Annotated in this window: 52 protein-coding genes (2 of these 52 running past the window's edge); 27 read left to right on the forward strand and 25 right to left on the reverse strand. The window is 73.1% G+C overall.

The annotated features are described in order from the left end of the window. The 3 genes from ABTZ54_RS11600 to ABTZ54_RS11610 all read right to left on the reverse strand — a co-directional run. Positions 1-456, reverse strand: partial view of an MDR family MFS transporter gene (locus tag ABTZ54_RS11600; RefSeq protein WP_351660236.1) — the start only. 1,635 nt of this gene lie to the left of the window's left edge; only the first 456 of its 2,091 coding nucleotides appear in the window; the start codon lies at positions 454-456; the stop codon falls past the left edge of the window. A gap of 112 nt (positions 457-568) precedes the next feature. Beyond that, entirely contained in the window at positions 569-823 is a 255-nt protein-coding gene (locus tag ABTZ54_RS11605) for a hypothetical protein (RefSeq protein ID WP_351660851.1), read from the reverse strand. Positions 824-1,105: 282 nt separating this feature from the next. After that, on the reverse strand, positions 1,106-2,164 hold the full coding sequence (locus ABTZ54_RS11610; protein WP_351660239.1) for an ATP-dependent DNA ligase: 1,059 nt from the start codon (positions 2,162-2,164) through the stop codon (positions 1,106-1,108). Between the two features lie 66 nt (positions 2,165-2,230). Between ABTZ54_RS11610 and ligD the strand changes: the two genes are divergently transcribed. Further along, on the forward strand, positions 2,231-3,289 hold the full coding sequence (ligD, locus tag ABTZ54_RS11615) for a non-homologous end-joining DNA ligase (RefSeq protein ID WP_351660242.1): 1,059 nt from the start codon (positions 2,231-2,233) through the stop codon (positions 3,287-3,289). A gap of 15 nt (positions 3,290-3,304) precedes the next feature. On the opposite strand, the gene ABTZ54_RS11620 is transcribed toward ligD, so the two are convergent. After that, positions 3,305-4,090, reverse strand: coding sequence for an IclR family transcriptional regulator (locus tag ABTZ54_RS11620; protein ID WP_351660245.1), 786 nt, complete (start codon positions 4,088-4,090; stop codon positions 3,305-3,307). A gap of 659 nt (positions 4,091-4,749) precedes the next feature. On the opposite strand from ABTZ54_RS11620, the gene ABTZ54_RS11625 reads away from it, so the two are divergent. From ABTZ54_RS11625 to ABTZ54_RS11655, 7 genes are read left to right on the forward strand one after another with little or no spacing between them, the layout of a single operon-like run. Further along, positions 4,750-5,808, forward strand: coding sequence for an ABC transporter substrate-binding protein (locus ABTZ54_RS11625; RefSeq protein WP_351660248.1), 1,059 nt, complete (start codon positions 4,750-4,752; stop codon positions 5,806-5,808). A gap of 56 nt (positions 5,809-5,864) precedes the next feature. Further along, entirely contained in the window at positions 5,865-6,860 is a 996-nt protein-coding gene (locus ABTZ54_RS11630) for an NrtA/SsuA/CpmA family ABC transporter substrate-binding protein (RefSeq protein ID WP_351660251.1), read from the forward strand. After that, positions 6,857-7,699, forward strand: coding sequence for an ABC transporter permease (locus ABTZ54_RS11635; protein WP_351660254.1), 843 nt, complete (start codon positions 6,857-6,859; stop codon positions 7,697-7,699). Before ABTZ54_RS11630 ends, ABTZ54_RS11635 begins: the two co-directional genes overlap by 4 nt. Then, a complete protein-coding gene (locus ABTZ54_RS11640; RefSeq protein ID WP_351660257.1) occupies positions 7,696-8,463 on the forward strand; it encodes an ABC transporter ATP-binding protein in 768 nt (255 codons plus the stop codon). Before ABTZ54_RS11635 ends, ABTZ54_RS11640 begins: the two co-directional genes overlap by 4 nt. Further along, positions 8,460-9,332 carry an ABC transporter substrate-binding protein gene (locus ABTZ54_RS11645; RefSeq protein WP_351660260.1) on the forward strand — a complete coding sequence of 291 codons (873 nt, stop codon included), beginning with the start codon at positions 8,460-8,462 and terminating at the stop codon, positions 9,330-9,332. Before ABTZ54_RS11640 ends, ABTZ54_RS11645 begins: the two co-directional genes overlap by 4 nt. After that, on the forward strand, positions 9,329-10,414 hold the full coding sequence (locus ABTZ54_RS11650) for an LLM class flavin-dependent oxidoreductase (protein ID WP_351660263.1): 1,086 nt from the start codon (positions 9,329-9,331) through the stop codon (positions 10,412-10,414). The genes ABTZ54_RS11645 and ABTZ54_RS11650 overlap by 4 nt, the downstream gene beginning before the upstream one ends. Before the next feature lie 45 nt (positions 10,415-10,459). Next, positions 10,460-10,726 (forward strand): WhiB family transcriptional regulator, encoded by a 267-nt coding sequence (locus ABTZ54_RS11655; protein WP_502997232.1) that lies wholly within the window; start codon positions 10,460-10,462, stop codon positions 10,724-10,726. 27 nt (positions 10,727-10,753) lie between these two features. Here the strand turns inward: ABTZ54_RS11655 and ABTZ54_RS11660 are convergent, their stop codons facing one another. The 3 genes from ABTZ54_RS11660 to ABTZ54_RS11670 form a co-directional block, all read right to left on the reverse strand. Beyond that, positions 10,754-11,728, reverse strand: coding sequence for an acyl-ACP desaturase (locus tag ABTZ54_RS11660; RefSeq protein ID WP_351660266.1), 975 nt, complete (start codon positions 11,726-11,728; stop codon positions 10,754-10,756). A 206-nt stretch (positions 11,729-11,934) separates the two neighbouring features. Then, positions 11,935-12,153, reverse strand: coding sequence for a hypothetical protein (locus tag ABTZ54_RS11665; protein ID WP_351660269.1), 219 nt, complete (start codon positions 12,151-12,153; stop codon positions 11,935-11,937). Positions 12,154-12,166: 13 nt separating this feature from the next. After that, a complete protein-coding gene (locus ABTZ54_RS11670; RefSeq protein ID WP_351660272.1) occupies positions 12,167-13,018 on the reverse strand; it encodes a helix-turn-helix domain-containing protein in 852 nt (283 codons plus the stop codon). Between the two features lie 200 nt (positions 13,019-13,218). Here ABTZ54_RS11670 and ABTZ54_RS11675 point away from each other — a divergent pair, with 200 nt between their 5' ends. After that, positions 13,219-13,680: an ATP-binding protein gene (locus ABTZ54_RS11675; RefSeq protein WP_351660274.1), complete on the forward strand. Its 462-nt coding sequence runs from the start codon at positions 13,219-13,221 to the stop codon at positions 13,678-13,680. On the opposite strand, the gene ABTZ54_RS11680 is transcribed toward ABTZ54_RS11675, so the two are convergent. The 3 genes from ABTZ54_RS11680 to ABTZ54_RS11690 all read right to left on the reverse strand — a co-directional run bounded on the left by ABTZ54_RS11680 (position 13,666) and on the right by ABTZ54_RS11690 (position 16,555). Next, on the reverse strand, positions 13,666-15,309 hold the full coding sequence (locus tag ABTZ54_RS11680) for an ABC-F family ATP-binding cassette domain-containing protein (RefSeq protein WP_351660277.1): 1,644 nt from the start codon (positions 15,307-15,309) through the stop codon (positions 13,666-13,668). The two genes, ABTZ54_RS11675 and ABTZ54_RS11680, sit on opposite strands and share 15 nt — an antisense overlap. A 239-nt stretch (positions 15,310-15,548) precedes the next feature. Continuing rightward, positions 15,549-15,965: a spore wall synthesis regulator SsgD gene (gene ssgD / locus ABTZ54_RS11685; protein WP_351660279.1), complete on the reverse strand. Its 417-nt coding sequence runs from the start codon at positions 15,963-15,965 to the stop codon at positions 15,549-15,551. Between the two features lie 128 nt (positions 15,966-16,093). Continuing rightward, complete coding sequence (locus tag ABTZ54_RS11690) at positions 16,094-16,555, reverse strand: (4Fe-4S)-binding protein (protein WP_351660282.1); 462 nt, start codon at positions 16,553-16,555, stop codon at positions 16,094-16,096. 101 nt (positions 16,556-16,656) lie between these two features. Between ABTZ54_RS11690 and ABTZ54_RS11695 the strand changes: the two genes are divergently transcribed. Then, positions 16,657-17,718 (forward strand): WD40/YVTN/BNR-like repeat-containing protein, encoded by a 1,062-nt coding sequence (locus ABTZ54_RS11695; protein WP_351660285.1) that lies wholly within the window; start codon positions 16,657-16,659, stop codon positions 17,716-17,718. Here ABTZ54_RS11695 and ABTZ54_RS11700 read toward each other — a convergent pair. After that, on the reverse strand, positions 17,715-18,014 hold the full coding sequence (locus ABTZ54_RS11700; RefSeq protein ID WP_351660287.1) for a YciI family protein: 300 nt from the start codon (positions 18,012-18,014) through the stop codon (positions 17,715-17,717). The genes ABTZ54_RS11695 and ABTZ54_RS11700 overlap by 4 nt on opposite strands. 53 nt (positions 18,015-18,067) lie before the next feature. Between ABTZ54_RS11700 and ABTZ54_RS11705 the strand changes: the two genes are divergently transcribed. Both ABTZ54_RS11705 and ABTZ54_RS11710 read left to right on the forward strand, forming a co-directional pair. Beyond that, positions 18,068-18,763 (forward strand): endonuclease V, encoded by a 696-nt coding sequence (locus tag ABTZ54_RS11705; protein ID WP_351660289.1) that lies wholly within the window; start codon positions 18,068-18,070, stop codon positions 18,761-18,763. An 82-nt stretch (positions 18,764-18,845) separates the two neighbouring features. Then, positions 18,846-19,235, forward strand: coding sequence for a VOC family protein (locus ABTZ54_RS11710; protein ID WP_351660292.1), 390 nt, complete (start codon positions 18,846-18,848; stop codon positions 19,233-19,235). A 30-nt stretch (positions 19,236-19,265) separates the two neighbouring features. Here ABTZ54_RS11710 and ABTZ54_RS11715 read toward each other — a convergent pair whose 3' ends face one another. Beyond that, positions 19,266-20,453 carry a saccharopine dehydrogenase family protein gene (locus tag ABTZ54_RS11715; protein WP_351660295.1) on the reverse strand — a complete coding sequence of 396 codons (1,188 nt, stop codon included), beginning with the start codon at positions 20,451-20,453 and terminating at the stop codon, positions 19,266-19,268. Positions 20,454-20,639: 186 nt separating this feature from the next. Here ABTZ54_RS11715 and ABTZ54_RS11720 point away from each other — a divergent pair, with 186 nt between their 5' ends. Genes ABTZ54_RS11720 through ABTZ54_RS11735 form a run of 4 tightly spaced genes read left to right on the forward strand, consistent with a single transcriptional unit; the run spans position 20,640 to position 26,416 of the window. Next, positions 20,640-21,812, forward strand: coding sequence for a CaiB/BaiF CoA transferase family protein (locus ABTZ54_RS11720; RefSeq protein ID WP_351660298.1), 1,173 nt, complete (start codon positions 20,640-20,642; stop codon positions 21,810-21,812). Further along, positions 21,809-22,960, forward strand: a complete 1,152-nt coding sequence (locus ABTZ54_RS11725; RefSeq protein ID WP_351660302.1) for an acyl-CoA dehydrogenase family protein — start codon at positions 21,809-21,811, stop codon at positions 22,958-22,960. Before ABTZ54_RS11720 ends, ABTZ54_RS11725 begins: the two co-directional genes overlap by 4 nt. 22 nt (positions 22,961-22,982) lie before the next feature. Continuing rightward, a complete protein-coding gene (locus ABTZ54_RS11730) occupies positions 22,983-24,197 on the forward strand; it encodes an acetyl-CoA C-acetyltransferase (RefSeq protein WP_351660305.1) in 1,215 nt (404 codons plus the stop codon). Positions 24,198-24,235: 38 nt separating this feature from the next. Beyond that, complete coding sequence (locus tag ABTZ54_RS11735) at positions 24,236-26,416, forward strand: 3-hydroxyacyl-CoA dehydrogenase NAD-binding domain-containing protein (RefSeq protein ID WP_351660308.1); 2,181 nt, start codon at positions 24,236-24,238, stop codon at positions 26,414-26,416. Here ABTZ54_RS11735 and ABTZ54_RS11740 read toward each other — a convergent pair. The 3 genes from ABTZ54_RS11740 to ABTZ54_RS11750 form a co-directional block, all read right to left on the reverse strand. Continuing rightward, entirely contained in the window at positions 26,397-27,146 is a 750-nt protein-coding gene (locus tag ABTZ54_RS11740) for a MerR family transcriptional regulator (RefSeq protein ID WP_351660311.1), read from the reverse strand. The two genes, ABTZ54_RS11735 and ABTZ54_RS11740, sit on opposite strands and share 20 nt — an antisense overlap. Before the next feature lie 85 nt (positions 27,147-27,231). Then, positions 27,232-27,768 carry a hypothetical protein gene (locus ABTZ54_RS11745; protein WP_351660314.1) on the reverse strand — a complete coding sequence of 179 codons (537 nt, stop codon included), beginning with the start codon at positions 27,766-27,768 and terminating at the stop codon, positions 27,232-27,234. Continuing rightward, positions 27,765-28,397 carry a TMEM175 family protein gene (locus ABTZ54_RS11750; RefSeq protein WP_351660317.1) on the reverse strand — a complete coding sequence of 211 codons (633 nt, stop codon included), beginning with the start codon at positions 28,395-28,397 and terminating at the stop codon, positions 27,765-27,767. Before ABTZ54_RS11750 ends, ABTZ54_RS11745 begins: the two co-directional genes overlap by 4 nt. Positions 28,398-28,731: 334 nt before the next feature. Here ABTZ54_RS11750 and ABTZ54_RS11755 point away from each other — a divergent pair, with 334 nt between their 5' ends. The 4 genes from ABTZ54_RS11755 (at position 28,732) to ABTZ54_RS11770 (ending at position 33,963) form a co-directional block, all read left to right on the forward strand. Continuing rightward, complete coding sequence (locus tag ABTZ54_RS11755) at positions 28,732-29,292, forward strand: DUF4232 domain-containing protein (RefSeq protein WP_351660319.1); 561 nt, start codon at positions 28,732-28,734, stop codon at positions 29,290-29,292. A 39-nt stretch (positions 29,293-29,331) separates the two neighbouring features. Then, positions 29,332-29,814: a macro domain-containing protein gene (locus tag ABTZ54_RS11760; protein ID WP_351660322.1), complete on the forward strand. Its 483-nt coding sequence runs from the start codon at positions 29,332-29,334 to the stop codon at positions 29,812-29,814. Positions 29,815-29,899: 85 nt separating this feature from the next. Beyond that, positions 29,900-30,328, forward strand: coding sequence for a hypothetical protein (locus ABTZ54_RS11765; protein ID WP_351660324.1), 429 nt, complete (start codon positions 29,900-29,902; stop codon positions 30,326-30,328). A 167-nt stretch (positions 30,329-30,495) separates the two neighbouring features. After that, a complete protein-coding gene (locus ABTZ54_RS11770) occupies positions 30,496-33,963 on the forward strand; it encodes a M28 family peptidase (protein WP_351660856.1) in 3,468 nt (1,155 codons plus the stop codon). A gap of 66 nt (positions 33,964-34,029) precedes the next feature. On the opposite strand, the gene sph is transcribed toward ABTZ54_RS11770, so the two are convergent. Beyond that, positions 34,030-35,034: a sphingomyelin phosphodiesterase gene (gene sph, locus ABTZ54_RS11775; protein WP_351660327.1), complete on the reverse strand. Its 1,005-nt coding sequence runs from the start codon at positions 35,032-35,034 to the stop codon at positions 34,030-34,032. 173 nt (positions 35,035-35,207) lie between these two features. Here sph and ABTZ54_RS11780 point away from each other — a divergent pair, with 173 nt between their 5' ends. Both ABTZ54_RS11780 and ABTZ54_RS11785 read left to right on the forward strand, forming a co-directional pair. After that, positions 35,208-35,696 (forward strand): F0F1 ATP synthase subunit B family protein, encoded by a 489-nt coding sequence (locus tag ABTZ54_RS11780; RefSeq protein WP_351660330.1) that lies wholly within the window; start codon positions 35,208-35,210, stop codon positions 35,694-35,696. 267 nt (positions 35,697-35,963) lie between these two features. Further along, entirely contained in the window at positions 35,964-36,794 is an 831-nt protein-coding gene (locus tag ABTZ54_RS11785; RefSeq protein WP_351660859.1) for an oxygenase MpaB family protein, read from the forward strand. On the opposite strand, the gene ABTZ54_RS11790 is transcribed toward ABTZ54_RS11785, so the two are convergent. From ABTZ54_RS11790 to ABTZ54_RS11815, 6 genes are all read right to left on the reverse strand, one after another. After that, the gene (locus ABTZ54_RS11790; RefSeq protein WP_351660332.1) at positions 36,763-38,133 is read right to left on the reverse strand and encodes a GH1 family beta-glucosidase; all 1,371 of its coding nucleotides are present in this window, start codon (positions 38,131-38,133) and stop codon (positions 36,763-36,765) included. The genes ABTZ54_RS11785 and ABTZ54_RS11790 overlap by 32 nt on opposite strands. Positions 38,134-38,220: 87 nt before the next feature. Further along, a complete protein-coding gene (locus ABTZ54_RS11795) occupies positions 38,221-39,048 on the reverse strand; it encodes a carbohydrate ABC transporter permease (RefSeq protein ID WP_351660335.1) in 828 nt (275 codons plus the stop codon). Further along, positions 39,045-40,013, reverse strand: coding sequence for a carbohydrate ABC transporter permease (locus ABTZ54_RS11800; RefSeq protein WP_502997233.1), 969 nt, complete (start codon positions 40,011-40,013; stop codon positions 39,045-39,047). Before ABTZ54_RS11800 ends, ABTZ54_RS11795 begins: the two co-directional genes overlap by 4 nt. Then, positions 40,010-41,302, reverse strand: coding sequence for an ABC transporter substrate-binding protein (locus tag ABTZ54_RS11805; protein ID WP_351660429.1), 1,293 nt, complete (start codon positions 41,300-41,302; stop codon positions 40,010-40,012). Before ABTZ54_RS11805 ends, ABTZ54_RS11800 begins: the two co-directional genes overlap by 4 nt. Before the next feature lie 113 nt (positions 41,303-41,415). Next, positions 41,416-42,441 (reverse strand): LacI family DNA-binding transcriptional regulator, encoded by a 1,026-nt coding sequence (locus tag ABTZ54_RS11810; protein ID WP_351660432.1) that lies wholly within the window; start codon positions 42,439-42,441, stop codon positions 41,416-41,418. Between the two features lie 179 nt (positions 42,442-42,620). Continuing rightward, the gene (locus ABTZ54_RS11815; protein WP_351660435.1) at positions 42,621-44,180 is read right to left on the reverse strand and encodes a M1 family metallopeptidase; all 1,560 of its coding nucleotides are present in this window, start codon (positions 44,178-44,180) and stop codon (positions 42,621-42,623) included. Positions 44,181-44,381: 201 nt separating this feature from the next. Here ABTZ54_RS11815 and ABTZ54_RS11820 point away from each other — a divergent pair, with 201 nt between their 5' ends. Beyond that, the gene (locus tag ABTZ54_RS11820) at positions 44,382-46,394 is read left to right on the forward strand and encodes a Xaa-Pro dipeptidyl-peptidase (RefSeq protein WP_351660439.1); all 2,013 of its coding nucleotides are present in this window, start codon (positions 44,382-44,384) and stop codon (positions 46,392-46,394) included. Then, on the forward strand, positions 46,391-47,695 hold the full coding sequence (locus tag ABTZ54_RS11825) for a M14 family metallopeptidase (protein WP_351660442.1): 1,305 nt from the start codon (positions 46,391-46,393) through the stop codon (positions 47,693-47,695). Before ABTZ54_RS11820 ends, ABTZ54_RS11825 begins: the two co-directional genes overlap by 4 nt. A 268-nt stretch (positions 47,696-47,963) precedes the next feature. Here ABTZ54_RS11825 and ABTZ54_RS11830 read toward each other — a convergent pair whose 3' ends face one another. Then, positions 47,964-48,953: an FAD-dependent oxidoreductase gene (locus ABTZ54_RS11830; RefSeq protein WP_351660862.1), complete on the reverse strand. Its 990-nt coding sequence runs from the start codon at positions 48,951-48,953 to the stop codon at positions 47,964-47,966. 73 nt (positions 48,954-49,026) lie between these two features. Here ABTZ54_RS11830 and ABTZ54_RS11835 point away from each other — a divergent pair, with 73 nt between their 5' ends. Genes ABTZ54_RS11835 through ABTZ54_RS11845 form a run of 3 tightly spaced genes read left to right on the forward strand, consistent with a single transcriptional unit; the run spans position 49,027 to position 51,850 of the window. Next, a complete protein-coding gene (locus ABTZ54_RS11835; protein WP_351660444.1) occupies positions 49,027-50,664 on the forward strand; it encodes an ABC-F family ATP-binding cassette domain-containing protein in 1,638 nt (545 codons plus the stop codon). Further along, entirely contained in the window at positions 50,664-51,446 is a 783-nt protein-coding gene (locus ABTZ54_RS11840) for a 2-phosphosulfolactate phosphatase (RefSeq protein ID WP_351660447.1), read from the forward strand. The genes ABTZ54_RS11835 and ABTZ54_RS11840 overlap by 1 nt, the downstream gene beginning before the upstream one ends. Next, positions 51,443-51,850 (forward strand): hypothetical protein, encoded by a 408-nt coding sequence (locus ABTZ54_RS11845; protein WP_351660450.1) that lies wholly within the window; start codon positions 51,443-51,445, stop codon positions 51,848-51,850. Before ABTZ54_RS11840 ends, ABTZ54_RS11845 begins: the two co-directional genes overlap by 4 nt. A gap of 56 nt (positions 51,851-51,906) precedes the next feature. Here ABTZ54_RS11845 and ABTZ54_RS11850 read toward each other — a convergent pair whose 3' ends face one another. Next, positions 51,907-54,327, reverse strand: coding sequence for a Tex family protein (locus ABTZ54_RS11850; RefSeq protein WP_351660452.1), 2,421 nt, complete (start codon positions 54,325-54,327; stop codon positions 51,907-51,909). A gap of 120 nt (positions 54,328-54,447) precedes the next feature. After that, positions 54,448-55,112, reverse strand: the 3' portion of a protein-coding gene (locus tag ABTZ54_RS11855; RefSeq protein WP_351660455.1) for an SCO6745 family protein. Its footprint extends 199 nt past the window's final position; 665 of the gene's 864 nt are visible here — the last part of the coding sequence; the start codon falls outside the window, past its right edge — the gene reads right to left on this strand; the stop codon is at positions 54,448-54,450.

The following is a 55,112-nucleotide window of genomic DNA, read 5'->3' on the forward strand; positions in this document are numbered from 1 at the left end:
GGCGCCCTGGTACTTGCCGCGCTCGCGCAACGGGATCACATCGGCGATCAGCGCCATCGAGGTGACCATGAGCCCGCCGGCGCCGATGCCCTGGAGGCCGCGCCAGACGATCAGCAGCGTCATGTTGGTGGCGAGGCCGCACAGGAACGAGCCCGTGATGAAGACGATCGCCGAGATCTGGAAGATCACCTTGCGGCCGAAGAGATCGCCGAACTTGCCGACAAGCACGGTCGCGACGGTCTCGGCGAGGAGGTACGCGGTGACCACCCACGACATGTGGGCGGCACCGCCGAGATCCGACACGATCGTCGGCAGCGCGGTGCCCACGATCGTCTGGTCCAGGGCGGCCAGGAGCACGCCGAGCATGATCGTGCCGAAGACGATGTTGCGGCGACGGCGGTCGAGCACGGGCGGCTCGACGGCCTGGGGCACGGGGGCGGCTTCGCTGGTGGTCACCCTCGCAGCCTCACACCGGCGGCCGCGTCCCGCATGTGGAGTACGCCCGAACCGGTGCGGCAGCGGGGCCGCGTCCCGAATGGCCGAGCGGCGCGGGCCGTCCTGCCGGGGCTCAGTGACCCGGGCGCACCGGCAGCTGCGGATGGTGCCTGGCGAGCACCTTGTTGGCCCGGGCCAGCGCCGCCAGCGCGTGCTCGCGGTCGGCCCGGTCCTCCGCGCACAGCGGCCCCCGGAAGCGGTAGACCTCGCGCGCCGCGCAGTCGGCGTCGATCTCGGCCTGCAGCACGTGCAGCGGCAGACACGACCCGATCAGCGCGGCGACGCGGTCGGGGATCGGGACGGGTACGAGCGGCGCGGGCGTGGCGATCACGGTCAGTCCTTGTGGGTCTGTCGGGCGGGAGGGTTTCTCCCCTCCATACGTACCGGATCGCGGTAGCGGTTCGACGACGGGTCCGTCACCGCGCGGCAACACGCCCGCGCCGCTTTCGGCGAGCCGTACGGACCGGCCGGCCGGTCGGTCCCGCGTTCTCGCAGGTGCGCCCCGGTGCGCCCGCCGGATCGTCCACCAGTCCACCGAACGTGGGTCCGGGGGAGGGGAGTTGCCGCACCGCCGGGTGTGGGGCATCTCACCCGCGTCGGCGCCCGCGTCTCATCCCAGGATCGCGTTCAGGTCGTACGAGACCGGCTCCTCCAACTGCCCGTAGCCGCAGGACTCGGGGGTACGGTCCGGGCGCCAGCGCTTGAACTGCGCGGTGTGCCGGAAGCGGTCGCCCTCCATGTGGTCGTACCCGACCTCGCAGACCCGCTCCGGGCGCAGCGCCACCCAGGACAGGTCCTTCTTCCCCGACCAGCGGCTCGGCGCGCCCGGCAGCCGTGCCCCCTCGTGCGCCGACTCGTCCGACCACGCCGCCCACGGATGTCCGTCCGGCGGGTCCATGCGCAGCGGCTCCAGCTCCTCGACCAGCTCCGCGCGCCGCTTCGCGGTGAACGCCGCGCACACGCCCACGTGCTGGAGGGCGCCCCCGGCGTCGTACAGGCCCAGCAGCAGCGAGCCGACCACCGGGCCGCTCTTGTGGAAGCGGTATCCGGCCACCACCACGTCGGCCGTGCGCTCGTGCTTGATCTTGTACATCAGCCGGGCGTCCGGCCGGTACAGCAGATCGAGGGGTTTGGCGATCACGCCGTCCAGACCGGCGCCCTCGTACTGCTCGAACCAGCGCGCCGCGAGCTCCGGGTCCCGGGTGGCGGGGGCGAGGTGGACCGGGGCGGTGACACCGGCCAGGGCGTGTTCGAGGGCGGCCCGGCGCTCGGCGAGCGGGGTGTCGAGGTAGGAGTCGTCGCCGAGGGCGAGCAGGTCGAAGGCGATGAAACGGGACGGGGTCGCCTCCGCGAGCATCCGCACCCGCGAGTCGGCCGGATGGATGCGTTCACCGAGCCGGTCGAAGTCGAGCCTGCCGTCGTGCTCGACGACGATCTCCCCGTCCACCACGCAGCGCTGGGGGAGCCGGGCCAGCAGCGCCTCGACCAGTTCGGGGAAGTAGCGGGTCAGCGGCTTGCCCGTACGGCTGCCGATGAACAGCTCCGGGCCGTCGCGGTGCACGAGCGCGCGGAAGCCGTCCCACTTGGCCTCGTACTGCATGCCCGGCGGGATCTTCTTGACGGCCTTCGCCAGCATCGGTTTCACGGGCGGCATCACCGGCAGGTCCATGCGGCGAGTCTAGAGAGGATTGATGCCGATATGCGCGCTTTGGGCGCCCGGCCTAGGCTGACCGCCATGGCAGGCAAGGCGGACGCGGTCGAGATCGAGGTCGGCGACCGGACGGTACGGGTGTCCCATCCGGACAAGGTGTACTTCCCCGAGCCCGGCTACACCAAGCTGGACATGGTCCGCTACTACCTCGCGGTCGGCGACGGCATCACCCGCGCCCTGCGGGACCGGCCCACCACGCTGGAGCGCTACCCCGACGGCGTGACGGGGGAGTCCTTCTTCCAGAAGCGGGCGCCGAAGTACCTCCCGGAGTGGATCCCGACGGCCCACATCACCTTCCCCAGCGGGCGCTCGGCCGACGAGATGTGCCCGACCGAGCCGGCCGCCGTGCTGTGGGCGGCCAATCTGGGGGCCGTGACCTTCCATCCCTGGCCGGTACGCAGGGAGGACACCGACCACCCGGACGAACTCCGCATCGACCTCGACCCCCAGCCCGGCACGGACTACGCCGACGCCGTCCGCGCGGCCCACGAGCTGCGGGCCGTCCTCGACGAGCACGGGCTGCGCGGCTGGCCGAAGACCTCCGGCGGGCGCGGACTGCACGTCTTCGTGCCGATCCTGCCGAACTGGACGTTCACGCAGGTCAGGCGGGCCGCCATCGCCTGCGGCCGGGAGCTGGAGCGGCGGATGCCGGACCAGGTCACGATCAAGTGGTGGAAGGAGGAGCGCGGGGAGCGGATCTTCGTGGACTACAACCAGACCGCCCGCGACCGCACCATCGCCTCCGCCTACTCCGTCCGGCCCCGCCCGCACGCCCCGGTCTCCGCGCCGCTGCGCTGGGAGGAGATCGACGACGCGGTGCCGCGCGACTTCGACATCCGCACGATGCCGCAGCGGTACGCCGAACTCGGCGACGTGCACGCGGACATGGACGCCGAACGCTTCGACCTGGAGCCGCTCCTGGAGCTGGCCCGCCGGGACGAGGCGGAACACGGCCTGGGCGACCTGCCCTATCCGCCGGAGTACCCGAAGATGCCGGGCGAACCGAAGCGGGTGCAGCCCAGCCGGGCGAAGAAGGAGAAGGAACCGGAGAAGGCGAAGGAGACGGAGGCAGAGCCGGAGTGAGCCCGAGGCTGGTGCCTACGCCTCCGGGACGTACCGCTCGCCCGGCGTGAGCAGCAGCACCTCCAGGGCGCGCGCGCAGGCCCGCGCCTGGGTCAGGAACCAGTCGAGCCGTTCGTCGCTGATCAACGACGGCGTGGCCCGCACCGCGAGCGCGAAGCGCGCGTGCCCGGACCGCTCAAGGACCGGCACCGCGACCGTCCGCACCCCGAGCGCCGACTCGCCGTCGTTGAGGGCGTAGCCCTGCTCCCGGACCCTGGCCAACTCGCCCGTGAGGACTCCGGGTTCGACGATGGTCCGGGACGTGAAGGCGTACAGCGGCGGCAGCGCCCGCGGCCCGCCCTCGCCCGCCCGCGGCCAGGCGAGCAGCACCTTCCCGAGCGCCGTGGAGTGCAGCGGCCGCCGCAGTCCCACCTTCGGCGTGACCGAACCGCCCGCCACGATCACCGCGTACGCGCCGCTGCGCAACGCCAGGTCCGCGGTGGCGCCGGTCCGGGTGGCCAGGTCGTTCAGCTCCGGCGCGGCCAGATGCAGCCCGCGCTGGTGGTACGAGAGCCTGCCCAGCTCGGTGACGGCCGGGCCGAGCCGATAGCGGGCCGTGCGGGCGTCCTGCTCAAGGAAGCCGGCCCCCATCAGCGTCCTGGCCAGCCGGTGCGCGGTCGACGTCGACAGGTCGAGCCGGCGCGCCAGGTCGGAGGCGCTGAGGTCGGGCCCGTTGTCGTGGAAGCAGTGCAGGACGTCCAGGGCCCGGCGCACCGCCTGGGCCCCGGCCGGTGCGCGGACCGGTCCGGCCTCGGTGGTCATCTGTGGATCGCTCCCCCTCGCCGCGTGTTCCCAACGGCTTCCCACGCTCCCACATGGCGGGGAGCCGAAGCAGCATCGGGACGAGGTCGGAAACATGCCGTTCATGTGCGATCCCACATGCTGGGAGACGAGTTGAAGACGCCCGAACGTCCATGGCAGGGTTCCGGCCAACGCCGCCGCGACGCACCGCGGCGGTCGACACGGACCAGCGGCGAAGGGAGCGTGGCCACCGTGACCGGCGTCCCGCCCACCCCCGCGGCCCTCACCCGCCGCCGCCACATCGATCTGGCCCGCGTCACCGCGACGGCCTGTCGCTGACCTCCCGCACCTGAGTCCGGGCTGTCGCGGCCGGACCGCCCGTGCGGCGCGGCCCACGGCCCCGGCCGGGCGCCGGCCCGGCCGCACCACCCACGAGCCGGGCCGCCCGTGGCCGACCACCCGCCCGATGCTGTTGCCGTGCGGACGGCCCGTACCGCTCGCCCGTACCGCTCGCCCGTACCGCTCGCCCGTACCGCTCGCCCGTACCGCTCGCCCGTACCGCTCGCCCGTACCGCTCGCCCGTGCGGACGGCCCACACGCACCACCCGTCCGGAGCGGCTCGTGAAGCCCGCGCCCGGAGACTCCGCCGTGCCCTCCCCCTCTCCCCTCCGGAAGACCCCATGACCTCTGCCCACGTGCCCGACACGCTCTGGTTCACCCGCTGCCCCGTGCCCACCGCCACCGGGATCGCCGCCGATCGCGGCTGGCTGGCCGCGGCCTTCGCCGCGGACGGTATCGCCGTGCGCTCCCTCCAGGACGCCGAACCCGGCGCCGACCGCGCCGCCCACTACACCCACGCCCTGCCGGGACTCTTCCGAGAGGGCGGCAACGTCCCCGCCCTGTGGGCCCGTTCGCGCGGCGAGCGCACCCGGCTGATCGGGCTCACCTGGATCGAGGAGCGCCAGACCGTCCTGGTCGCCCCGGGTTCGCCGGTGCGCTCGGCCGCCGATCTGCGCGGCCGTCGCCTCGCCCTGCCCCGGCACCCGATCGCCATCGACTTCTGGCGGGCGATGGCCCTGCGCGGCTTCGAAGGGGCGCTCGCCTCCGCCGGGTACGGCCTGACGGACGCCGTCCTCGTCGACGTGCCGGCCGAGGGCCACCGCGGCCAGTGGGCCGCCGAACTCGCCGCCCTGCGCCGGGGCGAGGTGGACGCGGTGTACGTGAAGGGCGCCCTGGCCGTGGAGGCCGCCCGGCGCGCCGGGGCCGAGGTGGCCGTCGAGCTGGACGAGCTCCCCGACCCGGCGCACCGGGTCAACAACGGCACCCCGCGGCCCCTCACCGTCCACCAGGAGCTCCTCGACCGCAGCCCCGAGCTGGTCGACCGCTTCCTCGCCGTCCTGCTCCGCGCCGCCGACTGGGCCGTGGGGGAGCCCGCCGAGGTGGCCCGCATCCTCGGCGCCGAGACCGGGGCCGGACCCGAGGGGGTCGCCGGGGCCTATCGCGACGGCACGCACCGCACCCTGCACCCCGATCTGTCCGCGCCCCGGCTCGACCTGCTCGCCCGGCAGGCGGCGGCCCTGACCGCGCACGGCTTCCTGGACGAGGCCGTGGACATACGGGAATGGGCCGACCCCGAGCCACTGCGCCGCGCCCGGCTCCTGGCCGCCGCCCCGGACGCCGTACCCGCCCCCACACCGGACGCCGCCCCCGCCCCCGTACCGGAACCGAGTCACCCATGACCCAGGTGATCCCCCCGCCCGCCGCCCGCCCTCCCGCGCCCCGAAGGACGTCCGTCATGCGCCCGCTCCGCTCCCTCGCCGCTCTCGCGGCCCTCGCCGTCCTGCCCGCCCTCGCAGCCTGCGGCGGTGGCTCCGCCGACGACGCGGCGGGGAAGGGCACCGTCGTCGTCCGCATCCCCGACCCCGGCAACTCCGGTGTCCTGGCCCGGGGGAAGAAGGACGGCAGCCTCGACAAGGCGCTGGCCGCGGTGCACGCCAAGGTCGTGTGGACCGGCAGCGCGGGGCCCTTCGCGCCGGCCGCCCAGGCCATGAACGCCGACCAGCTCGACATCGCCACCGGGTCCATCACCTCCGGCATCACCTCGCTCGCCCAGAGCCCCGGCTTCGCCTTCTTCACCGCGACCGACCCCGACCCCGTCGGCGAGGGCATCCTCGTCCGGGACGGCTCCGGCATCGACTCGGTCGCCGACCTCGTGGGGCGGAAGGTCGCCGTCAACAAGGGCGGCACCGGGGAGTACCTGCTGCTCAAGGCCCTCGCCAAGGCGGGCATCCCGGCCGGGAAGGTCGAGCGGGTCTACCTCAGGCCCGACCAGACCGCCGCCGTGCTCAACGCCGGGCAGGTCGACGCCTGGGCCGTCTGGTCCACCTACGCGGTCGCCGAGATCGGCGCCGGCAAGGCCCGCTTCGTCGCCGACGGCGCCGCGATCGGCTCCGACAACTACAGCCTCAACGCGGTCCGCAAGGGCTTCGCCGACGCCCACCCCGAGGTCGTCAAGGCGCTCTACGGCTACCTCCACGAGCGGAGCGCCGAGGAGCGCCGGGACCCGGCCGCCTATCTCAACGTCTTCACCGACGCGGGTCCGACCGCCGTCACCGGCCGGGCCCGCGAGGTCCAGATCGGCTTCACCGCCAAGGGCGGCACCGTCGATCCGATCGGGCCCGAGGACATCAGGCGCTTCGAGGAGGTCGCCCGGTTCTACGCCGAGCAGCAGGTCACCCCCGGCAAGGTCGACATCGCGGCCCACCTCCTCGACGTCGAGAAGCTCTCATGACGCCCGCCCCGGCGGCGCCGTCCCCGCTCGTCCGGCCGCGGCCTCCCGCGCGCCGCGCCCGCTCCCGTACGTACACCGTCGTCGTCCGCGCCCTCGGCCCGGTCGGGCTGCTCGTCCTGTGGTGGGCGGCCTCGGCGACCGGGGCGCTGACGCCCGACGTGCTCGCCTCACCCGCTCACGTACTCGACGCGGTGGGAGAGCTGTGGGGCAACGGGCAGTTGCCCGACGCGCTCGCGACCTCGCTCACCCGCTCCGGCCTCGGCCTGGTCCTCGGCGTCACGGCGGGTCTCGCCCTGGGGATCGTCACCGGTTTCACCCGGCTCGGCGACGAGCTCCTCGACTCCTCGCTCCAGACCCTGCGGACCATCCCCTTCCTCTCCCTCGTCCCCCTCTTCATGGTCTGGTTCGGCATCAACGAGACCGCGAAGATCCTGCTCATCGCGGTCGCCACTACCTTCCCGATGTACGTCTCCACCGCCGGAGGGGTACGCGACACCGACCGCCGGCTCGTCGAGGCGATGCGCGCCTTCGGGCTCGGCCGCTTCGCCATCGTGCGCCAGGTCGTCCTGCCCGGCGCGCTGCCCGCGATCCTCGCCGGGCTCCGGCTCTCGATGACCCTCAGCGTCATCGCGCTGATCGCCGCCGAGGAGATCAACGCCACCGAAGGGATCGGCTATCTGATGGCCCAGGCGCAGAGCTACGCCCGCACCGACGTCCTCGCCGTCTGCATCCTCGTCTACGGACTGCTCGGACTCACCGCCGACCTGGTCGTGCGCGGCCTGGAACGGGTCCTCATGCCCTGGCGCACGGCGGGCCCCGGCGGCGGGAGTGCCCGATGAGCGACGCCGTACGCGTACGGGGCCTGCGCCGGGTCTTCGGTGACCGTGCCGTCCTCGACGGCATCGAACTGGACATCAGGCGCGGCGAGTTCGTCGCCCTCCTCGGTGCGAGCGGCAGCGGGAAGACCACCCTGCTGCGCATCCTGGGCGCCCTCGACGGCGCCGACGGGGGAGAGGCGCTCGTCCCCGCGGCCCGCACGATCGTCTTCCAGGAGCCCCGGCTCATCCCCTCCAAGAAGGTCCTCGCCAACGTCACCATCGGTCTGCCCCGAGGCGCGCAGACCCGGGCCACCGGCCTGCGGGCGCTCGCCGAGGTCGGGCTCGAACGCCACGCGGACGCCTGGCCCGCCACCCTCTCCGGCGGTGAGGCCCAGCGCGCGGCACTCGCCCGCGCTCTCGTCCGCGAGCCCGAACTCCTGCTGCTCGACGAGCCGTTCGCCGCGCTCGACGCGCTGACCCGGCTGCGGATGCAGGACCTGGTCGGCGAGCTGTGCCGGATCCACCGGCCGGCCGTGCTGCTCGTCACCCATGACGTCGACGAGGCCATCCGGCTCGCCGACCGGGTGGCCGTGCTGCGCGAGGGCCGGCTCGTCACCGACGAGGCCGTCACCGTCGACCGGCCGCGCGACCCCGGCGACCCCGCCTTCGCCCGCCTGCGCCACCGCCTCCTCGCGGACCTCGGCGTCCACACCCCCGAACCGCCGGCGGCCGGCCCCGTCCGTACCGCCGTCCCGCCCTCTCTCGAAACGGAGCTCTCCGCATGACCGTCACCATAGGTGTCCACAGCAGCAACCCCACCCTCTTCCACCTCTCCCGCCTCGGCTACGCGGAGGAGGAGCTGGCCGCCCTCGGCGAGACCGTGGCCTGGCACCCGTACACCGACGGCGTCCGCACCGGCGCCCACCTCGCCGACGGCACCATCGACTTCGGCGGCACCGGCTCCACCCCGCCCGTCACCGCCCAGGCCGAGGGCCACGACATCGTCTACACCGCGCTCTCGGCGCCCCGGCCCGGCCACGGCGCCCTCCTGGTGACCGAGGACGGGCCCGTCCGTACCGTCGCCGACCTGAGGGGCGGCACCGTCCACCTCGCCGTCGGCTCCTGGCAGACCCACCTGGTGGCCAAGGCGCTGGACGACGCCGGACTCTCGTACGCCACCGACGTCACCGCCGTGCGCTCCGGCGACGACAGCGAGGAGCTGCTGCGCTCCGGCGCGATCACCGCTTGGGTCGCCCAGGGCGACCGGCTCGCCGCCGCCCGCCGCACCGGCGGGCTGCGCGTCCTGATCCCCACCGATGAGGTCATCTCCGACCGCTCCGTCTTCTTCACCCGCCGCGACCTGGCCGAACGGCGCCCGGAGCTCGTCGAGGCGCTCACCCGGGCGCTGCGCCGCGCCGACGCCTGGGTGGCGGCCCACCCGCGCGAGGCCGCCGAGGTCACCGCGGCCGAGCTCGGCGGTTCCGCCGAGGACTGGGAGACCGCGCTGCGCGCCCTGCCCTGGACGATCGAGGAGGTGTCGGAGGAGTTCCTCGCCGAGCAGCAGCGGGCCGCCGACATCTTCCACCGCACCGGATTCACCGGCCGGCCCGTCACGGTCGCCGACGCCCTGCCCCGAGAGGCCCGCCGCGCATGAGCACCCACCCCGCACCCGAGGTCCTCTGGTACATCATCCCGCGCGAGGGCGCCTACCCCTGGGAGCCGGCCGGCCGGCGCCCGGTCGACCTCGGCTACCTCCAGCACCTGGCCGCCTCGGTCGAGCGCCTCGGCTTCAGCGGCGCGCTCCTCGCCACCGACCTGCACGACGTGTGGCCGCTCGGCAGCGCGCTCGCGGCGGCCACCGGGCCGGGCTTCCGGCCGCTGCTCGCGGTCCACCCCGGACTGATCTCACCGACCCTGCTAGCCAAGATGGCGCTCACCTTCGACAACCTCTTCGGCGGCCGGCTGCGCTTCAACGTCGTCAACGGCTCGACCACGGCGCTCCAGGAGTACGGGCTGCACGTCGGGCACGACGAGCGGTACGAGCTGAGCGCCGAGTACTGGTCGATCGTGAAGCGGCTCACCGCGGGCGAGGTCTTCGACCACCGGGGGCGCTTCTACGACCTGAAGGGCGCCGGCTCCTCGCTGCGCGACCTGCGGCCGGTCCAGACGCCGCACGTCCCGCTCTGGTTCGGCGGCTCCTCCGCGCCGGGCATCGAGATGGCCGCCGAACACGTGGACGTCTACCTCACCTGGGGCGAGCCGCCGCACCTGCTGAAGGCGAAGCTGGACCATGTGAGGGCCCGCGCCGCCGCGTACGGCCGCACCCTCAGGATCGGCCTGCGGCTCCATCTCATCGTCCGCGACACGGAGGAGGAGGCGTGGGCGGCGGCCGACCGGCTCCTGGACGTCACCAGCGAGGCGACCTACGCGCGGCAGCTCGGCGAGCGGTCGGGCGAGGACGGGGTGGGCTGGCAGCGTCAGTTCCGGCAGCACGGCGGCCGGGTCCCGGCCCGCGCCCGCGAGCTGGAGACCCATCCCAACCTGTGGCCGGGGATGGGTCTGTTCCGCCCGGGGCCCGGCACCGCCCTGGTCGGGGCCACCGGCCAGATCGTCGAGCGGTTGCGCGAATACCAGGCACTCGGAGTGGATACCTTCATCCTGTCGGGCAATCCGCTCCTGGAAGAGGCCTACCGGGTCGCCGAAACGGTCCTGCCGGCGCTCGGCGCGCCGCGTTGATCGGACGTTGATGGCCCGTTTAGGCCGCCGCGCGAGTCTCTACCCATGCAGACCGACACGATGACCCTCGCCCCGCTGACCCTGGTGGCCCCGGACCTCTCCTGGCAGGAGGACGCGCTGTGCGCCCAGGCGGGACCGGAGTTCTTCTTCCCGGCGCCCGGCTCCTCGACCCGCGAGGCGAAGCAGCTGTGCGGGGCCTGCCCCGGCCGCGCGGCGTGCCTGGAGTACGCGCTGACGCACGACGAGCGCTTCGGGGTGTGGGGCGGGCTCTCGGAGAAGGAGCGGATCAACCTCAAGCGGCGCCAGGGCTGACCGCCCCGGCGCCCCTCGGGTGAGGGCTCAGCCCGCCGCCCGCGCGGCCATCCGCGCCTTGCGCGCCGCGAGCCGCTCGTCGAACTTGGACGCCTCGCTGTCCAGGCCGTTCATGTACAGGCCGAGCTCCTCCTGGGCCTTCAGCCCCTCCGGGCCGAGACCGTCGATCTGGAGGACCTTGAGGAAGCGGAGCACCGGCTGGAGCACGTCGTCGTGGTGGATGCGCAGGTTGTAGATCTCGCCGATCGCCATCTGGGCGGCGGCCCGCTCGAAGCCGGGCATGCCGTGGCCGGGCATCCGGAAGCCGACGACGACGTCCCGTACGGCCTGCATGGTGAGGTCGGGGGCGAGCTCGAAGGCCGCGCCCAGCAGGTTGCGGTAGAAGACCATGTGCAGGTTCTCGTCGAGCGCGATGCGGGCCAGCATCCGGTCGCAGACGGGGTCGCCCGACTGGTGGCCGGTGTTGCGGTGCGAGATGCGGGTGGCGAGCTCCTGGAAGGCCACGTACGCGATCGAGTGCAGCATCGAGTGCCGGTTGTCCGACTCGAAGCCCTCGCTCATGTGCGCCATGCGGAAGCGCTCCAGCTCGTCCGGGTCGACCGCCCGCGAGGCCAGCAGGTAGTCGCGCATCACGATGCCGTGGCGGCCCTCCTCCGCGGTCCAGCGGTGCACCCAGGTGCCCCAGGCGCCGTCGCGGCCGAAGAGGCTGGCGATCTCGTGGTGGTAGCTCGGGAGGTTGTCCTCGGTGAGCAGGTTGACCACGAGGGCGATCCGGCCGATGTCGGTGACCTTGGACTGCTCCTTGTCCCAGGCCTCGCCGTCCTCGAAGAAGGCCGGGAAGTTGCGGGCGTCCGACCACGGCACGTAGTCGTGCGGCATCCAGTCCTTGGTGACCTTCAGGTGCCGGTTGAGCTCCGTCTCCACGACCTCTTCCAAGGCGTACAGGAGCCGCGCGTCGGTCCACCCTGCGGAGCTGCCGAGGTGGGGAGAGGTGAGCGTCACGGGAACTCCTGGGGACGGAGAGAGGGCAAACGGAACTACCTACGGACACGTAGGTTACGAGACCGTAGGTTAAAGCCCTCATAAGGGGGTGGCCAAGCCCGTCCAGGAGATATCCGGTCACGCTCCGTCATCCGCGCGGTTCCGCGGGGCGGCGGGAGATCCAGGTCACGGGAGTCCGGGCCCGCCGAGGAGCCCGGAGCGGCTACTCAGAGCAGATGATCGGCGGCGCCGGCCTTCACGGCCGAGATGAGCGCCCGCAGCGCCTCGACCGAGTCGCTGACATACGCGTCGGGGGCGAGGGTGGAGCCGATGTACGCGCGGCCGGAGCCGTCGAGGCCGAAGCGGAAGCAGTTGGCGCCCTCGCTGCAGAAGGCCTCATTCCAGGCGATCTCCCGGGAGGCGGCGCGGTGGTCGGTGAGGTTCATGGTGGGGGGTCCTTCAGAGGTCCTGGGCTATGGCGCGGATGAAGTCGCGGGAGTCGGATACGGGCAGGGCGAGCCCGCTGAGCCGCTCCAACAGGCCACGGTAGCGCCGGAGTTGCATGTCGGTGTCGAGGAGTATGGAGCCGTGCGAGGAATCGAGCTGCACCGTGTCGAGCTGCGGAACCGGTGCGGACGCATAGGTGAACGACTGGCCCGCCCCGGGGAAACCCCCCGCCGTGAACGGGATCACCCGCACGGAGATCGTGTCCCGCTCCGAGCGCTCCAGGATGTACTCCAGCTGCGCCCTGGCGACCTTCGGGCCGCCGAACTGCATGCGCAGCGCGGCCTCGTGGATCACCGCCGCGTACAGCGTCGGCGGGTCCCGGTCCAGCACCTCCTGGCGATGCAGCCGCAGGTCCACCCGGGCCTCCAGGTCGGGCCCCGGCAACGGCGGGTCGGCGGTGTCGAAGACGGCCCGCGCGTGCTCCTCGGTCTGCAGCAGGCCGGGCAGGTGCGTCGTGACGGCGCTGTGCAACTCCGAGGCGTGGAACTCCAGTTCGGCGATGTCGATCAGAGCGGGCGGCAGCAGTCCCCGGTACTGCTCCCACCAGCCGCGGTCGCGCTCCTGCGCCATGGCGGCGAGCAGGTCGATCAGGGCGGTGTCCGGACAGCCGTAGTTGAAGGCGAGGGTGCGCACCCGCTCGGCGCTGATGCCGAACCGCCCCGACTCGACGTTGGGGATGCGGGTGCGGTCGACGCCCAGGAGGGCGGCGGCCTGCTGGGCCGACATGCCCGACTGTTCACGCAGTTTGCGCAGCTCGTGTCCGAGTCGCTGCTGGCGCGCGGTCGGGGTGCTCCTTGGCGGCACGCTCGTTCTCCCCCTTCGGCTCCGGGCTCGCGTCCCGGAGGGATTTTTTGCCCGGTTTGGCACAAGTGCGAGTGTCTACTGCCAAGTAGTAGCACTGTGCTCCGGTCGTACGCTACGGTCGGTAGTGCAAGTCTCACACGGGGCAATCGTGTTCGACGTGTGAGCACCCCCACACGCACAGGAAATGTGAGCAGAATCCGATGAAGGGCGCACTGCGTTGCCTCCCGTCCGCCGCCGCGGCCGGTCCCATACCTCCCGCCACGGAGAACCTCAGCTACTCGATGCTCCTGCCCGGGGGCGCCTACTGCGCCGGACTGGCCCGCGACGCCATCCGCACCCTGGTCAACCGCCACGGCCTCGGCGAACTCTCCGAGACCGCCGTCCTCGCCGCGTCCGAGCTCGTCTCCGCCGCGTACCGCTTCACCCCGGACCGCGAAATGGTCCTCCGGGTGCGCTGGCAGTTCGACGCGCTGCGGATCGTCCTCTACGACCAGCACCCGGCCCACCCCACACCGGCCGCCGCCGACGAATGCCGCGACCGCCGCAGCCGCAGCATGTGGCTGCTGACCGCGGCGGTCGACGAGCACGGCGGCGACTGGGGGCTCGCCCCCGTCCTCACACCGGGCGGCGGCACCAAGTCCTGGGCCTTACTGCACCGTTAGCAGCCCCTCCCGCACGGCCTCGGCCGTCGTGGGCCGCAGCTCCCCGTCGAGCCGCAGCCAGCGGGTGATCCCCAGCGACTCCAGGAACGGCACGTCGTGGCTCACCACGATCAGTGCCCCCTCGTACGCGTCGAGCGCGGCCGTCAGGCTCCGTACCGACGCCATGTCCAGATTGTTGGTCGGTTCGTCGAGCAGCAGCAGCTGTGGCGCCGGCTCGGCGAGCAGCAGCGCCGCCAGCGTCGCGCGGAACCGCTCGCCGCCGGACAGCGTTCCCACCGGCCGATCGGCCCGGGCGCCCCGGAAGAGGAACCGGGCCAGCCGCGCCCTGATCGCGTTGACCGTCGCACCGGGCGCCATCCGGGCCACGTTCTCCACCACGCTCAGACCGTCGTCCAGCACATCGAGCCGCTGCGGCAGGAACCTCAGCGGGACCCGCGCCACCGCCTCCCCCGCGACCGGATCGAGCTCGCCCGCGAGCGTCCGCAGCAGTGTCGTCTTCCCGGCCCCGTTCCGGCCGACCAGCGCCACCCGCTCAGGGCCCCGCAGCTCGAACTCCCCGGCGACCCGTGCCCCGTACCGCAGCTCCAGGTCGTGCAGCACGAGCACGTCCCGGCCCGGCGGAACCGTGGTGTACGGCAGCTCGATCCGGATCTCGTCGTCGTCGCGCACCGCCTCCACCGCCGCGTCGAGCCGCGAACGCGCCTCGGCCAGCCGGTCCGCGTGCAACTGCCGGTGCTTGCCCGCCGACACCTGGGCCTGCCCCTTGCGGGTGTTCGCCACGACCTTCGGCACCACCTTGTTCTCCGCGCTCTTCTGCGCATAGCGCTTGCGCCGCGCCAACTTGGCCTGGGCGTCGGACAGTTCACGCTTCTGGCGCTGTACGTCGGCCTCGGCGACCCGCACCATGCGCTCGGCCGCCTCCTGTTCGGCGGCGAGCGCGGCCCGGTAGTCGGACCAGGCGCCGCCGTACCAGGCGACCTCGCCGTCGCGCAGATCGGCGATCTGGTCCACCCGCTCCAGGAGCTCGCGGTCGTGGCTGACCACGACGAGCACTCCGGGCCAGGCGTCCACCGCCTCGTACAGCCTGCGGCGGGCGAACAGGTCCAGGTTGTTCGTCGGCTCGTCGAGCAGCAGCACGTCCGGCCGGGCGAGCAGCAGCGCGGCCAGCCGGAGCAGGACCGACTCGCCGCCCGAGACCTCGCCGATCGTGCGGTCCAGCCCGACGTGCCCGAGGCCGAGCCGGTCGAGCACGGCCCGGGCCCGCTCCTCGACGTCCCAGTCGTCGCCGACGGCCGTGTAGTACGCGGCGGACGTGTCGCCCGCCTCGATGGCGTGCAGCGCCGCCCGGGCGCGGTCGATGCCGAGGGCCTGGTCGACCCGCAGCCCGGTGTCCAGCACCAGGTCCTGTGGGAGGTACCCGACCCGGCCCGCGACATGGACGGTGCCGTCGGAGGCGGCGAGCTCGCCGGCGATCAGCTTGAGCAGGGTGGACTTCCCCGAACCGTTCAGACCGACCAGGCCGGTCCTGCCGGGGCCCACGGCGAGCCGGAAGTCGTCGAGGACCGGGGTCCCGTCGGGCCAGGAGAAGGAGAGGGACGTGCAGGTGACGAAGGTGGGGCGGGGCGCCATGAGAGCCTCCCGGTGGCAAGGGCGTGGACGAGGGCTACGCGGGAGACACCGGGGCGCGGGCGGGGAGGAGAGAGCGGAGCAGCGCTCGTACGCCGAGGTCGAGAACGGCACACGCGGCGGCGGGGCGGCACGCGCGGCACGGTGTCTCAAGACCTCAGACGAGCAACGGCCTTCTCCGATCGGGCGACGACAGGTTCAGGTCACCACGGTAGGAGCGGGCGGGGGAGACCGCCAGTGATTTACGGGCGCTCCTCCAGGAGCTGGGCGAGGTTCCCGTCCCAGTCGAGGTACTGGTGCTCACGCCCGCGCGGCACCAGGCGCTGGGAGGACTCCAGGAAGCGGCGCAGCTCGGACGTCCGGACGTGCACCATGGCGACGCCCTCGGGGGCGTGGAACTCCACCACCGTCCGGTCGTAGCCGTACGGGCGCAGCCGTACGTCCCCCAGCCCGGCGGGCCCCTCGACGCCCTGCGCGAGCAGCTCGCGCGCGAAGGCCCACGACACCTCGACGCCCTCCAGGGTGGCGCGCGGCGGGAAGGCCATGCGGACCGCGAAGGGGTCCTTCCGGTCGTAGCGGAGTGTGGCGGCGACCGTCTCCATCCGTGGGACGGTCGCGACCAGACGGGCCTGGACGGCCTGCTCGATGACGGTGGACAAGGCCAGCCTCCTGTTGCGCGGCTACGTTCTCCTGGTCTCCCTGACACAAGAAGAGACGAACCACGAGGCCGGATCGTGCACTGAGGGGGTACGTGAGCTGTGTCACCGCCGGGCCCTTCCCGGGGCGCCTACCGCTCCTCCGTCGCGTCGAAGGCCTCGAACCCGGCGTCCGCGCACGCACCGGAGTGGTCGCAGTACGGCTGGTTGCCGGAGGCGCCGCAGCCGCACAGCACCGCCCGTGTCTCGTGGCGCCCGCCCCGCTCGTCGCGGACGAGGAGGTCGCCCCGGACCAGGAGCCGGCCGTCCGGCATGCGCCGCACCGTGGTGGGGACGTCCCCGGCCTCCGCCGGGCCGTCGGCCGGGCGGTACTGGAGCGCCCCGGACGGGCAGCGGCGGACGACCTCGGCCACCAGCTCGGGGGCGGCCTGGCCGGGCCGCACCCAGGGGCGCTCGGCCAGGTCGAACACGCTCGGCAGACCCCGGACGCACTCGCCCGCGTGGAGACAGCGCCGCGGTTCGAAGGTGACGGTGATGCCCTCGCCGTCGTACTCCTTGATCCTCGGCTGTTCCTCGGCCGTGGGTTCGGTCATGGACCCAGCCTAGGAAGGGGTGGCGGGGCACGCACCCTGGACGGGATCTTCCGGGTGGGCTAGCTTCCGGCGCCATGACATCCATGGGGAAGAAGAGACGAATGACGGCCGTGGGACTGGCGGGGGCGGCCCTCGCCATGGCCCTGGGAGCCCCCGCGCAGGCGGCGCCCGGCCACGGGCCCGGCGGATGGCGGCTCACCGAGACCGGCACCGACGCCCGCTTCCGCGGCCTCGCCGGGGTCAGCGGGTCGGTCGCCTGGGCGGCCGGCTCCCGGGGCACGGTGCTGCGCACCACCGACGGGGGGACCAGCTGGCGAAACGTCTCTCCGCCGGGTGCGGGAGAGCTGGAGTTCCGCGATGTGGAGGCCTTCGACGCCCGCCGGGCCGTGGTCCTCGCGATCGGCGAGGGGGAGGCGTCCCGGGTGCTGCGCACCGAGGACGGCGGGGCGACCTGGACCGAGTCCTTCCGCAACACCGACCCGCGCGCCTTCTACGACTGCATGACCTTCTTCGACCACCGCAACGGCCTCGCGATGAGCGACCCGGTCGACGGGAAGTACCGCATCCTCTCGACCCGCGACGGCGGCCGGTCCTGGCGGGTCCTGCCCAGCGACGGCATGCCCGCCGCGCTGCCCGGCGAGGCCGGCTTCGCGGCCAGCGGCCAGTGCCTGGTCTCCTCGGGGCCCAAGGACGTGTGGCTCGCGACCGGCGGCGGGGCCACCGGCCGGGTCCTGCACTCCGCCGACCGGGGCCTGAACTGGACCGCCACGGACACCACGATCCCCGCGGGGGAGGGCGCCAAGGGCGTCTTCGGCCTCGCCTTCCGCGACCGCGCCCACGGCATCGCCGTCGGCGGCGACTACCGCAAGGACCAGCCCTCGCCGAGGGCCGCCGCCGTCACCGGCGACGCGGGCCGCACCTGGACGGCGTCCGCCACCGCGCCGCCCGCCTACCGCTCGGGCGTCGCCTGGCTCCCGCACACGAGGTCCGCCGCCCTGGCCGTCGGCCCCACCGGCACGGACCTCACCACGGACGGCGGCCGCACCTGGCGCACGGTCGACACCGGTTCGTACGACACCGTCGACTGCACGCCCGACGGCGCGTGCTGGGCCTCGGGCGAGAAGGGCCGCATCGCCCGCCTCACCCGTCACGGCCGGGACTAGGAGGGCAACTCCTCGCGGAACGGGGCGAGTCCCTCGACCGTCTTGGTCGCGTAGAACTCGGTGATCCGGTACGCGCAGACGCCTCCGACGCTGAACGGGTCGGCCGCCGCGATCTCCTCGATCTCCGCGCGGCCGACTCCGGCGGCCAGGATCACCCCGCCGTCGCGGGGGTTCTTCCGCCCGGAGGCGAGGAACACCCCGGCGGCGTACTGCGCGTCGAGCCACTCGATGTGCGCGTCGAGCAGCGCGTCGACCCGCTCGACGGGGGCGGTGTAGGAGAGTTCCAGTACGAACATGAGCGCCAGGCTACGCGTACGCCCCGCGCGGCCCGGCCGTAGGGTGCCGACTCATGACGATCATCGAGATTCCCGAGGGATGGCCCACCGGCGAGGCCGCGGCGCGGGCCGTGCAGGAGGAGCTGCGGGGCCGGCTCGTGACGGCCGAGGAGGGCCCCGAGGCCGGTACGGGGAACGTGACCGGCGTCGACGTCGCGTACGACGACGAGCGGGACCTGGTCGCCGCCGCCGCCGTCGTGCTCGACGGGCGGACGCTGGAGGTGGTGGAGGAGGCCACCGCCGTGGGGCGGGTGTCGTTCCCCTATGTGCCGGGGCTGCTCGCCTTCCGCGAGATCCCGACCGTGCTCGCCGCGCTCGCCCGGCTCACCGCCGACCCGGGGCTGCTCGTCTGCGACGGCTACGGCCTCGCCCACCCCCGTCGCTTCGGCCTCGCCAGCCACCTCGGGGTGGTCACAGGACGCCCCTCGATCGGGGTCGCCAAGAACCCCTTCACCTTCACGTACGAGCAACCCGGCACCGCCCGGGGCGCGTTCACCGACCTGATCGCCGAGGGCGAGACCGTCGGCCGCGCGCTGCGCACCCGCGCCGGGGTGAAGCCGGTCTTCGTCTCCGTCGGCCACCGGGTCTCACTGGAGCGCGCCTGCGCCCACACCCTCCACCTCACCCCGCGCTTCCGCCTGCCCGAGACCACCCGCCACGCCGACTCCCTGTGCCGCAGGGCCCTCGCGGAAGCGCTCGACGCGGAGTGAGCACGAGGACCCTGTGACTCCTGGGGCGCCTGAGTACGAGTACGGATACCGGGCCGGTGTCATGGGCGGCACAGTGTGGGGCATGACAAGCCCCGGTGCGCTCGGCACCCTGCAGTGCGTGGTCCTCGACTGTCCCGACGTCATGGAACTCGCCGAGTTCTACCAGGCGTTGCTCGGCGGCGAGATCAACCGCCCGGACCCCCAGTGGGCGGTCGGCGACGCCTGGGCCACGCTCCACGGCGCCTCCGGCGCGCCCGTGCTCGCCTTCCAGGGCGTGGCCGACCACCGGCCGCCGGTCTGGGGCTCGCCCGAGCAGCAGTTCCACCTCGACGTACGGGTCCAGGACCTGGACGCCGCCCACGAGGCGGTGCTCGCGCTCGGGGCCTGGCGGCTCGACTCCGGCGCGGGCGACCGGGCCTGGCGCATCTACGCCGACCCGGCCGGCCACCCGTTCTGCCTGGTCCGGCACTGACCCCCGGAGGCCACGGCGCCGTCCGGGCGGTCAGCCCGAGTGCGCCACCCGGAAGCGCAGCCCGGCCGCCCGCAGCCGCGCGAGCAGCGCGTCGCCCATCGCGACCGCCGTCGTGACCTGCCCGGAGGTCTTCGGCAGCGTGTCGTGGGCGAGACAGAGCGCCGACTCGGCGAGCATCTTCGCGGTCTCGTCGTACCCCGGGTCGCCGCCCGACACCTCGGTGAACACGCGCCGGCCGCCGCCCTCGCCGACGAAGCGCACGGAGAACCAGCTGCGGGCCCGCCGCTCGGCGTCCGGGCCCTGCCCCGGCTCGTAACGGTCCATCAGCCAGCCACGCACGAAGGGCAGTTGGGCCGCGAGCACGCCCGCGCCGACGACCGCCGAGCCGCCGACGGCCATCGGCAGGGTCCGCACCGAGGCGTAGTGGCGGTAGCGGAAGTCCGGCCCGTACCGCTCCAGGGCCGCCGCCGAGCGCGTCACCACCCGCGGGTCCAGGGTCGGCAGCGGCAGCGCCCAGGTGCCGGTCTCGCGGCTGAACCTGGGTCGGCCCAGCGGCGCGTGGGCCCGCCGGGTCACCAGCCGGGGCTCGTGAAGGCGTCGCTCGCGCGCGGCGTCCAGTATCTGCCGGCCCCGGCCGAACGCGGTGAGGGCCGAGGCGAAGGTGCCGCCCGAGAAGACCGCCCCGGCCCGCACGAACCCGTCGATCCGCAGCGGCACGCCCTCCGGCAGCTGGTGCACGGTGAACCAGACGCCCAGGTCGTGCGGGACGGAGTCGAAGCCGCACGCGTGCACGAGCCGGGCCCCGGTCTCGCGGGCGCGGGCGTCGTACCGTACGTACATCCGGTCGACGAACTCCGCCTCGCCGCTCAGGTCCACATAGTCGGTGCCGGCCTCCGCGCAGGCCGCCACCAGGCCCTCGCCGTACCAGACGTAGGGCCCGACGGTGCTCGCCACCACCCGGGCGGACCCGGCCAGTTCGCGCAGGGCGCGCGCGTCCTCGGAGTCGGCGACCAGCAGCGGCAGCTCCGCGCAGCGCGGCCACCGCGCGGCGAGCCGGTCGCGCAGGGCGGACAGCTTGGCGCGGCTGCGCCCGGCGAGCGCCCAGCGGCACCCCGCCGGGGCGTGTGCGGCGAGGTACTCCGCGGTGAGCTCGCCCGCGAACCCGGTCGCCCCGAAGAGCACCACGTCGTACGGCCGTCCGGCCGCCCCTGTCTCCATCCCGCCCAGCCTCTCGGTCCCCGCCCGCGCCGTCCCCCGGCGCACAGGTCGTCGGCGGACTCTAGCGGAAGTCGCGGCCGGCGCAATTTCCAAGCGCTTGCTCGGCTCGGGGGCTTGTGCCGAGTGGAACGCGTTCCTAGCATCTCCGGTGTTACATCATCACTGTCACACACCTCTGGGGGCTCGATGAGCACACCGCGCCACGCCCGCCCCGGCCCGCTCTCCGGAGTCCGGGTGGTGGAGCTCGCGGGCATCGGCCCCGGCCCCTTCGCGGCCATGCTCCTCGCCGACCTCGGCGCCGACGTCGTCCGCGTCGACCGGCCCGGCGGGCCCGGCCTCGGCATCGACCCCGCGTACGACCTCACCAACCGCAACAAGCGCTCCGTCCTCGTCGACCTCAAGGCCGAGGACGGCCGGGACACCGTCCTCGACCTGGTCGCGCGGGCCGACATCCTGATCGAGGGCTACCGGCCCGGCGTCGCCGAACGCCTCGGCGTCGGCCCCGAGCCCTGCCTCGCCCGCAACCCGCGGCTGGTCTACGGCCGGATGACCGGCTGGGGCCAGAGCGGGCCGCTCGCCCCCACCGCCGGTCACGACATCGCGTACATCGCCCTCACCGGCACCCTCGGCATGATCGGCCCCGACCCGGACGGCCCGCCCACCGTCCCCGCCAACCTGGTCGGCGACTACGCGGGCGGCTCCCTCTACCTCGTCATCGGCGTCCTCGCCGCCCTCAGGCACGCGCGCGAGCACGGCGAGGGGCAGGTCGTCGACGCCGCCATCGTCGACGGCACCGCCCACCTCTCCACCATGATCCACGGCATGCTCGCCGCCGGCGGCTGGCAGGACCGGCGCGGCGTCAACCTGCTCGACGGCGGCTGCCCCTTCTACGGCGTCTACGCGACCGCCGACGGCGGCCACATGGCGGTCGGCGCCCTGGAACAGCGCTTCTACGAGGAGTTCGCTCGGCTGCTCGGCCTCGGCGAGACCGCTGCGGCCCGCGGCGACCTCGCCCGCTGGCCCGAGCTGCGGGACGCCGTCGCCGCCCGCTTCCGCACCCGCACCCGGGACGAGTGGACCGCCGTCTTCGACGGCACCGACGCCTGCGTGGCCCCGGTGCTCTCGCTGCGCGAGGCGCCCGGCCACCCGCACCTCGCCGCCCGCGGCACCTTCGTCGAGCACGAGGGCCTCGTCCAGCCCGCCCCCGCGCCCCGCTTCTCCGCCACCCCCGGCGCGGTCCGCACCGGACCCGCCCGGCCCGGCGCCGACACCGACGAGGTCGCCCTCGACTGGTCCGTACCGTCGCTGACCGGCGCCACCCCGCCCCCCGACGCAGCCGCCAAGGAGCCCTCCGCATGAAGCGCCAGCTCTACACCGCCGACCACGAGGCCTTCCGCGAGACCGTCCGCGCCTTCCTCGCCAAGGAGGTGCTGCCGCACTACGAGCGGTGGGAGAAGGACGGCATCGTCTCCCGCGAGGTCTGGCGGGCCGCCGGCCGGCAGGGCCTGCTCGGGCTCGCCGTCGACGCGGAGTACGGGGGCGGCGGCGAGCCGGACTTCCGCTACAGCGTCGTCCTCGCCGAGGAGTTCACCCGCGCCGGCACCCCCGGCCTCGCCATCGGGCTGCACAACGACATCATCGGCCCCTACCTCACCTCGCTCGCCACCGACGAGCAGAAGCGGCGCTGGCTGCCCGGCTTCTGCGACGGCGAGCTCGTCACCGCCATCGCCATGACCGAGCCCGGCGCCGGCTCCGACCTCCAGGCCATCCGCACCAACGCCGTCGACCACGGCGACCACTGGATCCTCAACGGCTCCAAGACCTTCATCTCCAACGGCATCCTCGCCGACCTGGTGATCGTCGTCGCGAAGACCACCCCCGAGGGCGGCGCCCACGGCCTCTCCCTCCTCGTCGTCGAACGCGGCGCGGAGGGCTTCGAGCGCGGCCGCAACCTCGACAAGATCGGCCAGAAGTCCCAGGACACCGCCGAGCTCTTCTTCACCGACGTCCGCGTCCCCAAGGAGAACCTGCTCGGCGAGTTGAACGGCGCCTTCGTCCATCTGATGACCAACCTCGCCCAGGAGCGGCTCGCCATCGCCGTCGCCGCCATCGCCGGCGCGGAACACCTCCTGGAGCTGACCACCGCGTACGTCAAGGAGCGCGAGGCCTTCGGACGCCCGCTCGCCAAGCTGCAGCACGTGCGCTTCGAGATCGCCGAGATCGCCACCGAGTGCGCCGTCACCCGTACCTTCGTCGACCGCTGCGTCGAGGAGCACACCGCGCCCGGCGGACCGGGACTGGACGCCGTGCACGCCTCCATGGCCAAGTGGTGGGCCACCGAACTCCAGAAGCGGGTCGCCGACCGGTGCCTGCAACTGCACGGCGGATACGGCTACATGAGCGAATTCCCGGTGGCCAGGGCCTTCACGGACGGCCGCATCCAGACCATCTACGGCGGGACGACCGAGATCATGAAGGAGATCATCGGCCGTTCCCTGCTCGCCTGACCCTCATGCGAAAGGCAACATCGTGACCACCGAAGCGTACGTCTACGACGCTATCCGCACCCCGCGCGGCCGCGGCAAGGCCAACGGGAGCCTGCACGGCACCAAGCCGATCGACCTCGTCGTCGGCCTCATCCACGAGATCCGCTCCCGCTTCCCCGGCCTCGACCCGGCCGCCATCGACGACATCGTCCTCGGCGTCGTCGGCCCGGTCGGCGACCAGGGCTCCGACATCGCCCGGATCGCCGCCGTCGCCGCCGGACTGCCGGACACCGTCGCCGGAGTCCAGGAGAACCGCTTCTGCGCCTCCGGACTCGAAGCCGTCAACATGGCCGCGATGAAGGTCCGCTCCGGCTGGGAGGACCTCGTCCTGGCCGGCGGCGTCGAGTCCATGTCCCGGGTGCCGATGGCCTCCGACGGCGGCGCCTGGTTCGCCGACCCGATGACCAACATCGCCACCAACTTCGTCCCCCAGGGCATCGGCGCCGACCTCATCGCCACCATCGAGGGCTTCAGCCGCCGCGACGTCGACGAGTACGCCGCCCTCTCCCAGGAGCGCGCCGCCGCGGCCATCAAGGACGGGCGCTTCGACCGCTCCGTCGTCCCCGTCGTGGACCGGGCCGGGCTCACCGTCCTCGACCGCGACGAGTTCCCGCGCCCCGGCACCACCGCCGACTCCCTCGCCCGGCTCAAGCCCTCCTTCGCCGACATCGGCGAGCTCGGCGGCTTCGACGCGGTGGCGCTGCAGAAATACCACTGGGTCGAGGAGATCGACCACGTGCACCACGCGGGCAACTCCTCCGGCATCGTGGACGGCGCCTCCCTCGTCGCCATCGGCTCCAAGGAGGTCGGTGAGCGCTACGGGCTGACGCCCCGCGCCCGGATCGTCGCCGCCGCCGTCTCCGGCTCCGAGCCGACCATCATGCTCACCGGACCCGCCCCCGCCACCCGCAAGGCGCTCGCCAAGGCCGGACTGACCATCGACGACATCGACCTGATCGAGATCAACGAGGCCTTCGCCGCCGTCGTCCTGCGCTTCGTCAAGGAGATGGGCGTCAGCCTCGACAAGGTCAACGTCAACGGCGGCGCCATCGCGCTCGGCCACCCGCTCGGCGCCACCGGCGCGATGATCCTCGGCACGCTCGTCGACGAGCTGGAGCGGCAGGACAAGCGCTACGGCCTCGCCACTCTCTGCGTCGGCGGCGGCATGGGCATCGCCACCATCGTCGAGCGCGTCTGACCGCCCGGTCCGAACCCCCTTACGGAGAAGCAGCAGTCATGAGCGAGAGCACCACGATCCGCTGGGAGCAGGACGAGACCGGTGTCGTCACCCTCGTCCTGGACGACCCGAACCAGTCCGCGAACACCATGAACCAGGCCTTCCGGGCCTCCATCATCGCCGTCGCCGAGCGCGCGGAGGCCGAGAAGGACTCCATTCGCGGCATCATCTACACCTCGGCGAAGAAGACCTTCTTCGCGGGCGGCGACCTCAAGGACATGATCAAGGCAGGACCCGAGGACGCCCGGGCGATCTTCGACGCCGCCCTGGAGATGAAGCGCGCGCTGCGCCGCATCGAGACCCTCGGCAAGCCGGTCGTCGCCGCGATCAACGGCGCCGCGCTCGGCGGCGGCTACGAGATCGCGCTCGCCTCCCACCACCGCGTCGCCCTCGACGCCCCCGGCTCCAAGATCGGCCTGCCCGAGGTCACCCTCGGCCTGCTGCCCGGCGGCGGCGGGGTCGCCCGCACCGTACGCCTCATGGGCATCACGGACGCGCTGCTCAAGGTGCTGCTCCAGGGCACCCAGTACGCCCCGAAGCGCGCGCTCGACAACGGCCTGGTGCACGAGCTGGCCGCCACCCCGGAGGAACTGCTCGCCAAGGCGCGCGCCTTCATCGACGCCCACCCCGAGTCCCAGCAGCCCTGGGACGTGCCCGGCTACAAGATCCCCGGCGGCACGCCGTCGAACCCGCGCTTCGCCGCCAACCTGCCGGCCTTCCCCGCCAACCTGCGCAAGCAGCTGAACGGCGCCCCCTATCCTGCCCCCCGCAACATCATGGCGGCGGCCGTCGAGGGCTCCCAGGTCGACTTCGAGACCGCGCTCATCATCGAGAGCCGGTACTTCACCGAGCTGGTCACCGGCCAGACCGCGAAGAACATGATCCAGGCCTTCTTCTTCGACCTCCAGGCCGTCAACTCCGGCGCCAACCGCCCCCAGGGCATCGCCCCGCGCAAGGTCCGCAAGGTCGCCGTCCTCGGCGCCGGCATGATGGGCGCGGGCATCGCGTACTCCTGCGCGCGCGCGGGCATCGAGGTCGTCCTGAAGGACGTTTCGACGGAATCCGCCGCCAAGGGCAAGGCCTACTCCGAGAAGCTGTGCGCCAAGGCCGTAGCCAAGGGCCGCACGACCCCGGAGAAGGCCGACGCGCTCCTCGCCCTCATCACCCCCACCGGCGACGTGGCGGACCTGGCGGGCTGCGACGCCGTCATCGAGGCGGTCTTCGAGGACACCGCGCTCAAGCACAAGGTGTTCCAGGAGATCCAGCACGTGGTGGAGCCCGACGCGCTGCTCTGCTCCAACACCTCCACCCTGCCCATCACGGTCCTCGCGGAGGGCGTGGAGCGCCGGGCCGACTTCATCGGCCTGCACTTCTTCTCGCCCGTCGACAAGATGCCGCTGGTCGAGATCATCAAGGGCGGGGCGACCGGCGACGAGGCCCTGGCCCGCGCCTTCGACCTGGTCCGCCAGATCAACAAGACCCCGATCGTCGTCAACGACTCGCGCGGCTTCTTCACCTCCCGCGTCATCGGCCACTTCATCAACGAGGGCGTCGCCATGATCGGCGAGGGCGCCGAGCCCGCCTCCGTCGAGCAGGCCGCCGCGCAGGCCGGCTACCCGGCGAAGGTCCTCTCCCTGATGGACGAGCTGACCCTCACCCTGCCCCGCAAGATCCGCAACGAGTCGAAGAAGGCGGTGGAGGAGGCCGGCGGCACCTGGACCTCCCACCCCGGCGAGCTGGTCGTCGACCGCATGGTCGAAGAGTTCGGCCGCACCGGCCGCAGCGGCGGCGCGGGCTTCTACGACTACGCCGAGGACGGCAAGCGCGGAAAGCTCTGGCCCGGCCTGCGCGAGCACTTCACCAAGCCGGACGTGGCCATCCCCTTCGAGGACATGCAGGAACGCATGCTCTTCGCGGAGGCCCTGGACACCGTCCGCCTCGTCGAGGAGGGCGTCCTGACCTCCGTCGCCGACGCCAACATCGGCTCCATCCTGGGCATCGGCTTCCCCGCGTGGACGGGCGGCGTGCTCCAGTACGTCAACGGGTACGAGGGAGGCGTCGCCGGCTTCGTGGCGCGCGCCCGCGAGCTGGCGGCGACCTACGGCGAGCGCTTCACCCCGCCCGCGCTCCTGCTGGAGAAGGCGGAACGGGGCGAGATCTTCACGGACGCGGCGTCCTGAACGCCGCCCCGAGCTCCTCGCTCAGCGACCGCTGAAAGGCCGTGACGAGGGCCTGGATCACCATCGGCTGCATCTCCGCCGAGAGCGACTTCATCGCGGCCAGGTGATCCGGGTCCTCGCCGCTCTCCCGGTACGGGTTCCACACCTGCTCCCGGAAGAGCCGGGCCAGCTCCTGCGCGGCCTCCCGCGCGTGCGCGAGCAGCACGGTCCGGGAGGCCAGAATCGTCTCGTGCCCGATGGGCACATCGAGCAGCTCGACCCCCAGCCGCAGCAGGGACCCGTCCAACCGGAACACGTCCGGCTCCGCCCCCCGCTCCACCACCCCCATGGCGGCCAGCCGCTCCACGTCCCGGTCCGCGAGCACCCGCCCCGCCCGCCGCTCCAGCTCACGCCGCGTGATCTCCTCGGCCGACTCGGGCGCCCAGGCCGCGACCAGCGCCCGGTGCACGGCCAGGTCCCGCGCGCTCAGATCGGCCGGCAGCTGCTCCAGATACCGCTCGATCGCCGCGAGCGTCATCCCCTGCCGCCGCAACTCCTCGATCAACGCGAGCCGCGACAGATGCCCGGGCCCGTACCACCCGACCCGCCGCGCCCCGATCACGGGCGGCGGCAACAGCCCCCGCGTCCCATAGAACCGCACCGTCCGCACGGTCACCCCGGCCCGCGCGGCCAACTCGTCCACGGTATAGACGGGCCCGCCACCCTGGTGCTCGTCGCTCGGCTGCTCCATGGTTGAACAGTATTGCTGTCTCACCAGGTCTGTAAAAGAGTGGGACCGACCGGGTGCTGCGCCAGGCCCTCCGCACGGGCTCCGCTCAGAGCGATTGCACAGGCGTGCCCAGGATCTCCAGTCCGACCTGCCTCGCGAGCCACCGGGCGCGCTTCAGGTCGCTCATGCCCACGCAGATGTAGAGCATGTGCGACTCGGCGCCCTGCGGAGGCGGCGCAAAGTACAGATCCCGCGAGTTGAACGCGATCTGCACCCCGCTGTACTCCGTGTCGCGGTACCCGAAGGTCGCGGCAGGCCAGGCCCCCACGTCCCACCGGAGCCAGGCCGGAGCATCGCCCAGAGCCCCCACGAACGCCTCCTCGAAGGTCCCCTCGGCGATGTCCTCGGGAACCTCCAGCGCCAGCGGCGTTTCCTGCCCGAGATAGTCGGCCCCCTCCGGCACCACGACGGCGAGCCGCCGCAGCGATGCCTCGTCGGCCGCCCGGACTTGCCCGTCGACCGTGGTCAGATGCCGATTCTCCGCGAGCCGGAGCAGGCGCCGGGCCATGGTGAACGCTTCAGCGGCATCGGAGGTCGCCATGACCGGAAACGCGTATGAGCTACCCATGATGTTGGTCTTCATCTCCTTCTACGGGTGACGCGACCCGCCGCGGCGAGCACGAGTGGTGCCGTGAGCCAGCAAAGGTACGCGGCGGGGCCCCTCAGCAGGAACGCGAGGGGAATGGACGCCCCGAAGACGGCGGCCAGGCAGACGCTCCGGACCAGGCTCTCGGCGAACACCTGGGGCGGGGCGTCCGTGTCGTACAGGTGTGCGCGCCGGATCTCGCGGATGATCAGCGCGAACAGGGTGGACGCCAGGACCTGGACGAGCGCGTACAGGCTGAAGCGCGGCGGGAAGGCGCCGTCGGCGGTGAGCACCCGGGTCGCGAACGGCATCAGGACCTGCATGAACAACCACGCCAGGGTGAGGGTGGTCAGGCGGCTGTCCAGGGCGCGGACGTAGCGGAAGATCTCGTGGTGGGCGCGCCAGTGGGCGGAGATCACCACGAAGCTGATCCCGAAGGCGAGGTACTCCTTGGTGTGGTCGGCGATCGAGTCGAGCATGGCGCCCGTGGTGTCGCCGGAGGGGATGGGTAGGTCCAGCGCGAGGAGGGTGAGCGCGATGGCGACCGCCGCGTCGACGAACGCGGTGAGCCGGTCGGCGGCGCGAACGCCCGCTGTGCCGGGCTCGTGGCCGGTGTGGGTCGTCATGGTGAGGAACAACTCCCTGTGGCTCAGGCGCGGGTCTCGGTCACCGTCCGGGACGCGACCGTCGTCCACAGACTGCCGCAGCCGAAGGCGCCGACGGCCGCATGGACACCCCTTCGGTCGGTCGAACTCCGCTCCCGTGGCCGGACGGACCCCGGCGGGCTCGATACGGGCGCCCGCCATTCGTACTTCCTGTTACCGAATGCGGACAGAACGGAGTGAACGTGGCCCTCCCCCGCGTCATCTTCCGGGGTGCAGCGAAACAGCCGACACGGTCGGTTCCCTCGCGGGGGCGGGGGAGGCGCCGTGTCCCACCGAGCATGGGAGGGCTTTCCTCATGACCACCACGCACCTTTCCCGCCGCACCGCCCGCTCCGCCGCCCTGGCCGCCGTCACCACCGCGCTGGCGCTGGGACTCGCCGCCTACGGCAGCGGCGACGCCGACGCGAACGGCCGGGGCGCGACGGCCGGCGTCCAGGCGTGCCGCGGGGACGAACTGATGGTCACCGCGGTGCACCGGTTCGCCGGACAGCAGGGCGACCACCTGCTGATCACCGCCTCGAACGCGGGCGCCAAGCCCTGCTGGGTCACCTCGTACCCGGCAGTGAAGCTGGGCGGTGACGTCGACGCCGCCTCGCTGCCGCACTCCACGAAGGACAACCCGGGCGGCGACCGCCGCATCACGCTCCGCGCGGGAGGCAAAGTGTACAGCGCGGTCAACCTCTTCGACTACGGCCCGAACCACCACACGGCGCAGTCCTTTGCCCTCGCACTGCGCGGCACCGACGGCCGCGAGGGCCCCTTCTACTCCGTCGACGCCAAGGGCGAGAGGCCGCGGTTCAGCTGGAACGAGGCCGACGTCCTGAACTGGAACACCGAGAAGCCGTACGACTTCTGACGGCCTTCCGTTGTCAGTGGTGGCTCGTACGGTGAGGTCATGAGTGGGATCGAGTACGTACGGGGGGACGCCACCGCGCCGCGCGGTAAGGGGGTCAAGGTCGTCGCGCATGTCTGCAACGACCTGGGTGGCTGGGGGAAGGGCTTCGTCCTTGCCGTCTCGGCGCGTTGGGCCGAGCCGGAGGTGGCGTACCGGCGTTGGCACCGGGAGCGGGCGGGGAACGACTTCGGGCTCGGGGCGGCGCAGTTCGTGCGGGTGGAGCCGTATGTGTGGGTGGCCAATCTGGTGGGGCAGCGGGGGATACGGGCGGGGCGGAGCAGTGGGGTGCCGGTGCGGTACGAGGCGGTCGACGCGGCGCTCGGGCTGCTCGCGGACAAGGCGGTGGAGTTGGGGGCCTCCGTGCACATGCCCCGGATCGGGTGCGGGCTCGCCGGTGGTCGGTGGGCGCGGGTCGAGCCGCTCGTCGCCGAGCGGCTGGTGGCGCGGGGGATTCCGGTCACGGTGTACGACTTCGGCGCCTAGCCGTGGGGGGCGGCGGGGGAGGGTGGGGGCCTGGCGCTAGAGTCAGGCGGCTGTTCGAATTTGGGTGCTCATAGGGGGGCAGGGTATGCAGGCGCAACTCAGGGAGAAGGCGGCCGAGTTGGCTGCCGTGTTGTGGAAGGAGCACACCGTTTACCGCGAGCGCGGGGGTGGTGTGGTGATACGGGGCGAGCATGTCCGGCGGTGGATCAGTCTGGCGCCGACCGGGGGTAAGGACCAGGCGCTCGTGCGGGCCGGGCGGATCCTGGACGGGGGGACGACCGCGCCCGCGCGGCTGGAGGTCGTCGTGGAACTGTCGGCGGGGACCTCCGAGCTGGCCGCGGTCTGCCGCAGGCTGCTCGCCGAGACGGCCGCCGACTCCGGGCCGGCCGCGCCCGCTCCCCGGCGGGCGCCGCGCAAGGGCCGGCACACCGGCTTCGGCTCCTGGGTGGCGCTGCTCTGTGTCGCGGCGGTCGTGGGCTTCTGGGCGTACAGCGTCTTCGGGTCGCTCTACTGAGGGGGGCCGGAATCGGTCGGTTCCGGGGGGCATAACGCGGGTCTTATGGCTGTAGGGATGACCTCCGTTCGCCATGTCCACGCCCATACTCGGCGGCGATGACACCCGAACCCCCACGATCGGAGTGCACGTTGCAGCCCATCAGATGGACGGCGGCCGTGGCAGCGATGGCGCTGTCCGCGAGCCTCGTCGGCGCTCTCGCCGGAACGGCGTCGGCGGCGCGGCCGTCGGCGGCGCAGAAGGACAGTCCCGTGGCCCGCGCGGTCGCGGCCGCGGACCTCGCGGTCGACAGCGGTCTCGACACGCTGGTCAACTCGGCCCAGGAGCAGTACGAGCGACGTCTCGTCACCCCTTGGGTGAAGGACCTCTACTCGGTTTCGTACGAGCGCAGCTATCGCGGCCTTCCGGTCGTCGGCGGTGACGCCGTGGTCCTCGCCGACGGCTCCGGCAGGATCCGCGCCCTCCAGTCCGCCTCCTCCGTGCGCATCGACGTGGCCACCCGGCCGTCGGTCACCGCGAAGCGGGCCGAGGCCGCCTCGCGCAAGCGGCTGGTCTCGGTCGACAAGGTCGAGAGCAGCCGGCTCGTCGTCCGGCTCAAGGACGACAAGCCGACGCTGGCCTGGGAGACCGTGCTGCGCGGCCGAACCAAGAGCGCGCCCAGCAAGCTGCATGTCTTCGTGGACGCCCGTACCGGTGCCGTCGTCGATACGTACGACGATGTCGTCGCGGGCACCGGCAACAGCAAGTGGAACGGGCCGGGGCCGGTCGCCATCGCCACCACCGCCTCGGGCTCCACGTACTCGCTCCGCGACCCCGGCCGGACCGGCCTGAGCTGCGCCGACTACAGCACCAACGCGGTCTTCTCGAAGTCCTCCGACTCCTGGGGCACCGGCAACCCCACGAGCAAGGAGACCGGCTGCGTCGACCTGATGTTCGCCGCGCAGAAGCAGTGGGACATGCTCGGCCAGTGGCTGGGCCGCAACGGCGTCGACGGCAACGGCCGCAGCTTCCCCGGCAAGGTCGGGCTCAGTGACCTCAACGCCTACTGGGACGGCAGCTCGGTCACCATCGGGCACAACAGCGCCAACGAGTGGATCGCCGGCGTGGACGTGGTGGCCCACGAGTACGGGCACGCCATCGACACCAACACCCCCGGCGGCACCAGCGGCCAGGAGGCCGGGCTCGGCGAGGGCACCGGTGACATCTTCGGCGCGCTGACCGAGGCGTACGCCAACGAGCCCGCCCCCTACGACGTCCCCGACTACACCGTGGGCGAGGTCATCAACCTCCAGGGCCGCGGCCCGATCCGCAACATGTACAACCCGCCCGCCGTCAACAACGACCCGGCCTGCTACAGCTCGGCGATCCCCGGCACCGAGGTGCACGCCGCGGCCGGCCCGCTGAACCACTGGTTCTACCTGCTGGCCGAGGGCACCAACCCCGGCGGCGGCAAGCCCAGCAGCAGCACCTGCAACCAGAGCACCCTCACGGGCGTCGGCATACAGACCGCCGGCAAGATCTTCTACGGCGGCATGCTGCTCAAGACCAGCAGCATGAGCTACAAGAAGTACCGCACGGCGACGCTCAGCTCCGCGAAGTCGCTCGACGCGACCTGCGGCCTCTTCCTCAAGACGAAGGCGGCCTGGGACGCGATCACCGTGCCCGCCCAGTCGGCCGACCCGACATGCACCCCGAGCGGTCAGAACGACGACTTCTCCATGTCGCTCAACCCCTCGTCCGGCACCCTTCAGCAGGGCGGCTCCGTCACCACCACCGTCGGCACCGCCGTCACGACCGGCGTCGCGCAGTCGGTGACGCTGACCGCCACCGGCCTGCCCGCCGGGGTGACCGCCTCCTTCAACCCCGCGACGGTGCAGTCCGGCCAGTCCTCGGTGCTGACCCTGACCGCCGCCACCACCACGGCACCCGGCACGTCCACCATCGGCGTCAAGGGCCAGGGCACCACGCTGTCGCACACCGCCGACTACACGCTCAACGTCGGCGGAACCCAGCCCGGCAACGACCCGCCGGACGTCGACGTCGCCAACGTGCAGGCGCACCTGGCCCAGCTCAACACCATCGCCAGCCAGAACGGCGGCAACCGCCGCGCGGGCAGCGCCGGTTACACCCAGTCGCTGGCCTACGTGAAGGGCAAGCTGCAGGCCGCCGGATACACGGTCACCGAGCAGAACTGCTCCTCCTGCACCTACCCGTCGAACAACCTGATCGCCGACTGGCCGGGCGGCCCCGCCGACCAGGTCGTCATGTTCGGCGCGCACCTGGACAGCGTCTCGGCCGGCCCCGGCATCAACGACAACGGCTCGGGCTCGGCGGCCCTGCTTGAGAACGCCCTGGTCCTCGCCCAGAAGAACCCGACGATGACCAAGCACGTCCGCTTCGCCTGGTGGACCGACGAGGAGCAGGGCCTCAACGGCTCCGCGTTCTACGTCAACCGCCTCACCGCCACGGACCGCGCGGCCATCAAGGCGTACTACAACTTCGACATGGTCGGCTCCACCAACGGCGGCTACTTCATCAACAACCTCAACTCCACCGCCGCCGCGCCCCTCAAGGCGTACTGGACCTCCCTGAACCTGGCGCCCGAGGAGAACGTCGAGGGTCAGGGCCGCAGCGACGACTACTCCTTCCAGCAGGGCGGCATCGCGACCTCCGGATACGCGGCCGGCGCGAGCGCCCGCAAGACCTCGGCGCAGGCCCAGAAGTGGGGCGGCTCCGCCAACACCGCGTACGACTCCTGCTACCACAGCGCCTGCGACACCACGAGCAACATCAGCGCCACGGTGCTGAACCGCAGCTCCGACGGGATCGCCTACACCGTCTGGAAGCAGGCCGTCGGCGGCACCGCCCCGGCGCAGGACTTCTCCGTCGGCGTCAGCCCGGCCGCGGGCAGCGCGGCCCCCGGCGGGTCCGTCTCGGCGACGGTGAACACCGCCACCGTGAGCGGCGCCGCCCAGACCGTGGCTCTCTCCGTCACCGGCGCCCCGGCCGGCGTGACCGCCACGCTCAGCCCGGCGTCCGTCCAGTCGGGCAGCTCCTCGGCCCTGTCCGTCCAGGTCGGCGCGAGCACCACGCCCGGCACCTACACCCTGACGGTCACCGGCACGGGCACCGTCAGCCACACCACCACGTACACGCTGACCGTCACGGGCGGCGGCGGCTCCTGCACGCCGCGCCAGCTCGTGGTCAACGGCGGCTTCGAGAACGGCAGCAGCCCGTGGACCGCGAGCGCGGGCGTGATCACCAACGACTACCGGCAGACGGCGCACGGCGGCAGCTACATGGCGTGGCTGGGCGGCCGGGGCACCAGCTACACCGAGAACGCCGCGCAGTCCGTGACCATCCCCACGGGCTGCGCCTCCTACCGGCTCTCGTTCTTCGTCCACATCGACACGGACGAGACCGAGAACGTCGCCTATGACGTGGCCACGCTCACGGTGGGCGGCCGGCAGCTGGCGTCCTACTCCAACCTGGACGCGGTCTCGGGTTACGTCGAGAAGTCGTACGACCTCTCGTCCTTCGCGGGCCAGACCGTCACCGTCGGCTTCACGTCGGTGGAGGACCAGTCCCTTCAGACCTCGTTCGTCCTGGACGACGTCTCGCTCCAGGTGAGCTGAGCCCCGGCGCCCCTCCTGACCGCTGAGTACGGCCCGGCCCCCGGCAACCGGGGGCCGGGCTTCCGGCTAGTTCGCCGCGTACGCCGTCACCGGGTAGTGGTCCGACAGGTTCGTGTACGTGTAGCTCTTGCCCCAGCTGGAGACGGTCCAGGGCGCGCTCTGCTCCAGGACCACGTTGTTCGTCCAGCCCGCCGGGCGCGCGTTCCCCGCGCGGTACAGGACGTAGTCCAGGTCCTCGCGCGGGTCGGTCGGGTAGCGGTAGTTGGCGATCGAGTTCAGCGCCGTGTCGAAGGAGTACGGGTGGCCGGTGCGGGCGTCCGCCCCGACAAGGTCCGCGTCGGCGAGCATGGTCGCGTACTCGGGCGTGTGCGAGTCCACGTTCATGTCGCCCGCGACGATGACCTCCTCGTCCGCCGGGATGTTCTTGGCGTCGAGGAACGCGTCGATGGTCTTGAACTGGCGGCTGCGCATCTGCGCCGCCTCGCCCGCCGAGCAGCCCGGGTCGGTCGACTGCGCGTGGGTGCCGACGACGTGCACCTTCGTGCCGTTCACGTCGAGGACCGCGTAGACGAAGCCCTTGTTCGACCACCAGTCCGCGCCGCACGCGTCCTTGTAGACGTACTGCTCCTTGCGGACCACCGGCCACTTGCTGAGCAGCGTCACCCCGCCGTCCTCGGGGGTCGTGGCGGAGTACGAGCCGCCGGTGGCGTCCCAGCCCGACTTGGAGCGCCCCACGACGGGCGTCTGGTACGGGTACCGCGCGGCGGCGTTCGCCTTGAGCGCGTCGGAGGCGGCGTTGTCGAAGGCCTCCTGGAGCACCACCACGTCGTTGCCCTGGAAGAAGGGCGCCGCGGGGATCGCGGCGGCCCGGTGGTCCTGGCCCCAGTTCGGGTAGAGGTTCTTGGACATCAGGAAGGTGTTGTAGGTCAGCACCTTCAGACGCGGCGTCGTCGCGGCGGTGTCGCCGGCCGAGGCGGCCGAAGCCGCGGGCGCCACGGCGGTGAGCGTGGCGGCGGCGAGCGCGACGGACAGGGCCGCGCCGGGGATCCGGCGGAACGTGGAGAACGGCACTGGAAACTCCCGTGAAAGTATGGGGGTCGGAGGACCGGCGCCGCACATCAAATCAGCCGTAGTTACCTTCCGGTAGCCATTGGATGCCGCGAATCTTGCGTGACGCGCACGAACGCGCCAACTCTCGTTCACTCGCCCGAATTGCCGCTTTTGCGATTAGGTAGGATGCGCCCATGACCCTCGCGCAGAACTCGCAGATCTTCAACATGGACCTCGGTCCGCTCAACCCGGTGTGGGCCGAGCTCATCATCGGCTTCGTGATCTTCGGCATCACCTTCCTGATCCTCGCCAAGGGGATCCTCCCGAAGATCAACCGCACCCTCACCGAGCGTGAGGACGCCATCGAAGGCGGCACCGAGCGCGCCGACGACCTGCGTGGCGAGGCCACCGCGATCCGCGAGCAGTACGAGGCCGAGCTCGCCGAGGCCCGCCACGACGCCGCCCGCATCCGCGCCCAGGCCACCGAGGAGGGCGCCGCCGCCATCGCCGCCTCCCGCGCCGAGGGTCTGCGCGAGCGCGAGACCATCCTGGCCGCCGGTGCCGAGAAGATCGCCGCCGAGCGCGCCGCCGCCGAGCGCGAGCTCAACGCCGACGTCGACGCCTGGGCCCACGCCCTGGCCGGCCGCATCGTCGGCGAGCCGGTCGGCGCCGACCGCGGCTGACGCACCACGCGCACGTCCGTACGGGGCCGCGCCCCGGGCCCACCGGCCCGGGGCGCGGCCCCGCGTCATGTCCGCCCGTGCCCGCGCGAGCGGACCGGGCAGCCTGAGAAGCGCCATCGAGAGGATGTACGGGTGCCCCAGCGAACCGAGCGACAGCAGGCGACCCAGCAGACGCCGCAGCAGACGACCCAGCAGCCGCCGCAGCAGACGAGGCGGCAGGCGAGGCCTCGGCACGACGACCCCCTCCCGCCGCCCGTCGGCGGTGTCCTGTGGAGCGTCGCCGGGGACGTCCGCGCCCTGCTCATGCTGCCCGCCGCGCTCACCATGCAGGTCGCGCACCCCGCCATCGGCGCCGGTGTCGACGCCCACTCGGTCTTCCGCACCGACCCCTGGGGCCGCGGCGAGCGCTCCCTGCGCTCGCTCCAGCTGTGGATCTACGGCGGGGAGGCAGCCGCCGAGGAGGGGCGGCGGCTGCGCGCGCTCCACAAGGACTTCCAGGGCACCGACGCCCACGGCCGCCGCTACCACGCGCTGACCCCCGCGTACTACTCCTGGGTGCACGCCACCGGCTACCCCGTCTACCGCCACGGCCTGCGCTATCTGGCCCGCCCCCTCACCGAGGCCCAGGACCGCGCGCTCTACGCCGAGTGGCTCCGGGTCGGCCGGGTGCTCGGCATCCACGACCGGGACATGCCGCAGACGATCGAGGAGTTCTGGCCGTACTACCGCCGGGTCCTCGCCGAGGAGCTGGAGGCCACCGTCGTCGTCCGCGAGCTCCTCGCCACCGACCTGCCCGTACCGGCCCCCGACCGCGGCCCGCTGCCCGTACGGCTCGCCCTGAAGGCGGTGTGGCCGCTGCTCAGGGGACCGTTTCTGCGGGCCCGGGCCTTCCTCACCGTCGGTCTCATGCCGCCGGACGCGCGCGAGGCGATCGGCCTGGAGTGGACGGACGCCCAGGAGCGGCGGCTGAAGAGGCTCGCCCGGGTCGTACGGGCCGTGGTGCCCGTACTCCCCGAGCGGCTGCGCTATCTGCCGCTGGCCCACGAGGCCCGCCGCGCGGCCCGGGTCACCGGGACGGCAGCCCGTTCCGGGCGATGACCTCCCCGTACCAGCGGAAGCTGTCCTTCGGCGTGCGGCGGCCGGTCGGGAAGTCCACATGGACGATCCCGAACCGCCTGCCGTAGCCGTGGGCCCACTCGAAGTTGTCGAGCAGCGACCACACGAAGTACCCGCGCAGGTCCACCCCGTCGGCAAGCGCCCGCCGCGCCGCCGCCAGATGCGCGCCCAGGTAGGCGACGCGCTCGGGGTCGTGCACCCCGCCCTCGGGGTCCGCGTAGTCGTCGTACGCGGCCCCGTTCTCCGTGATCAGCAGCGGTACGCCCGGCAGCTCGTCCCGCAGCCGGACCAGCAGCTCGTACAGGCCGTCCGCGTCCACCGGCCAGTCCATCGCGGTGCGCGGACCCGGCAGCGGCACGAACCGCACATGCCCGGCGGCGCCCGGCCACGGGGACGGCGTCGCGGAGCTGCCCGCCGCGACCACCGCCGGGGAGTAGTAGTTGACCCCCAGCGAGTCGATCGGCGAGGCGATCGTGTCCAGGTCGCCGTCGTGGACGAAGGACCAGTCCGTCACGGCGGCCGTGTCGGCGACCAGATCGGCCGGCAGGCGCCCGTGGAAGACCGGGTCCAGGAAGATCCGGTTGCCGACGGCGTCGATCCGGCGGACCGCGTCCCGGTCCTCCGGCGTGTCCGTGTGCGGCCGCAGCGCGTGCGGGTTGAGCGTGAGCGACACCTCGGCGGAGGCCGGCAGCACGGCCCGCAGCGCCCGCACCCCGAGGCCGTGCGCCAGATTGAGGTGGTGGGCGGCGCGCAGCGCGGCCCGGTCGTCGGCGCGGCCCGGGGCGTGCTCCCCGGAGCCGTACCCGAGGAAGGCGGCGCACCACGGCTCGTTGAGCGTGGTCCATGTCCCGATCCGGTCGCCGAGCGCCTCCGCCGCGCGCCCTGCGTACTCCGCGAACCGCTCCGCCGTCTCGCGCTCCGGCCAGCCGCCCGCGTCCTCCAGCTCCTGGGGCAGGTCCCAGTGGTAGAGCGTGGCGACCGGCCGGATCCCGGCGTCCAGGAGCTCGTCGGCGAGCCGCCGGTAGAAGTCGAGCCCCTTCTGCGAGACGGGGCCCCGGCCGCCCGGCAGGACGCGTGACCAGGAGAGCGAGAAGCGGTAGTCGGTGAGGCCGAGCTCCTTCATCAGGGCGACGTCCTCGCGCGACCGGTGGTAGTGGTCGGTGGCGGTGTCGCCGGTGTCGCCGTTGCGCACCTTGCCCGGGGTACGGCTGAAGGTGTCCCAGATCGACGGGGTGCGGCCGTCCTCGGCCGCCGCGCCCTCGACCTGGTAGGCGGCGGTGGCCGAACCCCAGCGGAAACCGGCAGGGAAATGAGCGTTCATGAGAGGAAAACTCCCGGTATCGGAGAAAAGGCACGGAAAGGCGTGGAAGGCGCGGAAAGGGGCCCGCGGGGCGGAGTCCTGGACGGCCTAGCCCTTGACGGCGCCCCGCATGATCCCGCCGACGATCTGGCGGCCGAGCAGCCCGAAGACCAGCAGGACGGGGAGGGTGCCGAGCAGGGTGCCCGCCATGACCACGGACTGGTCGTGGACGTAGCCGCCGCCGAGCTGGCGCAGCGCGACCTGCACGGTCGGCTGCTGCGAGGAGAGCGCGACGACGGGCCAGAAGAAGTCGTTCCAGGCGCTCATGAAGGTGAGCAGCCCGAGCACCGCCATCCCGGGGCGGGCCACCGGCACCACGATCGACCAGAAGATCCGGGCCGGGGACGCCCCGTCGACCCGGGCCGCCTCGATCAGCTCGTCCGGCAGCGACTGCACCAGGAACTGGCGCATGAAGAAGACCCCGAAGGCCGACACGAGCCCGGGCAGGATCACCGACTGGAGCTGGTTCACCCAGCCCAGTTCGGCGATCAGCATGAACAGCGGGATCACCCCGAGCTGCGGCGGGATCATCATCGTGCCCACCGTGAGCGCGAGCAGCGCGCCCCGGCCGCGGAAGCGCAGCTTGGCGAAGGCGAACCCGGCGAGCGTGCAGCACAGCACCGTGCCGAGGGTGATCGAGCCGGACACCAGAAGGGAGTTGAGCAGTGCCCTGCCGATGTCGGCCTCGTCGAGGACCGCCTGGAAGTTGGGGATCAGGTTCGGCCCGGGCAGCAGGCTCGGCGGCACCTTCGCCAGGTCGGCGTTGGAGCGGCTCGCGGCGACGACGGTCCAGTAGAACGGGAAGGCGGAGACGAGGACGGCGAGGGCGAGGACGGTGTACGTGACGATCCCGCCGCGTCCGGCCCGGGCGCTCACGCCGCCACCCCGGCGGCCGCGTCGGCGCGTGAACGGCGGCGTGCGATCAGGGCGTTGACCCCGACGAGCAGCAGGATCAGCAGGAACATCAGCCACGCCACGGCCGCCGCCCGCCCCAGGTGGAAGAAGCCCCAGCCCTGCTCGTACAGATAGAGCCCCAGCGTCTGGTACTGGTGCGAGATGCCGCCCGAGACCGAGCCCTCGAAGAGCAGCGGCTCGCCGAAGAGCTGGGTCGCCCCGATCGTCGAGACGACCACGGTGAACACGATGGTCGGCCGCAGCCCCGGCAGGGTGACCTGCGTGAACTGGCGCCAGCGCGAAGCACCGTCCATCTCGGCGGCCTCGTACAGCTCGGCGGGGATCGACTGCATCCCCGCCAGGTAGATCAGGGCGTTGTACCCGGTCCAGCGCCAGACGACGATCGAGGAGACCGCCACCTGTGAGGCGAAGGTGCCGTCCTGCCAGTCGACCGGGCCCAGGCCCGCCACCGACAGCAGATAGTTGACCAGGCCGAAGTCCCGCCCGTAGAGCTGGGCGAACACGAGCGTGGCGGCGGCGACGGAGGTCGCGTACGGCAGCAGCATCGCCGTGCGGAAGAACGTCCGCCCGCGCAGCCGGTAGTTGAGCAGGTGCGCGAGCCCGAGCGCCATCAGGAGCTGCGGGACCGTCGACAGGGCGCCGATGACGACGGTGTTGCGCAGCGCCCGCCAGAAGAACTCGTCGGTGAGCAGGGCGGTGTAGTTCCCGAGCCCGCGCCACTCCATCGCGCCGGGCGTCTGGAGCTCGACGCGGTAGAGGGAGACGAAGGCGGTGTAGAGGAGCGGGAAGAGCCCGAAGGCGGCGAAGAGGGTGAAGAACGGCGCGAGGAAGGCGTACGGGGACACGCTGCGCCACAGCCGGGTGAGGGTCACGTGCGGGGCCCTTCGCGGGAGGGTGGGGGCGGCGGGGGGCTCGGGAGGGCTCACCCGATGGCGTTCTCGACCCCCTTCCGCGCGTGCGACCAGGCCTCCTCCGGCGCCGTGCCCTTCCGCTCCACTTCGCTGAGCGCGTTGGTGATCTGGTCGGCCACGTTCTTGTCGTGGACCCCGAGGATCTGTACGGGGGCGGCCTTCGCCGCCTCGCCGAAGATGCGGCCGATCGGGGCGCCCGAGAAGTACGGGTCGGTGGCGTCGGCGACCTGGGCGATGGCCCCGGTGGAGGAGGGGAAGTTGCCCTGCTTCCGGAAGAGCCGGGCCTGCTGGGCGGGCGCCGTGAGCCAGCGGACCAGCTCGTACGCCTCCTTCTTGTGCTGCGCCGCGCGCGGTACGGCGAGGAAGGAGCCGCCCCAGTTCCCGGCGCCGCCCGGCAGCTTGGCGATGTCCCACTTGCCCTTGCCCGCGTCGCCCGCCTGGCCCTTGATGTAGCCCAGCATCCAGGCGGGGCAGGGCAGGGTGGCGAAGGAGCCGGCCGAGAAGGCCTGGTTCCACTGCGGGGACCACTGGTCCAGCTTGGCGCTGAGCCCGTCCTTCGCGGCGGTCACGGACGCGTCCCAGGCGCGGCGCACGGCGGGGTTGCCGTCGTAGACCAGCGCGCCGGAGGCGTCGTAGTAGCGCTCCTTCTCCTGGCCGACCATGACGGTGTAGAGGCTGCCGACGCTGTCCAGCCAGGCGCTCTCGCCGGGCGCCTTCGCCCGGTACTGGCGGCCGAGCTCCAGATACCCGTCCCAGGTGGACCACTTCGCGGCGAGCTCGGTGCGGTCGGTGGGCAGTCCGGCCCGCTTGAGCAGGTCCGTCCGGTAGCACATGGCCTCGGGCCCGACGTCCGTGCCGAGGCCGAGGACGGCGCCGTCCGGGGCGGTCGCCGCGGCCCAGGTGGCGCTCGCGAACTCGCCCTTCAGGGCATCCGCCCCGTACGTCCGCAGGTCCTCGAAGCGGTCGCCCTGCTGCCGCGTGACCGACGCGATCCGCCCGACCTCGACCGCCTGCACGTCGGCGAGCCCGCCGCCGCCGGCCAGCCGGGTCTGGAGCGACTTCCAGTAGTCCTGCTCGTCCTCGGTGTCGGTCTGCTTGATGACGATCCCGGGGTGGGCCTTCTCGTAGTCGGCGTAGAGGCCGGCCTCCTGGTATCCGAACGACCCGAAGAGGTCGACGGTGATCTCCACCTTTCCCCCGGCGGAGCCGGACCCCGTGCCGCCCCCGCCGGACGAACACCCGGCGACCAGCGCCCCGACGAGGACGGCCGCGGCGGCGGCGCTACGGACCCTGACTGTGCGCATGGGGGGCCTCCCTTGGCTCCTGACCGGTCCCGACCGCTTGAGAGCGCTCTCAGGACGCGTGAGGAGAGTGCCCCTCCCGTCAGGGTCCCGTCAAGGGCGCGGGTCTCCCGGCTTCAGGCCGAAGCGCGTCGCACCAGGTCCGTCGGGGTGATCAGGGCCTCGACCCGTTCGCCGTCCAGCGTCCGCATGAGCTGACGGACCATCATGCGGCCCATGCCCTCGATGTCCTGACGGACCGTCGTGAGCGGCGGGGAGGTCGACTCGGCCACCGCGGGCATGTCGTCGAAGCCGACGACGGCCACGTCCTCCGGCACGCGCACGCCCCGCGCCCGCAGGACCTCCAGGGCGCCCGCCGCCATCAGGTCGTTGGCCGCGAAGACCGCGTCCAGGTCCGGCCGGGTGTCCAGGAGCGCGGCCATCGCCCGGGCGCCGCTCTCCCGGGTGAAGTCGCCGTCCGCGATCAAGTCGGCCGCCGCGTCGGGGAGTTCGTCGCGGTAGCCGTGGAGGCGGTCGAGGGCCGAGGTCTGGTCGCGCGGGCCCGTGATGTGGGCGACGCGGCCGCGACCGAGGGAACGGAGGTGGCGGACGGCGGCTCGGGCGCCGCCGCGGTTGTCGCAGTCCACGTACGGGACCTCGGGCCGGCCGTCGGGTCCGGTCCAGCCCGGGCGGCCGCCGAACACCGTCGGGAGCTGGGCGCGGCGGATGATCGCGGGCAGCTCGTCGTCGTCGTGGAGCGAGAAGGCGAGCGCGCCGTCCACGTGACCGCCGCCCAGATAGCGCGCGATCCGCTCGTGGTCGCCGGAGTCCTCCGCCCACAGCAGCACCAACTGGGTGTCGAACGCGGTCAGTTCCCGGCTGATGCCCCGTACCTGACGCTCGAAGAACGGGTCCGAGAAGATCCGGAACTCCGGCTCGGCGATGATCACCGCGACGGCCCCGTTGCGGCGGGTCACCAGGGTGCGCGCGGCGTGGTTCGGGATGTAGCCGAGCTCGTCGACGGCCTTGCGGACCTTCTCCACCAGGGCCTCGCGCACGCCCGCCCCGCCGTTCACGACGCGGGAGGCGGTGGCGCGGGACACGCCCGCCCGCGCGGCGACCGCTTCCAGGGTGGGGCGCCCACCGGGCACGGTTTCGCTCAAGGCCGGCTCCTCGGGGCGTCGCGGCGGTCCGTACTGACGCCACGAGGGTAACCGGTCGGCCCGGCGGGCCGGACCCACCCGGGAAAGCGCTCTCACCCCCGCTCCCGCCCCGCGCGCCCGCCGTGTCCCTCCCGTCGGCGCGGGGAAGGACACGGCGGGCCGACGACCGGGCACTCGGCTCAGTGCGCGTCGTTCTCGTGGATCGTGTTCGTCTCCGCGATCTTCTTCCACGACTTCGGCTGCACCGGCTTCGGCGCCGCGCTCTTCGCCGTACCCGCAGCGGTGCTCTTCGCCGAACGCGCCGCCGGAGCCGCCGCGGGCGCCTTCAGGCCCGCCTCGGCCGCCGCCGGGGCGGCCGGCTTCACCGGCTGGTAGAGCCAGGTGTCGAAGAGCCCCGCCAGCGGCTTGCCGGAGACCTTCTCCGCGTACTTCGCGAAGTCGGACACCTTCGCGTTGCCGTACGCGTGCTCCTGCGGCCAGCCCTTGAGGATCGCGAAGAAGTCCTCGTCGCCGACCTCGTTGCGCAGCGCCTGGAGCGCCAGCGCGCCCCGGTCGTACACGGCGATGTGGAACTGGTCGTCCGCGCCCGGGTCGCCCGGCTTCACGGTCCAGAACGGGTCGTCCGCCGCGCGGGTCTGGTAGACGTAGTCGGCGAGCTCCTGCGCCGTGCCCTCGCCCTCCTTCTCCGACCACAGCCACTGGCTGTAGCGGGCGAAGCCCTCGTTGATCCAGATGTCCTTCCAGTCGGCGACCGACACGCTGTCGCCGTACCACTGGTGGGCCAGCTCATGGACGACGACGGAGACGTTCGCCCCGTTGGCGAACTGCCGCGGGCTGTAGAACGGCCGGGTCTGGGTCTCCAGGGCGAAGCCGCTGGTCACGTTCGGCACATAGCCGCCCAGGGAGTTGAACGGGTACGGGCCGAAGACCGACTCCAGCCACTCCGCGACCTCGGTGGTGCGCTCGATGGAGGCGCGGGCCGCTCCGGCGTTGTCGCCCAGGTCCTTGCTGTAGGCGTTCAGGACCGGCAGCCCGTTCGCGGTCTTGTCCGTCGTGATGTCGAACTTGCCGACCGCCAGCGTGGCGAGATACGTCGCCTGCGGCTTGTTGGAGCGCCAGTTGAAGCGCGTCCAGCCCAGCTTCGAGGACTGCGACTGGAGCACGCCGTTGCTGATGGCCTGGTGGCCGTCCGGCACCAGGACGGAGACGTCGAAGGTCGCCTTGTCCAGCGGGTGGTCGTTGGACGGGAACCACCAGACGGCCGAATCCGGCTCCTGCGCGGCGACGCCGCCGTCCGGCGTACGGGCCCAGGCGGACCAGCCGCCTATCTTCACCTCGGACGGCTTGCCCGCGTAACGGACCACGATCGAGACCGACTTGTTCTTCTCCAGCGGAGTCGCCGGGGTGATCTCCAGCTCGTGGTCGCCGGAGGTGGCGAACTTCGCGACGCGCCCGTTCACCCGCACCTCGCTGACCTTCAGGCCGAGGTCGAGGTTGAAACGGGACAGGTTCTGCTTGGTGGTGGCGAGCAGCGTCGCCGTGCCCTCCAGCAGGTCCGTCGCGGGCTGGTACTTCAGCCGCAGGTCGTAGTGCGAGACGTCGTAGCCGCCGTTGCCGCTGGCGGGGTAGTAGGAGTCGCCGATGCCCGGCGCGCCCGGGGTGAAGTCGGCGGCGGATGCCGGGATCGCCAGCAGCAGGCCGGCCGCGAGGGCGCTCGGAACGATGATTCTGCGGTGCACGGGTGCTCCCCAAGTCGTAAGAATCGTAAGACGCACGGGTGGTCGTCGGTCCTTAGCGACCCTATTCAGCCCTCCGACAGGCCGTCACGTCCAGAGCACCCCCCGTCACATGATCGCCATTCGGCCGACATGAACCCTCCGCACCGCCCGCCCCGTGCGGCACCCTTTTGCTGGGGGCCGCCGGACGGTACGTTCCGCCCCATGCCGATACGTGTGCGGAGAACCCGTAGAGCTCGTCTGTCGTGCAGAACACTGGCCGTCGCCGCCACGGCCGCCCTGCTGGCCGCCTTCGCGCCGGCCGCCGGGGCCCAGCCGGTCGGCGACCGATCCGCCACGGGCGTACGGGAGTCCGCGCCCGTCTACTCCTACGAGACCGCCGTCCGCGAGTCCGTCTGGGTCGACACCGGCCTCGACGCGGACGCCGACGGGCGCACCGACCGCGTCGCCGTCGACATCGTCCGCCCCCGCGAACCCGCGGCGGCCGGCCGGAAGATTCCGGTCATCATGGACGCCAGCCCCTACTACGCCTGCTGCGGCCGGGGCAACGAGGGCCAGCGCAAGACCTACGACGCCGACGGCAACCCCGTCCAGTTCCCGCTGTACTACGACAACTACTTCGTCCCGCGCGGGTACGCCTTCGTCGCCGTCGACCTCGCCGGGACCAGCCGCTCCGACGGCTGCGACGACGTCGGCGGACGCTCCGACATCCAGTCCGCCAAGGCCGTCGTCGACTGGCTCAACGGCCGCGCCCGCGGCTACACCACCCGCACCGGGACCGACCGCGCCCGCGCCACCACCTGGTCCACGGGGAACGTGGGCATGATCGGCAAGAGCTGGGACGGCACCATCGCCAACGGCGTCGCCGCGACCGGCGTCGAGGGCCTGCGCACCATCGTCCCCATCGGCTCGATCTCGTCCTGGTACGACTACTTCCACTCCCAGGGCGCCCCGCTCTACGACGCCAACCCCACCTGGCTCTCCGACTACGTCAACAGCCCGGACGCCAAGGCCCGTTGCGGCGCCGTCCAGGAGCGGATCGCGAAGGCCACCCCGTACAGCGGCGACTGGACCCCCGCCTGGAGCGAGCGGGACTACGTCGCCGACGCCGGGAAGGTGAAGGCCAGCGTCTTCGTCGTGCACGGGCAGCAGGACCTCAACGTGCGCGCCAACCAGTTCGGCCAGTGGTGGGACGCCCTCGCCGCCAACGGCGTCGAGCGCAAGATCTGGCTCTCCCAGACCGGCCATGTCGACCCCTTCGACTTCCGGCGCGCCGACTGGGTCCGCACCCTGCACCGCTGGTTCGACCACTACCTCCTCGGCTACGACAACGGCATCGACCGCGAGCCGATGGCCGACATCGAGCGTGCCCCCGACCGCTGGACCACCGACCGCGTCTGGCCCGCCCGCGGCACCGCGCCCACCGTGCTGCGCCCCGCCACGGGCGGTGCCCCCGGGGTCGGCGTCCTCGACCGGGCCCGCGCCGCGCGCGGCGCCACCGAGACCTTCACCGACGACCCGGCCCTGAGCGAGCTCGACTGGGCCGCCGACATCGACCGCCCCACGCCCGCCAAGGCCGGCTTCAGCACCAGCCCGCTCACCCGTGACCTGCGGATCTCCGGATCCTCCACGGTCACCGTCACGGCCACCCCGACGACCTCCAGCGCCCACCTCAGCGCCGTCCTCGTCGACCTCGGCCCCGACACGATCCGTGCCTACGCGGAGCCCGGCGAGGGCATCACCACCCTCACCGGCCGCAGCTGCTGGGGCGCGAGCACCCCTGGCGACAGCGCCTGCTTCAAGGACACCCAGGCGCGCACGGCGGACGTCGGCTACACGGTCGTCAGCCGCGGCTGGGCCGACCTCGGCACCTGGGCCGACCCGCGCGTGGGCCGGCCGCTCACCCCCGGCCAGGCGTACACGATCACCCTGAAGCTGGCGCCCACCGACCACGTCGTCCCGGCCGGACACCGCCTCGCCCTCATCGTCGCGGGCACCGACAAGGACCTCATCGACCCCCCGGCGACGAAGCCCACCGTCACCCTCGACCTGACCCGCACCTGGGCCAGGGTGCCGCTGCTCGGCGGAGCCCGTGCCTTCGACCGGGCGACCTCCGGTGACCTCGCGCCGGGCGCCCGCGTTCAGCCCGGTGACGCCCCGGCCGGCCGTGCCGCCCCCGCGCGGACCGGCGCCCCGATCCCCGGTGAGGCCCGATGACCCCTCCCCTCCGCACCCGACGGCGCGCGCTCACCCTCGCGGTGGGCGCCGCCGCCCTCGCCCTGCCCCTGCTCGCCACCCCGACCCAGGCCGCGGGCGGCACGGCCCCGCCGGCGCCCCCGAGGACCGGATTCGAGACCAGCGACGGGGCCCGGTGGACCACGGAGGCCGAGGAGCTGTCCTTCCTCGCCGCCGTGGACCGCGCCAGTCCGCGCCTGTCCGTCCGCGCGATCGGCACCACGAAGCAGCACCGCCCGCTGCACCTGGCCACCCTCGGCACCGGGCCCACGACCGTGCTGCTCATCTGCTCCCAGCACGGCGACGAGCCCGCCGGACGCGAGACCTGCCTGAGCACCCTGCGGGACCTGGCCTACGCCCGGGACGCCGAGACCCGCCGCTTCCTCGCCCGTACGACCCTCCTCGTCGTCCCCACCGCCAACCCCGACGGCCGGCAGGCCGACACCCGGGGCAACGCCGACGGCGTCGACATCAACCGCGACCACCTGGCCCTGCGCACCGCCGAGGCCCGGGCGCTCGCCGCGGTCGTCCGCGACCGGCGGCCCGAGCTGATCTACGACCTCCACGAGTACGGGGCCACCCCGCCGTACTACGACAAGGACCTGCTGGCCCTCTGGCCGCGCAACCTCAACACCGACCCGCACGTCCACGACGAGTCCCGCGCCCTGTCCGAGTCGTACGTCCGCCCCGCCGGAGCCCGCGCCGGGTTCTCCAGCGGCATCTACGGCATCTGGACCGACCCGGTCACCGGGGAGCCCGTCAAGCAGGTCGCGGGCGACGGCCAGGAGCGCATCCTGCGCAACACGGCGGGCGTCAAGCACGCCGTGGGCCTCCTCGTCGAGACCCGGGAGGACGCCCGCGACCAGGCCGAGCGCGACGACCGCGCCCTGCTCCAACGCCGCCGGGTGACCACCCAGAAGGCCGCCGTGAAGGGCCTGTTCGCCTACGTGGACGCCCGCCGCGCCCAGCTCGCGGCGGCCACCGCCCTGGCCCGCCACACCGGCTTCACCGACCGGGGCCCCATCCTCCTCGGCGGCGCCGACAACGACCCCGCCGAACCCACCGAGATCCTCCGCGACCCGCCCTGCGCGTACCGCCTGACGGCCGATCAGTACGGCGAGTACAAAGACGAGTTGGACCTGCACGGCGTCGCCGTACGGGAGAGCCCGGACGGTGGTGCGGTCGTCCCGCTCCGTCAGTCGCAGCGCGCGCTGGTGGCGCTGCTGCTCGATCCGGCGGCGGGGTACGGGCTGACGCGGGGGGAGCGGGTGGAGAGCTGCTGAGGGAGGGATGGGTGGAGAGCCGCTGAGGGAGGGGCGGGGGAGGCGGGCGAGTGCCTGCCCTCCGGCGCCGGGCGCGTCCGCCCGTCTCCCGTGCCGGGGGGCCGGAGGCGTCCGCCCGTCTCCCGTGCCGGGGGGCCGGAGGCGTCCGCCCGTCTCCCGTGCCGGGGGGCCGGAGGCGTCCGCCCGTCTCCCGCGCCGGGGGGCGGAAGGGTCCGCCCGTCTCCCGCGCCGGGGGGCCGGAAGAGCCCGCCCGCCCCCCCACCCCGCCTCACCCCCCGCAGACCAGCTCCGCCGCCCGCCCCGCGCACCCCCACGCGACCGTGACCCCCGCCCCGCCGTGCCCGTAGTTGTGCACGAGCAGCCCGCCGCCCGGCAGCTCCTCCGTCTCGATGCGTACCCCGCCCGTCCGCGCGGGGCGCAGCCCCACCCGGTGGCCCAGGATCCGGGCCTCGGCGATCTCGGGGCGGATCCGGGCGCACCGCGCCACGATGGCTGCCGCGGTCGCCGGGTCGGGCTCCGGGCTCTCGTCGTCCTCCCGGGCGGTGCCGCCCAGGATCAGACGCCCGGGCTGCGGGAAGAAGTACGTCGTCTCGTCCGCCGCGCCGTCGGCGGCCGTGAACCAGGTGTCCACGCCCGGGTTCTCCACGAGCACCAGCTGGCCCCGCACCGGCCGCAGCCGCGCGTCCGGAACCAGCTCCCGCGCCGCGAGCCCCGCGCAGTCGACGACCACCCGCGCCTCGGCGGCGGCCTCGGCGAAGCCGGTCCCCGTCACCACGCGCCGCTCGAAGGAGCCGCCCAGCTCCTCGAAGCGGGCCCGCAGCCAGGCCAGGTGGACCGGCATGTCGACCAGCGGAAGCCGCGCGGCGAGCCCCACCGCGTACGGCCCCGGCACCTCCTCCGGCGGCAGCTGCCGCAGCCCCTCGACCTCCTTCGCCCAGTCGCCGAGCCCGTCGAGGACGGTGTCGGCGTGGACGCCCGCCACCAGGCGCACCCCCGTCGTCGCCGGGTCGGCGGCCAGCTCCTCGTACCGCCGCAGCGAGGCCAGCGACCAGGCGCCGACCTCCGCCTCCGGCTCGATCCGGTACGGCCACCACAGCGCGCCCGCCACCGCCGAGGTCGTCTCCGTCACCGCGTCCCGGGACCAGACCCGGACCCGCAGCCCGCGCTCCGCGAGCCGGATCGCCGTCGTCAGACCGACGACCCCGCCGCCCACCACGACGACCCCGCCGTCCCCGGCCCCGCCCCCGCCCCTGTTCATGTCCATGGCAGAGACCGTATCGGCCGGGCGCCGCTCCACCCCGGCCCCGCCCTCACTTAGGATTCATCCCCTGATGACTGCCACCCTCGTCGCCAAGAACCTCGCCGCCGGCCACGGCGACCGCTCCCTGTTCTCCGGGCTCGACCTCGTCGTCGCCCCCGGGGACGTCATCGGCCTCGTCGGGGTCAACGGAGCCGGGAAGTCCACCCTGCTGCGGCTGCTCGCGGGCCTCGACACCCCCGAGGACGGTGAGCTGCGGCTCTCGCCGCCCACCGCCGCCGTCGGGCACCTCCCGCAGGAGCCCGAGCGGCGCGAGGGCGAGACCGTACGGGAGTTCCTGGCCCGCCGCACCGGGGTCGCCGCCGCCCAGACCGCGATGGACGAGGCCACCCAGGGCCTCGTCGACGGCACCCCCGGCGCCGACGACGCGTACGCCGTGAGCCTGGAGCGCTGGCTCGACCTCGGCGGCGCCGACCTCGACGAGCGGGCCGAGGAGGTCGCCGGCTCCCTCGGCCTCACCGTCGGGCTCGACCAGCCGATGACCGGGCTCTCCGGCGGCCAGGCCGCCCGCGCGGGCCTCGCCTCCCTCCTCCTCTCCCGCTACGACGTCTTCCTCCTCGACGAGCCCACCAACGACCTCGACCTCGAAGGCCTGGAACGGCTCGAAGCCTTCGTGCAGGGGCTGCGCGCGGGCACCGTCGTCATCAGCCACGACCGCGAGTTCCTCACCCGCACCGTCACCAAGGTCCTCGAACTCGACCTCGCCCAGCAGCAGATCACCCTCTACGGCGGCGGCTACGAGGCCTACCTGGAGGAGCGGGACACCGCCCGCAGGCACGCCCGCGAGGACTACGAGGAGTACGCCGACAAGAAGGCCGCCCTGGAGGGGCGCGCCCTCATGCAGCGCAACTGGATGGACAAGGGCGTCCGCAACGCCCGCCGCAAGACCACCGACAACGACAAGATCGGGCGCAAGCTGCGCGGCGAGTCCAGCGAGAAGCAGGCCGCCAAGGCCCGCCAGACCCAGCGCATGATCGAGCGCCTGGACGTTGTTGACGAGCCCCGCAAGGAGTGGGAGCTGCGCATGGAGATCGCGGCGGCCCCGCGCTCCGGCTCCGTCGTGGCCACCCTGCGCGAGGCCGCGGTGCGCCGCGGCGACTTCACCTTCGGACCCGTCTCCCTCCAGATCGACTGGGCCGACCGGGTCGCGATCACCGGCGCCAACGGGGCCGGCAAGTCGACCCTGCTCGCCGCGCTGCTCGGCCGGCTGCCGCTGGACTCCGGCGACGCGGGCCTCGGCCCGGGGGTCGTGGTCGGCGAGGTCGACCAGGCCCGCAAGCTGTTCCACGGCACGGAGACGCTCCTGGAGGCGTTCTGCGCCGCCGTCCCCGACACGGAGCCGGCCGACGTCCGCACCCTGCTCGCCAAGTTCGGCCTCAAGGCCGAGCACGTGCTGCGCCCCGCCACCACCCTGTCGCCCGGCGAGCGCACCCGCGCCGCGCTCGCGCTGCTCCAGGGCCGGGGCGTCAACCTCCTCGTCCTGGACGAGCCGACCAACCACCTGGACCTGCCCGCGATCGAGCAGCTGGAGTCCGCCCTCGACTCGTACGACGGCACCCTGCTCCTCGTCACCCACGACCGGCGGATGCTGGACGCGGTCCGCACCACCCGCCGCGTCGAGGTCGCGGACGGCAAGGTGACGGAGCTCTGATGGGCGCCCCCGGCCCGGCCTCCCACGGCTGGAGCGCCCCCGCCGGGACCGGCGTCTCCTTCGGCTGGGGGCCGGCCGAGGCACGGGTCCTCGCCCCGGCCGCCGCCTGCGTGGTCGTCGTGGACGTGCTGTCGTTCACGACCGCCGTCGGCGTCGCCGTCGAGGCCGGCACGGCCGTCCACCCGTACCGGTGGCGCGACGCGAGCGCCCGGGCGTACGCGCGGGAGCGGGACGCCGTCCTCGCCGTCGGGCGGCGCGAGACCACCGGGGCGCACCCGTGGTCGCTGTCCCCGGCCGCGCTGCGCGCCGCGCCCGCGCCCGCCCGGCTCGTGCTGCCCTCCCCGAACGGCTCCACGATCTCCGTGGCGGCCGAGGCCGGGCGGGCCACCGTGGTCGCGGCCTCGCTGCGCAACCGCACCGCCGTCGCGCACTGGCTCGCCGCGCGCGGCTACGGCACCGCCGAGCGGCCCCTCGCGGTCGTCGCCTCCGGCGAACACTGGCCGGACGGCTCGCTGCGCCCCGCGCTGGAGGACCTGCTCGGCGCGGGCGCGGTCCTCGCCGCGCTGCGCGCCGCCGGGCGGCGCACCCTGACACCCGAGGCGACCGCGGCGGCCACGCTGTGGGACGCCACGGAGGACCCGGCCGCCGCCTTGCGGGGCTGCGACTCGGGCCGTGAACTGTACGCGTACGGCTTTCCCGAGGACGTGGAGGTGGCCGCCGAGACCGACTCCTCGGCCATCGTCCCCGTCCTCGTGGACGGCGCATTCCAGGAGGCACCATGACCGACGACGACCGCGTGACCCGGCTGATCGCGATGCTCGACGACTTCGAGGCCGATCTCGACGAGACCATCGAACTCGCCGACGCCCTCGCGGCCACCGGCGACCTCGGCCTGCTCCCGCGCCTGGAGTCCGAGCTCGACCGCGCGGTCGAGGACCGCAACTCCTACGCCCGCGAGCTGCTCGGCGGCCTCGTCGCCGCCCTCGGCGGCACGGACCGGCTCCCGGTCCTGATCCGCGCCTCCGCCGTCGACCTGGGCGACGACCAGGACGGCCTGGCCGCCGAGATCGTCGACCTCGTCCAGGCCGACCCGAAGACCGCCGAACGGGTCCTCCGCCCGCTGACCGAGGACGACGACCTGACGGTCGCCAACCGGGCGGACTGGGCGCTGCGCTTCGTTCCGTAACCCGTTGGTACGTGGAGGGGGCCCGGCCGCACGGCCGGGCCCCCTCCACGCTCACGTCACCGCCCGCGCCGCTTCCCGCCGCCACCGGTACCGCTGCCGCCGCCCTCGCCGAGCAGCCCCGCCTTGCGCAGGGCGTCGGCCATCGCGCTGTTGGCGGAGGCCGGGGCCGCGCCCTGGGCCTGCCCACGGCGCTGCTGCGGGGGACGCCCCCCACGGTCCCCGCCGCGCTCGCCGCCGCGCTCGCGGCGCTCACCGCGCTCCCGCTTCGGACCCGACGCGGCGGTCTCCGCCGTCGTCTCGTCGTCCAGGCGGAGGGTCAGCGAGACGCGCTTGCGCGGGATGTCGACGTCCAGGACCTTCACACGGACCACGTCGCCCGGCTTCACCACGTCCCGGGGGTCCTTGACGAAGGTCTTGGACATGGCGGACACATGGACGAGACCGTCCTGGTGCACGCCGACGTCCACGAACGCGCCGAAGGCGGCCACATTGGTGACGACGCCCTCGAGCACCATGCCCGCCACCAGGTCGCCGATCTTCTCGACGCCCTCCTTGAAGGTGGCCGTGCGGAACGCCGGGCGCGGGTCGCGGCCCGGCTTCTCCAGCTCCCGCAGGATGTCGTTGACCGTGGGCAGACCGAAGGTCTCGTCCACGAAGGCGTCCGCCCGCAGCGAGCGCAGCACGCCCGTGTTGCCGATCAGCGCGCCGACCTCGCCGCCCGCCGTCTTCACCATCCGCCGCACCACCGGGTACGCCTCGGGGTGCACCGCCGACGCGTCCAGCGGGTCGTCGCCGCCCCGGATGCGCAGGAAGCCGGCGCACTGCTCGTACGCCTTCGGGCCGAGCCGCGACACGTCCTTCAGCGCGCGCCGGGAGCGGAACGGGCCGTTGGCGTCGCGGTGGGCCACGATGTTCTCCGCGAGGCCCGCGCCGATGCCGGAGACCCGCGAAAGCAGTGGCGCGGAGGCCGTGTTGACGTCGACGCCGACGCCGTTCACACAGTCCTCGACCACCGCGTCCAGGGAGCGGGACAGCTTCACCTCGGACAGGTCGTGCTGGTACTGGCCGACCCCGATCGACTTCGGGTCGATCTTCACCAGCTCGGCCAGCGGGTCCTGGAGCCGCCGCGCGATCGACACCGCGCCGCGCAACGACACGTCCAGCTCGGGGAGTTCCTGCGAGGCGAAGGCGGACGCCGAGTACACGGACGCGCCGGCCTCCGACACCATCACCTTGGTGAGGGTCAACTCCGGGTGCTTCGCGATGAGTTCGGCGGCCAGCTTGTCCGTCTCGCGGGACGCCGTGCCGTTGCCGATGGCGACCAGCTCGACCGCGTGCTCCTTGGCGATCCTGGCCAGCTTCGCGAGCGAATCGTCCCACCGGTTCGCCGGGACGTGCGGGTAGATCGTGTCGGTGGCGACGACCTTGCCGGTCCCGTCGACCACGGCCACCTTCACGCCGGTACGGAAACCGGGGTCGAGGCCCAGCGTCGCCCGGGTGCCGGCCGGCGCGGCAAGCAGCAGGTCGCGCAGGTTCGCCGCGAACACCCGCACCGCCTCGTCCTCGGCGGCCGTGCGCAGCCGCAGCCGCAGGTCGATGCCGAGGTGGACCAGGATGCGGGTCCGCCAGGCCCAGCGGACCGTGTCCAGGAGCCACTTGTCGCCGGGGCGGCCCCGGTCGGCCACGCCGAAGCGATGGGCGACGATCGGCTCGTACGAGGAGGAGGCGGCGGCCGACGGGCTGTCGACGGGCTCCTCCGGCTCCAGCTCCAGGCTGAGCACGTCCTCCTTCTCGCCGCGCAGCATCGCGAGGATGCGGTGCGAGGGCAGCGCCGTGAAGGGCTCGGCGAAGTCGAAGTAGTCGGAGAACTTCGCCCCCGCCTCCTCGCTCCCCGCCCGCACCTTCGCGACCAGCCGGCCCCGGCCCCACATCCGCTCGCGCAGCTCGCCGATCAGGTCGGCGTCCTCCGAGAAGCGCTCGGTGAGGATCGCCCGCGCGCCCTCCAGGGCCGCCGCCGGGTCGGCGACGCCCTTGTCCGCGTCCACGAACGCGGCGGCCGCCGCCAGCGGTTCCACGGACGGGTCGCTGAGCAGCCCCTCCGCGAGCGGCGTCAGACCGGCCTCGCGGGCGATCTGCGCCTTGGTCCGCCGCTTCGGCTTGAACGGCAGGTAGATGTCTTCCAGCCGCGCCTTGGTGTCGGCGGCCCGCAGCCGCGCCTCCAGCTCGGGGGTGAGCTTGCCCTGCTCCCGTACGGAGTCGAGGACGGCGCTCCGCCGGTCCTCCAGCTCGCGCAGGTACCGCAGCCGCTCCTCCAGCGTGCGCAGCTGCGCGTCGTCGAGCATCTCCGTCGCTTCCTTGCGGTAGCGCGCGATGAACGGCACGGTCGAACCGCCGTCCAGCAGTTCGACGGCCGCCTTCACCTGTCGCTCGCGTACGCCGAGCTCCTCGGCGATCCTTGCTTCGATGGACGTCGTCACGATGTCCGACCCGCCTTCTCGTGCCTCTGGGTTGCGCAAGCATTCTGCCCGGTCGCTCACCCGTACGCGGCAACCGACCCGCCCCGGCCGGTCAGACCCTGTCCGTCAGGGCCCTGCCCGTCAGGCCTTGCCCATCAGGTCGGCCGGGAACGCGCCCGCGCCCACCACCGCCACCAGGAAGCCCTTCGACAGCTCGGTGAGACGGGCCACCCCGTCCGCGCCGAGACGCTCGTACGGGGCCGCGTCCAGGCGGTCCGTCTCGTCCTCCAGGGACTCGCGCAGGGTCACCCCGGCGTCCGTGAGCTCGCCCTCGGGGTCGAGCAGCCCGCGCCCGCGCAGCCGCTCCACGGCCGCGTCCCAGTCCGCGCGCCGCCAGCCCCGGGTGTCGAGGAGCCAGCGGGGGCTCATGCCGCGGCCGGTGGCGGTATGGGTGACCAGCGCCTCCAGCGGGTCGAGCCCGGCGGTCAGCAGGGCTGTCAGGTGTCCGTCGCCGCGGTGCTCGCGGAGCAGTGTCGTCGCGTGCCACAGGCGCAGGTGCGGGGCGTCCGGGACCGGCAGGTCGGCGTTGCCGGAGTACAGCGGGCGGGCGTGCCGGGTGCAGCCCTCGGCGGCGCGCAGCGCCAGGTCGGCCGCCTCGGCCAGCTCCGGCGAGGCCAGGGCCTCGGCGCCGAGCAGGCGGTTCAGGGTGGTGTCCATCGCGCGCAGCCGGGCGTCGAGCACGGCGGCGGGGGAGGCGGTCTCCCAGACGGCCGGCAGGTGCCGGGCGAGCAGCTCGTGGGCGTAGT

This window comes from Streptomyces sp. NPDC094032, from assembly GCF_040303965.1.
Classification (GTDB): domain Bacteria; phylum Actinomycetota; class Actinomycetes; order Streptomycetales; family Streptomycetaceae; genus Streptomyces.

Coding starts and splice junctions, on each gene's coding strand:
- ABTZ54_RS11680 (WP_351660277.1), bottom strand. CDS start 15,309: ATGGCGCCCCGCCCCACCTTCGTCACCTGCACGTCCCTCTCCTTCTCC.
- ABTZ54_RS11690 (WP_351660282.1), bottom strand. CDS start 16,555: ATGACCGAACCCACGGCCGAGGAACAGCCGAGGATCAAGGAGTACGAC.
- ABTZ54_RS11805 (WP_351660429.1), bottom strand. CDS start 41,302: ATGCGCACAGTCAGGGTCCGTAGCGCCGCCGCCGCGGCCGTCCTCGTC.
- ABTZ54_RS11770 (WP_351660856.1), top strand. CDS start 30,496: ATGGCGCTGTCCGCGAGCCTCGTCGGCGCTCTCGCCGGAACGGCGTCG.
- ABTZ54_RS11740 (WP_351660311.1), bottom strand. CDS start 27,146: ATGGAGCAGCCGAGCGACGAGCACCAGGGTGGCGGGCCCGTCTATACC.
- ABTZ54_RS11695 (WP_351660285.1), top strand. CDS start 16,657: ATGACGGCCGTGGGACTGGCGGGGGCGGCCCTCGCCATGGCCCTGGGA.
- ABTZ54_RS11755 (WP_351660319.1), top strand. CDS start 28,732: ATGACCACCACGCACCTTTCCCGCCGCACCGCCCGCTCCGCCGCCCTG.
- ABTZ54_RS11715 (WP_351660295.1), bottom strand. CDS start 20,453: ATGGAGACAGGGGCGGCCGGACGGCCGTACGACGTGGTGCTCTTCGGG.
- ABTZ54_RS11705 (WP_351660289.1), top strand. CDS start 18,068: ATGACGATCATCGAGATTCCCGAGGGATGGCCCACCGGCGAGGCCGCG.
- ABTZ54_RS11640 (WP_351660257.1), top strand. CDS start 7,696: ATGAGCGACGCCGTACGCGTACGGGGCCTGCGCCGGGTCTTCGGTGAC.
- ABTZ54_RS11845 (WP_351660450.1), top strand. CDS start 51,443: ATGACCGACGACGACCGCGTGACCCGGCTGATCGCGATGCTCGACGAC.
- ABTZ54_RS11820 (WP_351660439.1), top strand. CDS start 44,382: ATGCCGATACGTGTGCGGAGAACCCGTAGAGCTCGTCTGTCGTGCAGA.
- ABTZ54_RS11840 (WP_351660447.1), top strand. CDS start 50,664: ATGGGCGCCCCCGGCCCGGCCTCCCACGGCTGGAGCGCCCCCGCCGGG.
- ABTZ54_RS11665 (WP_351660269.1), bottom strand. CDS start 12,153: ATGAACCTCACCGACCACCGCGCCGCCTCCCGGGAGATCGCCTGGAAT.
- ABTZ54_RS11750 (WP_351660317.1), bottom strand. CDS start 28,397: ATGACGACCCACACCGGCCACGAGCCCGGCACAGCGGGCGTTCGCGCC.
- ABTZ54_RS11745 (WP_351660314.1), bottom strand. CDS start 27,768: ATGAAGACCAACATCATGGGTAGCTCATACGCGTTTCCGGTCATGGCG.
- ABTZ54_RS11830 (WP_351660862.1), bottom strand. CDS start 48,953: ATGAACAGGGGCGGGGGCGGGGCCGGGGACGGCGGGGTCGTCGTGGTG.
- ABTZ54_RS11760 (WP_351660322.1), top strand. CDS start 29,332: ATGAGTGGGATCGAGTACGTACGGGGGGACGCCACCGCGCCGCGCGGT.
- ABTZ54_RS11645 (WP_351660260.1), top strand. CDS start 8,460: ATGACCGTCACCATAGGTGTCCACAGCAGCAACCCCACCCTCTTCCAC.
- ABTZ54_RS11725 (WP_351660302.1), top strand. CDS start 21,809: ATGAAGCGCCAGCTCTACACCGCCGACCACGAGGCCTTCCGCGAGACC.
- ligD (WP_351660242.1), top strand. CDS start 2,231: ATGGCAGGCAAGGCGGACGCGGTCGAGATCGAGGTCGGCGACCGGACG.
- ABTZ54_RS11650 (WP_351660263.1), top strand. CDS start 9,329: ATGAGCACCCACCCCGCACCCGAGGTCCTCTGGTACATCATCCCGCGC.
- ABTZ54_RS11620 (WP_351660245.1), bottom strand. CDS start 4,090: ATGACCACCGAGGCCGGACCGGTCCGCGCACCGGCCGGGGCCCAGGCG.
- ABTZ54_RS11835 (WP_351660444.1), top strand. CDS start 49,027: ATGACTGCCACCCTCGTCGCCAAGAACCTCGCCGCCGGCCACGGCGAC.
- ABTZ54_RS11625 (WP_351660248.1), top strand. CDS start 4,750: ATGACCTCTGCCCACGTGCCCGACACGCTCTGGTTCACCCGCTGCCCC.
- ABTZ54_RS11655 (WP_502997232.1), top strand. CDS start 10,460: ATGCAGACCGACACGATGACCCTCGCCCCGCTGACCCTGGTGGCCCCG.
- ABTZ54_RS11780 (WP_351660330.1), top strand. CDS start 35,208: ATGACCCTCGCGCAGAACTCGCAGATCTTCAACATGGACCTCGGTCCG.
- ABTZ54_RS11630 (WP_351660251.1), top strand. CDS start 5,865: ATGCGCCCGCTCCGCTCCCTCGCCGCTCTCGCGGCCCTCGCCGTCCTG.
- ABTZ54_RS11675 (WP_351660274.1), top strand. CDS start 13,219: ATGAAGGGCGCACTGCGTTGCCTCCCGTCCGCCGCCGCGGCCGGTCCC.
- ABTZ54_RS11710 (WP_351660292.1), top strand. CDS start 18,846: ATGACAAGCCCCGGTGCGCTCGGCACCCTGCAGTGCGTGGTCCTCGAC.
- ABTZ54_RS11700 (WP_351660287.1), bottom strand. CDS start 18,014: ATGTTCGTACTGGAACTCTCCTACACCGCCCCCGTCGAGCGGGTCGAC.
- ABTZ54_RS11735 (WP_351660308.1), top strand. CDS start 24,236: ATGAGCGAGAGCACCACGATCCGCTGGGAGCAGGACGAGACCGGTGTC.
- ABTZ54_RS11720 (WP_351660298.1), top strand. CDS start 20,640: ATGAGCACACCGCGCCACGCCCGCCCCGGCCCGCTCTCCGGAGTCCGG.
- ABTZ54_RS11765 (WP_351660324.1), top strand. CDS start 29,900: ATGCAGGCGCAACTCAGGGAGAAGGCGGCCGAGTTGGCTGCCGTGTTG.
- ABTZ54_RS11610 (WP_351660239.1), bottom strand. CDS start 2,164: ATGGACCTGCCGGTGATGCCGCCCGTGAAACCGATGCTGGCGAAGGCC.
- ABTZ54_RS11635 (WP_351660254.1), top strand. CDS start 6,857: ATGACGCCCGCCCCGGCGGCGCCGTCCCCGCTCGTCCGGCCGCGGCCT.
- ABTZ54_RS11790 (WP_351660332.1), bottom strand. CDS start 38,133: ATGAACGCTCATTTCCCTGCCGGTTTCCGCTGGGGTTCGGCCACCGCC.
- ABTZ54_RS11825 (WP_351660442.1), top strand. CDS start 46,391: ATGACCCCTCCCCTCCGCACCCGACGGCGCGCGCTCACCCTCGCGGTG.